General features: G+C 67.2%; 54 protein-coding genes, 1 tRNA gene and 7 pseudogenes (2 of these 62 only partly in view). 31 read left to right on the top strand and 31 right to left on the bottom strand.

The annotated features are described in order from the left end of the window. The 8 genes and pseudogenes from V8F63_RS12025 to V8F63_RS11990 form a co-directional block, all read left to right on the top strand. A protein-coding gene (locus V8F63_RS12025) for a CHASE3 domain-containing protein (protein WP_392353368.1) crosses the window boundary here: on the top strand, positions 1 to 1,052 show its 3' portion. Its footprint begins 133 nt before the window's first position; 1,052 of the gene's 1,185 nt are visible here — the last part of the coding sequence; its start codon lies beyond the left edge, outside the window; the stop codon is at positions 1,050 to 1,052. Positions 1,053 to 1,269: 217 nt separating this feature from the next. After that, positions 1,270 to 1,392: pseudogene (locus V8F63_RS12020) on the top strand (histidine kinase dimerization/phospho-acceptor domain-containing protein); the annotation flags it as partial. Between the two features lie 266 nt (positions 1,393 to 1,658). Continuing rightward, a complete protein-coding gene (locus V8F63_RS12015) occupies positions 1,659 to 1,871 on the top strand; it encodes an ATP-binding protein (RefSeq protein WP_392355086.1) in 213 nt (70 codons plus the stop codon). Between the two features lie 211 nt (positions 1,872 to 2,082). Then, entirely contained in the window at positions 2,083 to 3,255 is a 1,173-nt protein-coding gene (locus tag V8F63_RS12010; RefSeq protein ID WP_392353367.1) for a response regulator, read from the top strand. Between the two features lie 8 nt (positions 3,256 to 3,263). Beyond that, positions 3,264 to 4,088: a protein-glutamate O-methyltransferase CheR gene (locus tag V8F63_RS12005; RefSeq protein WP_025976825.1), complete on the top strand. Its 825-nt coding sequence runs from the start codon at positions 3,264 to 3,266 to the stop codon at positions 4,086 to 4,088. Next, positions 4,085 to 4,660, top strand: a complete 576-nt coding sequence (locus V8F63_RS12000; protein WP_025976824.1) for a chemotaxis protein CheB — start codon at positions 4,085 to 4,087, stop codon at positions 4,658 to 4,660. Before V8F63_RS12005 ends, V8F63_RS12000 begins: the two co-directional genes overlap by 4 nt. Beyond that, complete coding sequence (locus tag V8F63_RS11995; RefSeq protein WP_392353366.1) at positions 4,657 to 5,610, top strand: hybrid sensor histidine kinase/response regulator; 954 nt, start codon at positions 4,657 to 4,659, stop codon at positions 5,608 to 5,610. The genes V8F63_RS12000 and V8F63_RS11995 overlap by 4 nt, the downstream gene beginning before the upstream one ends. Continuing rightward, entirely contained in the window at positions 5,517 to 5,795 is a 279-nt protein-coding gene (locus V8F63_RS11990; RefSeq protein ID WP_392353364.1) for an ATP-binding protein, read from the top strand. Before V8F63_RS11995 ends, V8F63_RS11990 begins: the two co-directional genes overlap by 94 nt. A gap of 87 nt (positions 5,796 to 5,882) precedes the next feature. On the opposite strand, the gene V8F63_RS11985 is transcribed toward V8F63_RS11990, so the two are convergent. After that, positions 5,883 to 5,958: transfer RNA gene (locus tag V8F63_RS11985), tRNA-Lys, on the bottom strand. Positions 5,959 to 6,199: 241 nt separating this feature from the next. Here V8F63_RS11985 and V8F63_RS11980 point away from each other — a divergent pair. The 6 genes and pseudogenes from V8F63_RS11980 (at position 6,200) to V8F63_RS11955 (ending at position 13,702) form a co-directional block, all read left to right on the top strand. Beyond that, positions 6,200 to 6,472, top strand: coding sequence for a hypothetical protein (locus V8F63_RS11980; RefSeq protein ID WP_134580654.1), 273 nt, complete (start codon positions 6,200 to 6,202; stop codon positions 6,470 to 6,472). A gap of 56 nt (positions 6,473 to 6,528) precedes the next feature. Continuing rightward, positions 6,529 to 8,316: an autotransporter assembly complex family protein gene (locus tag V8F63_RS11975; RefSeq protein ID WP_025976821.1), complete on the top strand. Its 1,788-nt coding sequence runs from the start codon at positions 6,529 to 6,531 to the stop codon at positions 8,314 to 8,316. Further along, a complete protein-coding gene (locus tag V8F63_RS11970) occupies positions 8,313 to 9,518 on the top strand; it encodes a hypothetical protein (RefSeq protein ID WP_392353363.1) in 1,206 nt (401 codons plus the stop codon). The genes V8F63_RS11975 and V8F63_RS11970 overlap by 4 nt, the downstream gene beginning before the upstream one ends. Positions 9,519 to 9,669: 151 nt before the next feature. Next, positions 9,670 to 11,331, top strand: a pseudogene (locus V8F63_RS11965) (hypothetical protein); the annotation flags it as partial. Between the two features lie 295 nt (positions 11,332 to 11,626). Further along, positions 11,627 to 12,547 (top strand): translocation/assembly module TamB domain-containing protein, encoded by a 921-nt coding sequence (locus tag V8F63_RS11960; RefSeq protein ID WP_392353361.1) that lies wholly within the window; start codon positions 11,627 to 11,629, stop codon positions 12,545 to 12,547. A gap of 80 nt (positions 12,548 to 12,627) precedes the next feature. Then, a pseudogene (locus V8F63_RS11955) lies at positions 12,628 to 13,702 on the top strand (PA0069 family radical SAM protein). On the opposite strand, the pseudogene V8F63_RS11950 reads toward V8F63_RS11955, so the two are convergent. Then, positions 13,703 to 14,943: pseudogene (locus V8F63_RS11950) on the bottom strand (TRAM domain-containing protein). Between the two features lie 157 nt (positions 14,944 to 15,100). Between V8F63_RS11950 and V8F63_RS11945 the strand changes: the two are divergent. Then, the gene (locus V8F63_RS11945) at positions 15,101 to 15,754 is read left to right on the top strand and encodes a glycine zipper 2TM domain-containing protein (protein WP_392353359.1); all 654 of its coding nucleotides are present in this window, start codon (positions 15,101 to 15,103) and stop codon (positions 15,752 to 15,754) included. A 72-nt stretch (positions 15,755 to 15,826) separates the two neighbouring features. Here the strand turns inward: V8F63_RS11945 and V8F63_RS11940 are convergent, their stop codons facing one another. The 8 genes from V8F63_RS11940 to V8F63_RS11905 all read right to left on the bottom strand — a co-directional run bounded on the left by V8F63_RS11940 (position 15,827) and on the right by V8F63_RS11905 (position 25,783). Further along, positions 15,827 to 16,552: a TlyA family RNA methyltransferase gene (locus V8F63_RS11940; protein ID WP_392353356.1), complete on the bottom strand. Its 726-nt coding sequence runs from the start codon at positions 16,550 to 16,552 to the stop codon at positions 15,827 to 15,829. A 4-nt stretch (positions 16,553 to 16,556) separates the two neighbouring features. Beyond that, complete coding sequence (locus V8F63_RS11935) at positions 16,557 to 19,295, bottom strand: valine--tRNA ligase (protein ID WP_392353354.1); 2,739 nt, start codon at positions 19,293 to 19,295, stop codon at positions 16,557 to 16,559. A 363-nt stretch (positions 19,296 to 19,658) separates the two neighbouring features. Next, positions 19,659 to 22,082, bottom strand: coding sequence for a DNA methyltransferase (locus tag V8F63_RS11930; protein ID WP_392353352.1), 2,424 nt, complete (start codon positions 22,080 to 22,082; stop codon positions 19,659 to 19,661). Further along, positions 22,073 to 22,474: a hypothetical protein gene (locus V8F63_RS11925; RefSeq protein WP_392353350.1), complete on the bottom strand. Its 402-nt coding sequence runs from the start codon at positions 22,472 to 22,474 to the stop codon at positions 22,073 to 22,075. Before V8F63_RS11925 ends, V8F63_RS11930 begins: the two co-directional genes overlap by 10 nt. Positions 22,475 to 22,481: 7 nt before the next feature. Then, the gene (locus V8F63_RS11920) at positions 22,482 to 22,805 is read right to left on the bottom strand and encodes a type IIL restriction-modification enzyme MmeI (protein WP_392353348.1); all 324 of its coding nucleotides are present in this window, start codon (positions 22,803 to 22,805) and stop codon (positions 22,482 to 22,484) included. Positions 22,806 to 22,974: 169 nt separating this feature from the next. After that, positions 22,975 to 24,192: an imidazolonepropionase gene (gene hutI / locus V8F63_RS11915; protein ID WP_392353346.1), complete on the bottom strand. Its 1,218-nt coding sequence runs from the start codon at positions 24,190 to 24,192 to the stop codon at positions 22,975 to 22,977. Continuing rightward, positions 24,189 to 25,079: an agmatinase family protein gene (locus tag V8F63_RS11910; protein ID WP_392353344.1), complete on the bottom strand. Its 891-nt coding sequence runs from the start codon at positions 25,077 to 25,079 to the stop codon at positions 24,189 to 24,191. Before V8F63_RS11910 ends, hutI begins: the two co-directional genes overlap by 4 nt. Positions 25,080 to 25,084: 5 nt before the next feature. Then, positions 25,085 to 25,783 carry a UTRA domain-containing protein gene (locus V8F63_RS11905; RefSeq protein ID WP_392353343.1) on the bottom strand — a complete coding sequence of 233 codons (699 nt, stop codon included), beginning with the start codon at positions 25,781 to 25,783 and terminating at the stop codon, positions 25,085 to 25,087. 89 nt (positions 25,784 to 25,872) lie between these two features. On the opposite strand from V8F63_RS11905, the gene hutU reads away from it, so the two are divergent. The 4 genes from hutU to V8F63_RS11885 all read left to right on the top strand — a co-directional run bounded on the left by hutU (position 25,873) and on the right by V8F63_RS11885 (position 29,796). Then, on the top strand, positions 25,873 to 27,546 hold the full coding sequence (gene hutU, locus V8F63_RS11900; RefSeq protein WP_392353341.1) for a urocanate hydratase: 1,674 nt from the start codon (positions 25,873 to 25,875) through the stop codon (positions 27,544 to 27,546). Positions 27,547 to 27,710: 164 nt separating this feature from the next. Further along, on the top strand, positions 27,711 to 29,240 hold the full coding sequence (gene hutH / locus V8F63_RS11895; protein ID WP_392353340.1) for a histidine ammonia-lyase: 1,530 nt from the start codon (positions 27,711 to 27,713) through the stop codon (positions 29,238 to 29,240). A 56-nt stretch (positions 29,241 to 29,296) separates the two neighbouring features. Then, positions 29,297 to 29,422: a hypothetical protein gene (locus tag V8F63_RS11890; RefSeq protein WP_392353338.1), complete on the top strand. Its 126-nt coding sequence runs from the start codon at positions 29,297 to 29,299 to the stop codon at positions 29,420 to 29,422. Beyond that, complete coding sequence (locus V8F63_RS11885) at positions 29,419 to 29,796, top strand: hypothetical protein (protein WP_392353336.1); 378 nt, start codon at positions 29,419 to 29,421, stop codon at positions 29,794 to 29,796. The genes V8F63_RS11890 and V8F63_RS11885 overlap by 4 nt, the downstream gene beginning before the upstream one ends. A gap of 34 nt (positions 29,797 to 29,830) precedes the next feature. Here the strand turns inward: V8F63_RS11885 and V8F63_RS11880 are convergent, their stop codons facing one another. From V8F63_RS11880 to V8F63_RS11860, 5 genes are all read right to left on the bottom strand, one after another. Next, positions 29,831 to 30,592, bottom strand: coding sequence for a peptidase (locus tag V8F63_RS11880; RefSeq protein ID WP_253121747.1), 762 nt, complete (start codon positions 30,590 to 30,592; stop codon positions 29,831 to 29,833). An 86-nt stretch (positions 30,593 to 30,678) separates the two neighbouring features. Continuing rightward, the gene (gene fni / locus V8F63_RS11875) at positions 30,679 to 31,470 is read right to left on the bottom strand and encodes a type 2 isopentenyl-diphosphate Delta-isomerase (RefSeq protein ID WP_392353334.1); all 792 of its coding nucleotides are present in this window, start codon (positions 31,468 to 31,470) and stop codon (positions 30,679 to 30,681) included. A gap of 8 nt (positions 31,471 to 31,478) precedes the next feature. After that, the gene (locus tag V8F63_RS11870; RefSeq protein WP_392353332.1) at positions 31,479 to 31,625 is read right to left on the bottom strand and encodes a hypothetical protein; all 147 of its coding nucleotides are present in this window, start codon (positions 31,623 to 31,625) and stop codon (positions 31,479 to 31,481) included. Between the two features lie 62 nt (positions 31,626 to 31,687). Continuing rightward, entirely contained in the window at positions 31,688 to 32,110 is a 423-nt protein-coding gene (locus tag V8F63_RS11865; RefSeq protein WP_392353330.1) for a hypothetical protein, read from the bottom strand. Further along, positions 32,082 to 33,599, bottom strand: coding sequence for a PPC domain-containing protein (locus V8F63_RS11860; protein ID WP_392353328.1), 1,518 nt, complete (start codon positions 33,597 to 33,599; stop codon positions 32,082 to 32,084). The genes V8F63_RS11865 and V8F63_RS11860 overlap by 29 nt, the downstream gene beginning before the upstream one ends. On the opposite strand from V8F63_RS11860, the pseudogene folD reads away from it, so the two are divergent. From folD to V8F63_RS11840, 4 genes and pseudogenes are all read left to right on the top strand, one after another. Further along, a pseudogene (gene folD / locus V8F63_RS11855) lies at positions 33,598 to 34,519 on the top strand (bifunctional methylenetetrahydrofolate dehydrogenase/methenyltetrahydrofolate cyclohydrolase FolD). The gene V8F63_RS11860 and the pseudogene folD overlap by 2 nt on opposite strands. Before the next feature lie 210 nt (positions 34,520 to 34,729). Next, complete coding sequence (locus tag V8F63_RS11850) at positions 34,730 to 35,410, top strand: LemA family protein (protein WP_253121763.1); 681 nt, start codon at positions 34,730 to 34,732, stop codon at positions 35,408 to 35,410. A gap of 8 nt (positions 35,411 to 35,418) precedes the next feature. Beyond that, on the top strand, positions 35,419 to 36,954 hold the full coding sequence (locus V8F63_RS11845) for a TPM domain-containing protein (protein WP_392353326.1): 1,536 nt from the start codon (positions 35,419 to 35,421) through the stop codon (positions 36,952 to 36,954). Positions 36,955 to 37,024: 70 nt separating this feature from the next. Next, positions 37,025 to 37,771: an endonuclease/exonuclease/phosphatase family protein gene (locus V8F63_RS11840; protein WP_253121775.1), complete on the top strand. Its 747-nt coding sequence runs from the start codon at positions 37,025 to 37,027 to the stop codon at positions 37,769 to 37,771. Here V8F63_RS11840 and V8F63_RS11835 read toward each other — a convergent pair. Together V8F63_RS11835 and V8F63_RS11830 are read right to left on the bottom strand one after the other, a co-directional pair. Next, entirely contained in the window at positions 37,756 to 38,865 is a 1,110-nt protein-coding gene (locus tag V8F63_RS11835) for a phospholipase D-like domain-containing protein (protein WP_392353324.1), read from the bottom strand. The genes V8F63_RS11840 and V8F63_RS11835 overlap by 16 nt on opposite strands. 80 nt (positions 38,866 to 38,945) lie before the next feature. Next, positions 38,946 to 39,143 carry a hypothetical protein gene (locus V8F63_RS11830; protein ID WP_392353323.1) on the bottom strand — a complete coding sequence of 66 codons (198 nt, stop codon included), beginning with the start codon at positions 39,141 to 39,143 and terminating at the stop codon, positions 38,946 to 38,948. Between the two features lie 252 nt (positions 39,144 to 39,395). On the opposite strand from V8F63_RS11830, the gene V8F63_RS11825 reads away from it, so the two are divergent. The 5 genes from V8F63_RS11825 to V8F63_RS11805 all read left to right on the top strand — a co-directional run bounded on the left by V8F63_RS11825 (position 39,396) and on the right by V8F63_RS11805 (position 42,964). Beyond that, a complete protein-coding gene (locus tag V8F63_RS11825; protein ID WP_392353321.1) occupies positions 39,396 to 39,578 on the top strand; it encodes a hypothetical protein in 183 nt (60 codons plus the stop codon). A gap of 145 nt (positions 39,579 to 39,723) precedes the next feature. Then, on the top strand, positions 39,724 to 40,077 hold the full coding sequence (locus V8F63_RS11820; protein WP_392353319.1) for a hypothetical protein: 354 nt from the start codon (positions 39,724 to 39,726) through the stop codon (positions 40,075 to 40,077). A gap of 71 nt (positions 40,078 to 40,148) precedes the next feature. Continuing rightward, complete coding sequence (locus V8F63_RS11815; RefSeq protein ID WP_392353318.1) at positions 40,149 to 41,858, top strand: hypothetical protein; 1,710 nt, start codon at positions 40,149 to 40,151, stop codon at positions 41,856 to 41,858. Between the two features lie 101 nt (positions 41,859 to 41,959). Beyond that, positions 41,960 to 42,274: a hypothetical protein gene (locus tag V8F63_RS11810; RefSeq protein ID WP_392353317.1), complete on the top strand. Its 315-nt coding sequence runs from the start codon at positions 41,960 to 41,962 to the stop codon at positions 42,272 to 42,274. 90 nt (positions 42,275 to 42,364) lie between these two features. Continuing rightward, the gene (locus V8F63_RS11805; protein WP_392355085.1) at positions 42,365 to 42,964 is read left to right on the top strand and encodes a hypothetical protein; all 600 of its coding nucleotides are present in this window, start codon (positions 42,365 to 42,367) and stop codon (positions 42,962 to 42,964) included. Here V8F63_RS11805 and V8F63_RS11800 read toward each other — a convergent pair. Then, on the bottom strand, positions 42,933 to 44,117 hold the full coding sequence (locus V8F63_RS11800; protein WP_392353315.1) for an MFS transporter: 1,185 nt from the start codon (positions 44,115 to 44,117) through the stop codon (positions 42,933 to 42,935). The two genes, V8F63_RS11805 and V8F63_RS11800, sit on opposite strands and share 32 nt — an antisense overlap. Before the next feature lie 249 nt (positions 44,118 to 44,366). On the opposite strand from V8F63_RS11800, the gene V8F63_RS11795 reads away from it, so the two are divergent. Then, positions 44,367 to 44,534 (top strand): hypothetical protein, encoded by a 168-nt coding sequence (locus tag V8F63_RS11795; protein WP_392353314.1) that lies wholly within the window; start codon positions 44,367 to 44,369, stop codon positions 44,532 to 44,534. A 24-nt stretch (positions 44,535 to 44,558) separates the two neighbouring features. Then, a complete protein-coding gene (pip, locus tag V8F63_RS11790) occupies positions 44,559 to 45,530 on the top strand; it encodes a prolyl aminopeptidase (RefSeq protein WP_392353313.1) in 972 nt (323 codons plus the stop codon). A gap of 31 nt (positions 45,531 to 45,561) precedes the next feature. Here the strand turns inward: pip and V8F63_RS11785 are convergent, their stop codons facing one another. From V8F63_RS11785 to V8F63_RS11735, 11 genes are all read right to left on the bottom strand, one after another. Next, complete coding sequence (locus V8F63_RS11785) at positions 45,562 to 45,732, bottom strand: hypothetical protein (RefSeq protein WP_392353312.1); 171 nt, start codon at positions 45,730 to 45,732, stop codon at positions 45,562 to 45,564. A gap of 2 nt (positions 45,733 to 45,734) precedes the next feature. Then, positions 45,735 to 45,950 (bottom strand): hypothetical protein, encoded by a 216-nt coding sequence (locus V8F63_RS11780; RefSeq protein WP_392353310.1) that lies wholly within the window; start codon positions 45,948 to 45,950, stop codon positions 45,735 to 45,737. 124 nt (positions 45,951 to 46,074) lie between these two features. Further along, positions 46,075 to 47,232, bottom strand: coding sequence for a rod shape-determining protein RodA (gene rodA, locus V8F63_RS11775; protein ID WP_278070894.1), 1,158 nt, complete (start codon positions 47,230 to 47,232; stop codon positions 46,075 to 46,077). After that, on the bottom strand, positions 47,229 to 47,402 hold the full coding sequence (locus V8F63_RS11770; protein ID WP_392353308.1) for a hypothetical protein: 174 nt from the start codon (positions 47,400 to 47,402) through the stop codon (positions 47,229 to 47,231). Before V8F63_RS11770 ends, rodA begins: the two co-directional genes overlap by 4 nt. Before the next feature lie 2 nt (positions 47,403 to 47,404). Next, a complete protein-coding gene (gene mrdA, locus V8F63_RS11765) occupies positions 47,405 to 49,231 on the bottom strand; it encodes a penicillin-binding protein 2 (RefSeq protein WP_392353306.1) in 1,827 nt (608 codons plus the stop codon). Continuing rightward, entirely contained in the window at positions 49,228 to 49,746 is a 519-nt protein-coding gene (locus V8F63_RS11760) for a hypothetical protein (RefSeq protein WP_392353304.1), read from the bottom strand. The genes mrdA and V8F63_RS11760 overlap by 4 nt, the downstream gene beginning before the upstream one ends. Then, positions 49,743 to 50,831, bottom strand: coding sequence for a rod shape-determining protein MreC (gene mreC, locus V8F63_RS11755; RefSeq protein WP_392353302.1), 1,089 nt, complete (start codon positions 50,829 to 50,831; stop codon positions 49,743 to 49,745). Before mreC ends, V8F63_RS11760 begins: the two co-directional genes overlap by 4 nt. A gap of 123 nt (positions 50,832 to 50,954) precedes the next feature. Further along, positions 50,955 to 51,995 (bottom strand): rod shape-determining protein, encoded by a 1,041-nt coding sequence (locus V8F63_RS11750; protein ID WP_003168146.1) that lies wholly within the window; start codon positions 51,993 to 51,995, stop codon positions 50,955 to 50,957. A gap of 251 nt (positions 51,996 to 52,246) precedes the next feature. Then, complete coding sequence (locus tag V8F63_RS11745) at positions 52,247 to 52,864, bottom strand: glutathione S-transferase family protein (protein ID WP_278070892.1); 618 nt, start codon at positions 52,862 to 52,864, stop codon at positions 52,247 to 52,249. A gap of 13 nt (positions 52,865 to 52,877) precedes the next feature. Continuing rightward, positions 52,878 to 53,324: a VTT domain-containing protein gene (locus tag V8F63_RS11740; protein ID WP_392353299.1), complete on the bottom strand. Its 447-nt coding sequence runs from the start codon at positions 53,322 to 53,324 to the stop codon at positions 52,878 to 52,880. Next, entirely contained in the window at positions 53,273 to 53,554 is a 282-nt protein-coding gene (locus tag V8F63_RS11735) for a hypothetical protein (protein ID WP_392353297.1), read from the bottom strand. Before V8F63_RS11735 ends, V8F63_RS11740 begins: the two co-directional genes overlap by 52 nt. Before the next feature lie 166 nt (positions 53,555 to 53,720). On the opposite strand from V8F63_RS11735, the pseudogene V8F63_RS11730 reads away from it, so the two are divergent. Next, positions 53,721 to 54,925 (top strand): annotated as a pseudogene (locus V8F63_RS11730) (pyridoxal phosphate-dependent aminotransferase). Between the two features lie 4 nt (positions 54,926 to 54,929). Here the strand turns inward: V8F63_RS11730 and V8F63_RS11725 are convergent. Continuing rightward, positions 54,930 to 55,343, bottom strand: coding sequence for a hypothetical protein (locus V8F63_RS11725; RefSeq protein WP_392353295.1), 414 nt, complete (start codon positions 55,341 to 55,343; stop codon positions 54,930 to 54,932). Next, positions 55,343 to 56,021, bottom strand: a pseudogene (locus V8F63_RS11720) (polyprenyl synthetase family protein); it runs 295 nt beyond the window's last position. Before V8F63_RS11720 ends, V8F63_RS11725 begins: the two are co-directional and overlap by 1 nt.

The following is a 56,021-nucleotide window of genomic DNA, read 5'->3' as shown; positions in this document are numbered from 1 at the left end:
TCGCTGTCGACGAGCTGCTGTCGGCGGCGCAAAACGCCGAAACCGGGCAGCGAGGCTATCTGCTGACCGGCGATGTGCAATACCTCGAGCCATACGAGGCGGCGTCGCGCGACCTGACGCACCAGCTGGAAAAGTTGACGGGTTTAACCCGCGACAACCCGACGCAGCAGGCGCACCTGAATGAGCTGCGCCGTCATCTCGCCGCCAAGATGAGCGAGCTGGACGCCACGCTTCAAGCCCGCCGCGCCGAAGGCGTTCAGGGGGCGATCTCACGCATGTCCTCTGGTCACGGCCTTCGCGAGATGGACGCCATTCGCGACCAGATCGCGTTGATGCGTCAGGAAGAACAACGCGTGCGGCGCCTGCGCCTGAACGAAATGGACGCTGCCTATCGCACGGCGTTGATCAGCGGCCTGTTGTCCGGGCTGTTGGGAGCGGTGCTGAGCGTAAGCGTTTTCACCCTGATCCGCCGTTCTGCACGCAGCCGCGCGCGGCAGGAGTGGTTGCATGAAGGCCAGGTGGGTCTGGCCGCGGCCATGATGGGCGACCAGTCGCTTGAGATGCTCGCCGACAACATCCTGGCCTATCTCGGTCGCTATACCGGGGTCCAGGCGGCGGCGCTTTTCAAGGGCGAGGGCGGCCTTTACCGCCGGGTCGCAGCGCTCGGCGTTCCCTCCGACGCTTCCGTCCCCCAGCGATTTGGTCAGCGGGAAGGCCTGCTGGGCCAAGTGGCCTCAGAGGGCGAAATCCTGACCATAACCGATGTGCCGGACGGCTATCTGACAATCGGCTCGGCGCTCGGGCGCGATAAGCCCCGCCATCTGGTTATCGCCCCGGCGCGGGCTGACGGCGCCGTAAACGCGGTGATGGAGCTAGGCTTCCTCCATGCGCCGGATGACCGACTGGTCTCCCTGCTCGAAGAGGTCGGCCCCGCCATCGGAACCGCCCTGCGCTCGGCCCGCTATCGCGCCCAGTTGCAGAATATGCTGGAGGAAACCCAGCGCCAATCCGAGGAGCTCCAGGTTCAAAGCGAGGAGCCTCCGCGTCTCTAACGAAGAGCTGGAAGAACAGGGTCGGGCGCTCAAGGAATCCCAGTTCCGCCTCGAACAGCAGCAAGCTGAATTGGAACAGACCAATAGCCAGCTGGAGGAACAGGCTCAGATCCTGGAAACCCAGCGCGACGACCTGGAGCGCGGCGCCGCCGCCCTCACGCTCAAGGCCCGCGAACTGGAGCAAGCCAGCCAGTACAAGTCCGACTTCCTGGCCAACATGTCCCACGAGTTGCGGACGCCGCTGAATTCTCTGCTGATCCTGTCCAAGTTGCTGGCGGACAATCCCGAGGGGAGCCTGTCGGAGGAACAGGTCAACTACGCCCGCACCATTCAGTCGTCGGGGAACGATCTTCTGGCCCTGATCAACGACATCTTGGACCTGTCCAAGATCGAGGCCGGCCACATCCAGGCGCACCCGGAAGCCGTCTCGATGCAGCGGCTGACCGAGGACCTCCGTCAGACCTTCCAGCCCATCGCCGATGATCGCGGCCTGCCGTTCGAGATTGAGGTGGATGCGAGCGTCGATCTGATGGAGACGGACCGTCAGCGGCTTGAGCAAATTCTCAAGAACCTGTTGTCCAACGCCTTCAAATTACCGAAAGCGGCTTGGTTAAACTGGGCATATCCGCCCTGCCCGGCGACGAGATCGCCTTCGCGGTCTCAGACACCGGCATCGGCATTTCACCCGAGCAGCAGAAGGGCGTTTTCGAGGCCTTCCAGCAGGCGGACGGCACCATCAGCCGCAAATACGGCGGAACAGGGCTGGGGCTCTCAATCTCGCGCGAACTGGCGCGTCTTCTCGGCGGCCGATCGAGCTGAAAAGCCGCGTCGGCGAAGGCAGCGTCTTCACCCTTGTTCTCCCGCGGATCTATGACGCCGGACGGGTGGCTTCGCGTAAGGCTGCGTCCGCGGCCGCGCCCCGCCGCCTTCTCCGGCGGCGTCGAGCCCCAGGCCCGCCGCCCCTCGCCCTCTGTCTGCAAGCGTTGAGGACGACCGGGACAACCTCGCCGGAAACCGACGGCTGCTGCTGGTGGTCGAAGACGACGGCCGGTTCGCCGCCATCGTGCGCGATCTGTCCCGCGAACTGGGCTTCAAATGCATCGTCGCCGGTACGGCGGAAGAAGCGCTGAAGCTGGCGAAACGCCACCGCCCCAGCGCGGTCGTGCTGGATATCGGCCTGCCCGACCAGTCCGGCCTGACCGTTCTGGACGAACTCAAGCGCGACGACGACACCCGCCACATCCCCATCCACGTCGTCTCGGGCGAAGATCACAGCCAGACCGCCCTTTCGCTGGGAGCGATCGGCTATCTGATCAAGCCGGTGAAGCGGGAAGACCTCGCCGAGGTCCTGCGCAACCTGGAGGAAAAGCTGACCCGCACCGTCCGGCGCGTCCTGATCGTCGAGGACGACCTAGTTCAGCGCGATGCGGTCAGCCGCCTGCTGAGTTCCGGCGACGTCGAGACGGTCGGCGTCGGCACCGCCGCAGAGTGTCTGGAGCAACTCAAGACCCAGACTTTCGACTGCATGGTGCTGGACCTGACGCTGCCGGACGCCTCGGGCTTCTCTCTTCTGGAGACCCTCAGCCGCGACACCGGCCACAGCTTCCCGCCGGTCATCGTCTACACCGGCCGGGATCTGTCGCCTGATCACGAGCAGCAGCTGCGCCGCTATTCCAGCTCCATCATCATCAAGGGCGCCAAGTCGCCGGAACGGCTTCTGGACGAGGTCTCCCTGTTCCTGCACCAGGTCGTTTCGGAACTGCCGCCCGAGCAGCAGAAGATGATCCGCAAGGCCCGCAACCGCGACGCTGTTCTCGAGGGCCGGCGCATTCTGATCGTCGAGGACGACGTGCGGAACGTCTATTCCTTGACCAATGTGCTCGAACCGCGCGGCGCCCTGGTCGAGATCGCCCGCAACGGCAAGGAGGCGCTGGAGGCGCTGGAGCGCTCATCCACCGACCCGTCCCAGGCGGTCGATCTGGTTCTGATGGATGTGATGATGCCGGTCATGGACGGTCTGACGGCGACCCGCGAGCTGAGAAAAGATCCGCGCTGGAAGACTTTGCCGGTGCTGATGCTTACGGCCAAGGCCATGCCGGACGATCAGGAACGCTGCATGGCGGCCGGCGCCAACGACTACATGGCCAAGCCGCTGGACGTGGACAAGCTGCTGTCCCTCGTGCGCGTCTGGATGCCGCGCTGAGCCCGTTCATGCCCCACCAGACCGAAGACATCGAGATCGGCCTGCTGCTGGAAGCGTTATACCAGCGCTACCATTACGACTTCCGCCACTACGCGCGAGCGTCCATTAAACGCCGTCTGTTGCAGGCGCGCAGCCATTTCAACATGCCCAGCCTGACGGCCCTTCAGGAACGCGTGCTGCACGATCCCGAAATGCTGCCGCGTCTTCTCGCATTTCTGACCGTTCAGGTCAGCGAGATGTTCCGCGATCCCGGCTATTTCCGGGCCCTGCGCGAACAGGTTCTGCCTCACCTGCGCACCTATCCGTCGCTGAAGGTCTGGATCGCGGGCTGCAGCGCCGGCGAAGAGCTCTATTCCATGGCCATTCTGTTTCGCGAAGAAGGCCTGTTCGACCGTACGCTGTTCTACGCCACGGACATCAATCCTGAGGCCCTGAGGGCCGCCGAGGCCGGGATCTATCCGCTCGACCGCATCCGCAAATTCACTGAAAACCATCAAAATTCAGGCGGGCGATCATCCCTCTCCGACTACTACACGGCGGACTATGGGCGGGCCGTCTTCGACAAGTCGCTGCGCGCCAATGTCGTCTTCTCGGATCACAGCCTGGTCACGGACGCCGTCTTTGCGGAGATGCAGTTGATCTCCTGCCGCAACGTGATGATCTATTTCGACCGAGGTCTTCAGGACCGGGCCGTCGGGCTGTTCAAGGATTCTCTGGCGCGACAAGGGTTCCTGGGCGTGGGGTCTAAGGAAAGCCTGCGCTTTTCGAAGCACGCAGCCGCCTTCACCGAGTTTGTGCCCGAAGAAAAAATCTACAGGAAACGCGAGCCATGAGCCGCGCCTCGGACCGGGCCGTGGTGATCGGCGCCTCCGCCGGGGGCGTCCAGGCTCTGCTCGCCCTGCTGCCCGCCTTGCCTGCAGACTTTCCCTGGCCGATCTTCGTCGTCCTTCACGTCCCGGCCGACCGCAGCAATGTTCTGGCGCCTCTTTTCGAGGCCAAATGCGGGCTCAAGGTGAAGGAGGCCGAGGACAAGGAAACGGCCCGTCCTGGAGTGGTCTACTTCGCCCCCTCCGATTACCATCTCCTGGTTGAAGAAAACGGCGACCTGGCCCTGTCATCCGACGAAGCGATCAACTATTCACGCCCCTCCATTGACGTGCTGTTCGAGAGCGCGGCGGACGCCTATGGCGAGGGCTTGATCGGCATCATCCTGACCGGCGCTAACAATGACGGAGCAGCCGGGCTCAAGGCGGTGCACGCCGCGGGCGGCGTCGCCCTGGTGCAGGACCCGGCGGCCGCCTATGCCCGGGCCATGCCTCAGGCTGCCTATCAGGCCTGTAACGCCGCGCTCGTGCTGCCGCTCGAACGCATCGCCGACTATCTGAAAGGTCTCGACAGAGAATGACCAGCACGGAACAGCCGATTCATCTCCTGCTGGTCGACGATCTGGAGGAAAACCTGCTGGCGCTGGAAGCTCTGCTGAAAAGCGAGGGCGTCGTCTGCCTGAAGGCCCGTTCGGGCGACGAAGCGCTGGAACTTTTGCTGGTTCATGATGTCGCCCTGGCCCTGCTCGACGTGCAGATGCCTGGCATGGACGGTTTTCAGTTGGCCGAGTTCATGCGCGGCAATGTGAACGTCCGCCATATCCCTATCATCTTCGTCACGGCTGGGAGCGCCGACCTTCAGCGCCGCTTCAGGGGCTATGAAGCGGGCGCGGTGGACTTCATCCAAAAACCGATCGAGGCGGACATACTGCGCAGCAAGGCCAAGGTCTTCATCGACCTGTATCGCCAGCGCATGGAAAGCCTCGCCCAGCGCGACGAACTAAAGGCATACGCCAACGCCCTGCGCGAGGCGGATCGGCGCAAGAACGATTTCATCGCCATGCTGGGCCATGAACTGCGCAATCCCATCATGGCTATTCACGCCGGACTTCAGCTGCTGCAACGCCAGTCGGACGAAGAGCGCAAGGCGGTGATTCACGCCCGCATGGAGGTCCAGGCTCATCACCTTTCGCGTCTGATCGAAGACCTTCTGGACGTCGCCCGCATCGACCAAGGCAAAATTTCGCTCAAACGCGAACGGATAAGCCTGCAAAGCGTCATCGACTCCGCCATCGACACCAGCCGCCCGAAAATCGAGGCGGCGTCGCACGAGCTAACGGTCTCCGTGCCGCCCGAGCCGGTGTGGTTGCACGGCGACTTCACCCGCCTGTCCCAGGTGATCAGCAACCTGCTCGCCAACGCCGCCAAATACACCCCTTGCAAAGGCCGCATCCACCTGTCCGTCGACAGCGAGGAAGATCAGATCCGATTAATGTCGCCGACAACGGCATCGGCGTCTCGCCTGAGCTGAAAGGCCGGATCTTTGAACTGTTCGCCCAGTCCAAGGGCCCCGACGACCGCTCCCGCGACGGTCTGGGCATCGGCCTGGCCCTGGTCAAGCAGTTGGTCGAACTGCACGAAGGCACGATCGATCTCGTCAGCGAAGGCCCTGGCCGGGGCAGCTGCTTCACGGTGCGTTTGCCGCTCAGCGCGTGACATATGGACCAGCGTCTCGCCAAGGCGCTGTTTCAGGTCACGAGGCCAACAGGCCGCCTCACCATGCAATGATTTCTGAGTGGGAAGTGGTACGCCCCCCGGGCTCGAACCGGGGACCCTCTGATTAAAAGTCAGATGCTCTAACCAACTGAGCTAGGGGCGCACATCGCGTCTGCGAAGAGGCGCGGAACATACGGTCGAGTTTCTGATCCGGCAAGCCGATATTTCGGAAAATTTGTGGGAAAACAAACACCCCGGATATGCCAGGCCGGAAAGGGTCTGGAAGAGGGGCCGCAACGCTCGTTCAGGTTCAGATTGCGTTCAGAGAGTCGGAGCCACACCGTGTCGAGCGGGAACCTCCGCGCCCTTTTTCACGTTTCCAGCCCCTGAAAGGGGGAATATCCATGAGCCAATTCATTCCGAAGCGTCTGCTGCTCGGCGCCGTCGCCCTGGGCGGCGTCGCTGCGCTGGCGGCCTGCGAGGAGCCTAGCCGGGAACCGGCCCCTGCCCCCGCGCCGGTCGTCGAACCCGAAACCCCCGCCGCCGAGGACGCCGCCGCGCCGACAGCAGCAGAAGCCCCCGACACGCCGTCGACCGCGCCTGTCGAGGCCCTGCCGCCCGACCAGCGGTCGTCCGAGGAGACGGTGCAGCCTGAAAGCGATACGCTGTTTTACTGATTCCATCGGCGTAGACGGCTAAGTGCGGCGCGTTCACCACTACACAGGGTTCAGATTTGACGTCGAGGCTCCCCCTCCTTCTCGCCACCGCGGCCCTGTGCGCCTTCGCCACACAGGCGGCTGCCGAGCCGAGGGCCCAGATTCGCGGCGAGATCGACGCCGATCTGAAACGACAGCTGGAACAGGCGGTGGGCCAGGTCGACGGCGCGCCGGCCAATCGCTTTGAAGCCCGTCGTCGCGCGCGGGCGGCGCTGGAATCGGCGCAGGCCCTGTTGCGGTCTGAGGGCTATTATCAGGCCACGGTCCAGGATCAGGTCGAAGGCGAGGAAACGCCTGTGGCCATCGTCGAGGTCACGCCCGGCCGCCGGTTCCTTCTGGGCGAAGCCAAGGTCAACTGGAGCGCGCCTGCCCCGGACGCAGACACCAGCGCCGCGGTGATAGAGAACATCAAGCTGAAGCCCGGCGAGCCCGGCCGAGCGGCCGACGTGCTGGCGGCTGAGGGACGCTTGATCGCCGATCTGACCCGTCGCGGCTATGCCGACGCCGTCGCCCAGCCCCGCCGCGTCGTCGTGGATCACGCGACTTTTCTGGTGGAGCCTGGCTTCAATGTGGCGTCGGGCGAACTGGTGCGGTTGGACGGCATCCAGTTGCGCACGCGCGGGCCGACCAAGCCCGATTGGGTCCAGAGCCTTGTCCCCTGGCGTGAAGGCGACCGCTACGATCCAGAAGACGTCGCCGAGCTTGAGCGCCGCCTGCTGGACACCGGGGTCTATGACGGCGTGGGCGTCGCCCTGTCGTCTCTGGACGATACGCGCCCGGACGGCTTGAGGCCGGTTGTCGTCACCCTGGCGGATCGGCCGGTCAGCCTGCTTGAGGCGGGCGCCAGCTATTCGACCTACGAAGGCGTCGGCGTCGATGTCTTCCGCACCCGCTACAACCGCTTCGGCCGCGCCGACACGCTGCGGTACGGCGCGCGGATCGCCAGCATCGACAGTCGCATCGGCGGCGAGTGGTCGCAGCCCCACTGGCGGCGGGCGGGCCGGACGCTGAAACTGTCGTCCTTCATCGTCAACGAACAGACCGACGCCTATGACCGCAGCGCCCTGACCATGGCCGCGGACCTGTCGCAGCGGCTCGGCAAGACCTCATGGTTCAGCTACGGGGTCGGCGTGGACGCCGGGCGATACACGGAATACCGCTTCGATCCCGAGACGCAGACACCGATCACCCTGGACCGGGATCTGGCCATCGTCACCCTGCGGGGCAGCGCCTATATGGACCGCTCCAATGATCCGCTGAACCCGACGACCGGCTACCGCCTGTCCGTTTCGGCCCAGCCGACCGCCGTGACGGGCGAGGATACGGTCATGTTCCTGCGCACCGAGGGTCAGGCCAGCGCCTATCTGCCGCTGCAGGACGGCGCCAAGACGGTTCTGGCCGGGCGCGCCCGTATCGGCTCGATCATCGGCGGCGAAGAGCTGACGGTGCCCTCTGACCGCCTGTTCTACTCCGGCGGCGGCGGCTCGGTGCGCGGCTATTCCTATCAGAGCATCAACCCGCGCCTGCCGGACAACCGTCCGCGCGGCGGCCTGTCGCTGTTTGAAACCTCGCTGGAGGTGCGACGCGATATCGGCGAGAAGTTCCAGGCTGTCGCCTTTGTCGACGGCGGCGCCGTTGGCTTTCAGGAAACGCCGAACTTCAGCAATATGCGTTACGGCGCAGGGGTCGGCGTCCGCTACAAGCTGCCGTTCGGTCCCGTCCGCGCCGACATCGCCTTCCCGCTGAACAAGCGCGAAGGCGATTCCGGATTCCAGCTCTACATCAGCATCGGCCAGGCGTTTTGACCGACACTCCTCCGCCTCACGAAACGGGCGCAGACGTCGCCGACACGCCCGCTGAAAAGGCGAAGCGCAAACGCACCCGGCTTCAACTGGCCGCCTTCATCGCAGGGATCGTTTCGGCTGGCGTTCTGGCGCTGGTCATCGTCGCCCTGGTCGGCGGGCGGATGTATCTGGTTTCCGATCCGGGCCGCGAACTGATCACCAGCTTCGTCGCCGGCAAGAAGATCAGCCGCTACGGACGTATCAACGTCGAAGGCCTGCAGGGCGACCTGTTCAACGATTTCCGCCTGAGACGCATCACCGTGACCGACGAAAAGGGCGTCTGGCTCGAAGCGACCGACGTGCGCGTCGACTGGTCCTATTGGCCCCTTCTGGCGCGACGTTTTCACGCCACCGAAGTCAGCGCGGGTCAGATCCGTCTGCTGCGTCGCCCTGAGTTGGAGGCGCCCACCGAGCCGGGCGGCCCGCAAGCCATCTCCATCGACATCGACCGCTTCAGCGCCAATGTCGAATTGATGGAGGATTTCTCCAAGGAATATGGCCGCTGGACGCTGAGCGGCGACGCCGCCATTCCGCGCAAGGGCGTCAAGACCGCCAACGTCAACGCCTATAGCCTGAACCGCAAGGGCGACTACCTGCGCTTGGCCGCCGCCTTCGGCGACAAGCCCGAAGACCTGCGCGTCAACCTGCGCGCCAATGAGGCCCAGGGCGGGCCGATCGCCGGTTCGCTGGGCTATTCTCCCGACCAGCCCTTCTCGGCCGTCGCCGTGGTGAACGGCGAGGTCATCGACGTGACCGTGCAGACCGGCCAATTCCGCCCCCTGCTGGTCAAGGGGACCTATGGCGACAACGGCGCCAAGGTCTCGGGCTATGCCGACTTCTCGGGCTCCGACCTGCTGCAGCCGTTCGTCGAGCGCATCGGCCGCACCGCGCGCTTCGGCTTCGCCATGACGCCGGACGCCAAACGTGAGGGCTATCAGGGCGTGGCCTGGCCTGTACGCCGACAACATCGAATCCAGCGCGCGCGGCCTGATCCGCACGACGGACAACACCGCGCCGGAAGGCATCAACCTGGAAGTGACGACACCGTCGCTCAGCCGTCTGGTCGGCAGCCCGGTCGCCGGTCCGGCCGCCTATACCGGCGTGTTCAAGGGCGACGCTCAGGCATGGAGCCTGCAGGGCTCCGCCAGCTTGCTCAACGCTGACATCGCCTCCTATCGCGCCACGCGTATCTCCGGCCCGGTCAATATCGCCGCCAACAAGGGCCGCATCGACGTGACGACAGACGTCCGCGCTGTCGGCGGTTCGTCAGCAGGCATCATCGGAGCGCTCCTGGGCTCGACGCCGCGTATCCAGATGGAGGGCGCCCGCATGGCCGATGGCGCCATGCTGCTGAAAAAGGTCGATGCGCGCGGCCAGGGCCTGACCCTGACCGGCTCGGGCGGACGCAGCCTGAACGGCGGCCTGAACTTTACGGGTCGCGCCGAACTGACAGACCTGTCGCGCATCCGAAACGGCGCTAGGGGCGCCTTCGGCGGACCGATCCGCGCTTCCTCGGCAAGAGCCGGCGCGCCCTGGGTCCTCAGCTTCGACGGGCGCGGCTCGCGCATGGCCATCGGCATGGAAGAGCTGGATCGTCTGCTGGGCGCCCAACCGCGTCTGCAACTGGCCGGTTCGCTGAACGACGGCGTCGTCTCCATCAACACCGGCGAACTGACCGGCGCCGCCGGACGCGCAGGCGCCAAGGGGCGTATCGAAGGCTCTAAACTGCGCCTCGCCCTGGACTGGGACGCGCGCGGCCCGTTCGGCGTCGGCCCGGTCGCCATCGATGGCGCCATGTCGGGCGACGGCGCCCTGACCGGCACCCTGGCCCAGCCGCGCGCCGACCTGCGCGCCGCCTTCGACAAGGTGGCTGCGGGCGGGCTGATCCTGACCAACGCTGACTTGATCCTCAGCTTCCGCAAGGGCGCCGACGCCTCTGACGGCCGCATTTTACTGACCTCCGGCTCGAACTACGGACCGGCGCGCGCCTCGGGCAACTTCTATCTGGGCGGTCCGCGTCTGCGCCTGTCGGATGTCGACGTGAACGCCGGCGGGGTCACGGCCCAGGGCGACGTGGCCCTGTCGAACAACTTCCCCTCCAGCGCCGATCTGACCTTCACCGCGCGCCAGGGCGCCTTCCTGGCCTCGGGCGAGGCCAACGGCCGCGTGCGCCTGACCGAGGGCGCGGGCGATCAGACCGCCGTGCTGGACGTGACCGGCCGCAACGTGCGCCTGACGGGTCAGGACTGGACCCTGCGCAACCTGTCGCTGAAGGGCCAGGGCACGCTGGACCGCCTGCCCTTCACCGTGGCCGCCGACGTGGGCGGCGCCAATCCGGTCCAGTTCAACGGCGCGGGCGAATACTCCCGCCAGGGCCCGGCGCAGAGCCTGACGCTGCGCGGCGGCGGCCGCGTGCGCGACATCGCCTTCACCACCCGCGCCCCCGCCGTCTTCGCCATCAACGGCGATGGCCGCGTGGCGCGCCTGGACCTGGGCGTCGGCGGCGGCGTCCTGACCGGCGAACTGAAGCAGGACAAGCAGGGTGCGGCCATTCAAGCCGACATGACCAATGTCGAAATGGGTTCGCTCCTCCCCGATCTTCGCGGTCAGGTCACCGGCCGCATCTCCATGCAAGGCCAAGGCGACGCTCTGCGCGGCTCGGCCAATGTGGACCTGAAACAGCTGCGCAGCATCGACGCGCCGCGCGGTCTGGCGGTCGACGGCACGCTGAACGCCGACCTGACCGGCGACGTCGTGCGCCTGCGCGCCCAGGCCCATGACGGAACCGCCGTCCAGGCGACAGCCGACGTCAGCCTGCCGGTCGAAACCTCGGCCGCCCCCTTGCGTCTGGCCATCGCCCGGACCCGGGACATGTCGGGCCAGGTGGCTATTCGTGGGCAGATCCAGCCGATCTGGGACCTGTTCCTGGGCGGCGCCCAATCCCTGTCCGGTCAGGTGAACGGTCAGGCCACGCTGGCGGGCACGCTGAACGCGCCGCGCCTGAACGGCCGACTGGACATGACGCAAGGCGCCTTCCGCGACAGCGCCTCGGGCCTGCGCCTGGAGAATGTGACCCTCGCCAGCCGCTTCAACGACAGCCAGGCCGTCATCGAGCGGTTCCAGGCTACCGATGGGCTGAAAGGCGAGGTGTCCGGCAATGGCGATCTGGGCCTGCGTCAAGGATCGCCCTCGACCTTGCGCCTGGAGCTGACGCGCTTCCGCATCATCGACAACGACATCGCCCAGGCCCGCGCCAACGGGCCTGACCGCCGTGCGCGGCGGCGACGGCAACATCCAGCTGACCGGCGACCTGAACATCGACGAGGCCGAGATCTCGCCGAACCTGCCCGGCTCCAACGGCATCGTCAAAATGGACGTGGTCGAGATCAACCGCCCCGGCGGCGACCCTGTCGAAGCCGAGGAGAAGGCGCGGGGCGGTCCCAGGATCGGCCTGAACCTCAACCTGACCGGACGGGAAATCCACGTGCGCGGACGCGGGCTGAACGTCGAACTGTCCGCCAATGCGCGCGTGCGCGGCACCATCGCCGATCCCCAGTTGTCCGGCACGGCCAACGTCGTGCGCGGCGACTATGAGTTCGCAGGCAAGCGCTTTGTCTTTGATGATCGCGGCTCCGTCACCTTGTCGACCGACCCCGCGCGGATTCGTCTGAACCTTGAGGCTGTTCGCGAGGACCCGGCGCTGACAGCCGTGATCAAGGTCACCGGGACCGCGGCCGAACCCAAGATCCAGCTGACCTCCACCCCTGCCCTGCCCCAGGATGAAATCCTGTCCCAGGTGCTCTTCGGCCGATCGGCGGCGCAACTGTCGCCGTTCGAGGCGGCCCAGCTCGCATCGGCGGTGGCGTCCTTGGCCGGCGGCGGGGGCTTCGACGTGATCGGCAACCTGCGCGAACTGGCCGGGCTGGACCGCCTGTCCTTCAGCGGCGAGGCCTCCAGCCTCACCGTCGCGGGCGGCCGCTACATCACCGACGACGTCTACCTGGAAGTCATCGGCGGCGGAGAACGCGGGGCTGCGGTCAGCGTGGAGTGGCAGGTGCGCCGCAACCTTGCCGTGGCCTCTAAGTTCGGCGGCGAAGGCGACACCTCCTTGTCCGTCCGCTGGCGGCGGGAAGGCCCCCGCCCCGGCGGCGAACGCCGCGACCGCAGGCCTAGCGCCTCCGCTCGACGCTGATCCGAGGCAGATCGGCGCGCCTGTCGCCCGCCGCCCTATTTGTTCTTGCTTTGTTCTGTCTCGTCCTGCATCCTGCAGTCATGAGTAAGGCGATTAACGGACGCGGCGCGCGCTCCAACGCCTCGGGTCGGTACGAAGCCGACCGACGCGAGGCCTATGACGACGGCTGGACGGATCAGGACGAGGCGGCGGCCCCGCTTCGCACCACCCTGTCCCCGGAACGCGCTCGCACCATCATCGCCAAGAACACGAGTCCGGATATCGGCTTCGATCGCTCCATCAACCCCTACAAGGGCTGCGAACATGGCTGCATCTACTGCTACGCCCGTCCGTCCCATGCCTGGATGGGCCTATCCCCGGGCCTGGATTTCGAGAGCCGGATCTTCTTCAAGCCCGACGCCGCGCGTCTGCTGGAACAAGAGCTCTCGAAGCCCCGGTACGTCTGTCGGCGTATCCACATAGGGGGCAATACCGACCCCTATCAGCCGGTCGAGCGCGAGACAGCTTCTACGCGCTCGATCCTCGAGGTGATGCAGCGGTTCAACCACCCTTCAGCATCATCACCAAGTCGGTGTTGATCGCGCGCGACGCCGACATCCTGGGCGACATGGGACGAAAGGGCCTGGCCTCCGCCTTCGTCTCCATCACCACCCTGGACCGCAAGCTGGCGCGGGCGATGGAGCCGCGCGCCTCAACCCCGCCAAGCGGCTGGAGGCGATCAGCCGCCTCGCTGACGCCGGCTGCCCGGTCGGCGTCGGCTTCGCCCCCGTCATCCCTGGCCTGAACGACCATGAGCTGGAATCGGTGCTGGAGGCGGCTCAGAAGGCCGGGGCGACCTCGGCCATGTATGTGACCCTGCGCCTACCGCTGGAAATCAAGGACCTGTTCCGAGAATGGCTGGCCGACGCTCGCCCTGAACGCGCGGCGCGCGTCATGTCCCTGATCCGCCAGACGCGCGGCGGCAAGGACTATGATCCCGACTGGTCGCAGCGAATGAAGGGAACCGGCCCCGTCGCCGAACTGATCGCTACGCGCTTCAAGGCCGCGGTCAAACGCTATGGGCTGGATGGGCCGCGTCGTGTGCTCGACATGACCCAGTTCCGCGTCCCGGCAGACGCCCGACCGCAACTGGACCTGTTCGATCTGGCGTCCTGATTAGCGCCGGAAGACGCCGACCAGTTCGATATGGGTCGACCAGATGAACTGATCGATCGGCGTGACTTTCTCCAGCCGGAAACCGGCGTCGACCAGCACCCGCGCGTCCCGAGCAAAGGTCTGGGGATTGCACGACACCCCGACGATGACCGACGCCTTCGTGCCGGGCAGTTGCTGCGTCTGCTCCAACGCGCCCGCGCGCGGGGGTCCAGAACGATGGCTTCGCAGCCCTTGAGGTCATAGGGCGACAAGGGACGGCGGAACAGATCGCGCGCCTGGGCCTCAATACCCTTCAGGCCTTGGGCCGTACTCACGCCCGCCTTCAGGGCCGCGATGGAGGCGGCGGCGGAATCGGCGGCCATGACGCTGGCCACCTCCGCCAGCGGGAAGGTGAAGGTTCCGGCCCCACAGAACAGGTCGGCGACCTTCTTGGCCCCTTTCACCGCCGCGACCGCGCGCGCGACCATGGCTGCTTCGGCGGCAGGCGACGCCTGAAGAAAAGCGCCCGGCGGCAAAGGCACTGACGCACGCCCGACCCGCACGCGCGGCTGGCGCGCCATGACCAGCGTCTCGCCATCCAGACTGAGCCGCGCCAGATCCGCCTCGGCCGCCGCCGCGATGGACAGCGCCAGTTGATCTCCATTGAGGCCGCCTGACCGCTTTTCGACGCCGGTCACATCGACGTCCAGACCGCTGTCGGTCAGGGTGACGTGCAGCGTCGGCGCCGATTTGGGATGCCCCAGCAAGGGCGCGGCGATCTTGGCGAGCGCAGGCAGAGCCGCCGTCAGTTGCGGATCCGACAATGGACAGTCGGTCAGTTCGACCACCCGCCACGACTTGCGTGCCTTGAACCCCAGAATGACCCGCCCGTCCGGCAGCTTGCGCGCGTGCAGCGCCAGGCGACGGCGGCTGGCCAGCGGCGTGGCCACCGCCGCCTCCACCTCAGTCTCCAAGCCCTCGCGCGCCAGCGTCTGGATCACCACCTCGCGCTTCCACGCCAGATAGGGTTCCTCGGCCCAGTGCTGCAGCGGCGCCACGCCGCATTCGGCATAGGTCTGCGAGTGGATCGGGCGCCGATCAGGGCTGGCCTCGATCAGGTCGAAGCGCTCGGCCCGGCCGTCCTTGACCTCGGCGGCGACGACTTCGCCCGGCAAGGCGCCGGGCACGAAGACCGGGCCGTCGGCGGTGTCGGCGATCCCGTCGCCCTGATGGCCCATGCGGGCGATGGTCAGCGTCTGCATCATGAGGCGGCTTCTAGCGGCTTCCGCGCGAAAATCGAAACATGAACGAAGATGAACGACGCGCTCAAAAGCCGTTCAGCTTCGCCGCCCTATCAATGGCTGCAACAGACGGCGACCTGATCCGTTCAGGTGCGGCCTCCGTCGAAGGAAAAGAACGATGATCGCTCTCATCTCGAAAAAAGCCTCGGCCGCCGCCATCGCCGCCCTGGCCTGCGCCTCGGCCGTCGCCCTGCCTGGCGTCGCCTCGGCCCAGAGCTATGGCTACGACTATCCGCCTGCCTATGGTTACGGCAACAGCGGGCACAGTCAGGGGACCTATTACGATCCTTGCGTCCGCGATCAGCGTCAGCGCGCCACGACCGGCGGCGTTCTGGGCGCCGCCATCGGCGCCATCGCCGGGTCCCAAATGGCCGCGCGCGGCCGTCGCACCGAGGGCAGCGCCTTGGGCGGGGTTCTGGGCGCCGCGATCGGCGCGGGCGTGGGCAACAGCTCGGCCGCCTGCGACAGCCGCTACCGCCGCGACGCCGACTACGGCTATCAGGGGACGTATGTCCCGCCGGCCTATGGTTATGACAACCGAGGCTACGACAGCCGCAGCTATGACAATCGCGCCTATGACCGTCGTTATGACGACCGCCGCGACAGCTACGACTATTATCGGGACTACCCCGACACCTACGCCTCTGCGCCCCGCGACGCCGATCAGTGCCGCCTGGCCGAGAGCAACATCCGTCTTCCCGACGGTCGTATGGAGACGCGCTACGTGCGCACCTGCATGGACCAATCGGGCCGTTATCGCGTCGTCGATTAAGTTTCAGCCCCCTGTCAATCGACGATGTGAAGAGGGCCGCCGGCGATCCGGCGGCCCTCTAATCACTTGGGATCAGGCTTTCTGGGCCCAGAGCAGGAACTCGACGTTGCCGTCGCCGCCGGTGATGGGACTGTCGGCGACCTCGCGCACGGTCCAGCCGCATTCCTCCAGCCAGTCGCGCACCTTGGTCACGGCTGCGGCGTGGGCCTCGGGGTCCTTGACCACGCCCTTCTTGCCAACCGCCTTGGGGCCCTCCGCCTCGAATTGAGGCTTCACCAGGGTGATCAGGTCCGCCTCTGGCGCCGCTAGTTCGAGGGCAGCAGGCAGCACCTTTAACAGGCTGATGAAGCTGGCGTCGCAGACGATCAGGGACGGCGCCTCGGTGATGATCTCGGGCGTCAGGTCGCGGGCGTCGGTCTTTTCCAGATTGATCACGCGGGGATCGTCGGCGACCGAGGGATGCAGTTGCCCCGTGCCGACATCCACGGCGAAGATCCGGGCCGCGCCGCGATCCAGACAGACCTCGGTGAAGCCGCCAGTCGAGGCGCCGACATCCAGAACAACACGCCCATCAACCGCCACCGGCCACAGGTCCAGCGCGCGCTCCAGCTTCAGCGCGCCGCGCCCGACCCAGCGATGGGCGGCCTCGGCCTCGATGACGGCGTCCTCCGCGACCTTTTCCGACGGCTTTGCGACCGTGCGGCCGTCGGCTTTCACCAACCCAGCCTCGATGGCGGCGCGGGCGCGGGCGCGGCTGTCGAAGACGCCCCGCGCGACGAGCAGTTGGTCGATCCTCATGCCGTTACAAGGCTTCCAACCGCTTCAACGCGGCCTGCAGGCGGGCCTTGCCCTCCTCCGCTTCGGCCAGCTTGGCGCGCTGCTCCTCGACCACTTCGGCAGCGGCGCGGGCGACGAAGTTCGGGTTGCCCAGCTTCTTGTTCACATGGCCGATGTCGCTGTCGAAGGCGGCGATCTCCTTCTCCAACCGCGTGCGCTCGGCGGCAAGATCAATGATCCCGGCCAGCGACAGGGCGACGGTCGCCCCGCCTGAGACGAAGGTCACAGCCCCGGCCGGCGCGGCCTCGGCCACGGCGACCTCGGACACGCGGCCCAGCGTCAGGATCAGGTCGCGGTGGCGCGCGATGCGCTCGGCCGTGGCGGCGTCGGGGGCGACGAAGGCCAGCGGCGGCTTGGCCGACGGCGGCACGTTCATCTCGGCCCGCAAGGCGCGGATCTCGCCGATCAGATCCACCAGCCAGCCGATCTCGGCCTCTGCCTCCGCATCGACGAAGGCGTCCGGCAGCACCGGCCAGGTCTCGCCGATCAGCAGACCGTCGCGCGCCGGGCCTTCTTTGCCCAGTTCGGCCCACAGCTCCTCGGTGATGTAGGGCATGACCGGGTGCAGCAGCTTCAGCGTCTGGTCGATGGTCCAGGCCGTCATGGCGCGAGTCTCGGCCTTGGCGGCTTCGTCCGAGCCGTTGAACACCGGCTTGGCCAGTTCCAGATACCAATCGCAGAACACGTTCCAGATGAAGCGGTACAGGGCGCCCGCCGCATCGTCGAAACGCCCGCCCTCGATGGCGTCCGACACCTGGCGCTCGGCCTTGGTCAGTTCGCCGCGAATCCAGCGGTTGATCGTCTGCTGCGCGCCGGCGGGGTCGAAGCCCTCGACGCGGCGCGCCTCGTTCATCTGGCTGAAGCGAGCCGCGTTCCACAGCTTGGTGCCGAAATTGCGATAACCTTCAATGCGCTGCTTCGACAACTTGATGTCGCGCGTGCCCGACAGGATCGCCATCGTAAAGCGCAGCGGATCGGCCAATTCGTCGATGATGTTCAGCGGGTCGATGACGTTGCCCTTCGACTTTGACATCTTCTGGCCCTTCTCGTCGCGGACCAGACCGTTGATGATGACGCGCTTGAAGGGGACTTCGCCGTCCATGAAATGCAGGCCCATCATCATCATCCGGGCGACCCAGAAGAAGATGATGTCCGCCGCCGTGACCAGATCGCTGGTCGGATAGAAGCGCTGCAGATCCTCGGTCTTTTCCGGCCAGCCCATGGTCGAGAAGGGCCACAGGGCGGACGAGAACCAGGTGTCCAGAACGTCCTCGTCCTGGGTCAGCACGACCTCGGAATCATAGTCCGACATCGCCTGTTCGCGGGCGTCCTCTTCCGTTTCGGCGACGTAGATCTCGCCGTTCGGGCCGTACCAGGCCGGGATGCGATGGCCCCACCACAGCTGGCGCGAAATACACCAGGGTTCGATGTTGCGCAGCCATTCGAAGTAAATCTTCTCATAGGACTTCGGCTCGAAGACGGTGGCGCCGTCCTCGACCGCCTTCAGGGCGGGCTGGGCCATGACCTTGGCGTCGACGTACCACTGGTCCGTCATCCACGGCTCGATGACGACGCCTGAGCGGTCGCCGTGCGGGACCATGTGCTTGGTCTTCTCGATCTCGCGCAGCCAGCCCTCTTCCTCGGCGCGGGCGACGATGGCCTTGCGCGCGGCGAAGCGGTCCATGCCCTCGTACTCGGCGGGCACGTCCGGCGTGTCGGCGGCGGTGATCCGGCCGAAGGCGTCCATGACGTTCAAGGCTTCAAGTCCTGCACGCTTTCCGACGCCGAAGTCGTTGAAATCATGCGCCGGCGTGATCTTCACCGCGCCCGAGCCCTTGGTCGGATCGGCGTAGTCGTCGGCGACGATCGGAATGCGACGGCCGGTGATCGGCAGGGTCACGAACCGACCGACCAGCCCCTTGTAACGCTCGTCCTCCGGGTGAACGGCCACGCCGGTGTCGCCCAGCATGGTCTCCGGTCGCGTCGTCGCCACGACGATGAAGCCGCGCGTCTCGAACTCGGTCGCCTTGCCGTCCTCGTCGAAGGCGACCGGGTGCTGATAGGTCACGCCGTCGGCCAGCGGATAGGCGAAGTGCCAATAGGCGCCGTCGACCTCCTTCTGCTCGACCTCGAGATCCGAGATGGCCGTCTGGAAGTGCGGGTCCCAGTTCACCAGACGCTTGTCGCGATAGATCAGGCCGTCCTTGTGCAACTGCACGAAGACCTTGCGGACGGCGGCGTTCAGCCCTTCGTCCAGGGTGAAGCGTTCGCGGCTCCAGTCGCACGACGCGCCCAGGCGACGCAGTTGGCGCACGATGGTCCCGCCGGATTCGGCCTTCCATTCCCACACCTTCTCGATGAAGGCGTCGCGGCCCATGTCGCGCCGCCCCGGCGCGCCCTCAGCCGCCAGTTTGCGCTCGACCACCATCTGGGTGGCGATGCCCGCGTGGTCGGTGCCCGGCAGCCACAGCACGGCCTTGCCCTTCATGCGGTGATAGCGGGCCAGAATGTCCTGCAGCGTGTTGTTCAGGGCGTGGCCGATGTGCAGGCTGCCCGTTACGTTCGGCGGCGGAATGACGATCGAATAGGCGTCGGCGGCGCCGTCAGTGGGCTTTGCCGCGCGCGGGGCGAACAGGCCGCTCTCCTCCCACTGGGCGTAGATGCGCGGCTCGGCGGCCTTGGGTTCGAACGTCTTCTCAAGCATGGTCATCTCGTTTCCCCGCGGCGTCGCGCGAATGCGCCGCTGATCGGGGCTGGAATTCTTCGGTAAAGCAAAGGGCGGTCCCGCCGGAACCGCCCTTATGTGACTTAATGATCGCCGCAGCCCACGGCTAGGTCAAATCAGTGCCGTCGCGGCGAGAACCACTCCTGCCCCGTGCGCTGAATCGACCCCACCGCGGCCAGGATCGCCAGCATCTGCTCAACGCGATCCGTCTTGCGGCGGCCGTTGGCCCGGCGAAACGGCTTGACAGTTCACCAAGCGACAGCGGCCCGCCCTCAAGTCGCAAAACATCCAGGACTTCTGCGGCCAGCTCTTCCGGAGCCTCCGGCAAGGGACGGATATCCCTTATCTGGGGGCGCAAGTTCTCGACCGCCCGAGCTCGGCCCCCGGCTTCACCCGGTCCTGCTGATAAGCGGGTCGCAGGAAACGGATATCGCCTCTCGCCTCCTGATCCGCACGCTCCTGGTTCAACGCCAGCAGGGCCGCCAGCATAGCCTCATCCGTCATAGCCGAAGGCCAGCCATAGGCTTGATGAACCGCTGCATCCAACTCCCGGTGCAGACGATCCAGTTCATCAAACCGACCTGAGCATCGCTCATTATAGAGCACCGTCATCGTCAGGGTGCCGTCCAAAGCCACCAACTCCTGACGCTGGGCCTCGATGGCTTCGGCAGCGACGCCGATCTCCAGGCCCGCCATTCCATCGAGACACGGGAACGGAAAGGCGTCGAAACAGGCCGTCTTGTTATAGACGGGCCGGTCCTCGAGGCGCCCGCCCATCGCCAGCGCCCAAACGCCGTGCGCCCGCGAGGACAGCACGCCCAGAATGCGCGGATCATCCGACGCGACCGCCACCACCATGTTGTCGGGCAGAACATCCGCATCCAGAAAGCGGAACCAGCGGTGCTTGGATTTCTCGACCGTGGCGATGTAGCGGGGCAGCCCGCGCAAGGCGTCGCGGAAGGCGCCTCGCGGCTCGCCGAACACCCACCATTTGTCGCGATAGGCAGCCCGACTGTTCCGGTCACGCTCAACCTTCACTGTGTCCGCCAGGTGCCGAAAAAGCTGTGGCCAGGAGCGCCGGACTTCGACCTCCTCCAGGCCGTACAGGTCGATCACCTTCACGCCTCGGGGGCTGGCGGCCAGATCGCGCCCGTTCCGATAGGCGCGGATCGGCGGCGCATCCACGCAATCACGCGCCAGTTCGTCGGCTTCGGCTTCCGAGACGATAAAGCCCGCGCCGTGCAGCTTGACGCCCGGCGAACACAGGAGTGCGTTCGCCCTCAATGGCTGCGCGAAGGACACCCCGCCGCCTATGGTCAGATCGGCGCCGATATCGCCGCGCTGTTCATCGAACTGAGGGACGATCTCGCCCCCGGCATCCGGACGCTCCTCACGGATCGTCAGCAGACGCCCCTGTCCGTTCGGGCCTCCCCGCTCGGCCACCGTCATGGCGATGCGCACCTCAGCGCCGCGCTCCTCGCGCTTGCTCCAGGGATGGTCAGGAATGGCGAAGGTCAGCCGCATCGGCGGCTCACCGTTCAGATGATGCTCCAGCACGCGGCGCGAGAAATCCTGGGTGATGGAGTTGGTGGTGATGAAGCCGAACCGACGCAACTGGCTATTCGGCGCCGTCAGAATCTCAGCCGCCCGATCCCACCACGCCATGACCAGGTCGGCCGAGCGGAACCGCCCCTGCCGCACCCGCCACAGGGCGTCGACATACCCGTCGCCCAGCTCCCGCCGCAGATTCTTGGCGGCAATGAAAGGCGGATTGCCGATGATGAAGTGCGCCACGGGCCATTGGGTCGGCTGGGGCTGACGATATTGCACGACCTCTGTTTCCTGGTTGAACCGCCACAGACTGATCGGGCGACCGCGCGCATCGCGACGCAGGTCTTCGCCCGCCGATACCAGCAGAGCGTCGGCCCGGATAATACGGTCGCGCCCCCGTCTTGGCGCCAGTAGGCCGGCAGCGGCCAGTTGGGACGGCGCCTCGCCGTTGCGGATGCGCCATTGCAGGTATCCGATCCACATAACGACCTCGGCGATCGAGGCCGCGTGATCGGATTTCTCAATGCCCCAGAACTGGGCCGGGCTGATCTTGCGGCGCACAGCCCCGTCGGTCGTCTCGCCCCCGAGCCGCTGCAAGACGCTGAGGACCTCCCGCTCCAGGTCCTTCATCATGGTCATGGCAACATAGAGGAAGTTGCCTGTTCCGCAGGCGGGGTCCAGCACCCGGATCGCGCAGAGGCGCCGCTGGAACCGCCGGACCGCCGCTCGAGCAGCCACGGCTTCGCCCCGCGCGTAATCGCTGACCGCACAGGCTCCCACCGCCTCCCAGTCCGCCCGCAGAGGTTCTATGATCGTGGCATCCACCAGCCGCTGCACATAGGCTCTTGGCGTGTAATGCGCGCCGAGTTCGGTGCGGTCACCGGGTTCCAGCGCGCGCTCCAGAAAGCTTCCGAAAACAGCAGGCTCTACGGCCGACCAGTCGCAGGCAGCGGCGCGTATCAATACCTCCAGATCAGCCTCGCTGAGCGGCAGCGCCACCTCCTCGCGGAACAGGCCGCTGCCGAACGCCGGCACATCCTGACGCAAGGCGGCGCAGTGGCCTCCGCGCGCCAGATTGCGGAATACGGTCGCCGCGCTCAGGTGAAAGCGAGCCGCATTTCCGCGATAGCTTTCCAGCAACGTCAGAAACCCCTTGTGGCGGATCAGACCGACGCTGTCGGCGTACATCGCCAGAATGCACTGCATCACGAACATGAAGATGCGGCGATCCGTGATCGGCTGAAACGCCTGCGATGGATCCTGCAACGCCGATCCCGCATTGAACGGACCAGTCGCCCAAGCAGCCCTGAGATCTCATGGGTCGCCGCATTCACGGGGCGTTGAGGATCAAGGCTGCGCGGGTCGTCCCATACCCGCCGCAGGCGCTCTCTGACCTTCGGATCACGCAGATCCGTCAGATCGATGCGGCTGCTCTTCACATCTGGAAACGGCGCATAGCCCCTCCCCGCCCGCTCGAAGTCAGCACACAGGTGAATGGCCGCGCCGACATCGACCATCATCAAGAACGGCGGACATTCCGGCAGGGCCGCTGCATAGTTCTCAGCCTGGGCGTGAGCCCGGATCATCAGGCCATCCAAGGCTTCCACGCTACCCTTAGGCCTTTCGACCCCGCCCATTTAGAAGCGCCGCAAGCTGACGCAGCTCCAAGTCGCCATCAGGCGCGCGTTTCGGAGAATGCTTGAGCTCCATCACGAAAGAGCCGTGCTTGAAACAGTCGATGGATCCGTGGCGGCTAGTTCCGTCGGGCAGAGAAAACTTCACCGCGCGTTCCAAACAATAGTCCCGGTCCCCCACCGAATCCTGTCCCGGCGCAGCTACGCCCAGGACGGCGCATAGCTGGATAATAAAGCTCTGGCAGTTCGCCCTTTCGCTGATCGTCGCTTCGCTCCAGCGCGCAATAAAAGCCTCGACGTCCATAGATTGTCCCTCCCAAGAGAAACACTCTCATAACGCGAATGTATTAATTGTAACAACCTAAGATCGCATTTCAAACGGGCTCAACCGCTCCGGCAGGGCTGCCGGAGGTTAAAAAACGGGAAGCTGAAATGGCGTTTGGGCCGAGGATGGCGCCGGCTAATCTTCAGCCTCAGATCCTGCGATCGACCCCGGCCACATAGCGGCTGTGAAGCAGGGGCTTGCCCAGCCAATAGGCCAGTTCGGCCGGGCGGCTGATGTCCCACACGGCCAGATCGGCGGCCTTGCCCGCCTCCACCGTGCCGATCTCGTCGTGCAACCCTAGCGCGCGGGCTGCATGACGCGTGGCGCCCGCCAGAGCCTCCTCCGGCGTCAGGCGGAACTGGACGCAGGCCAAGTTGATCGCCGCCGTCATTGAGGCGACCGGCGAGGTGCCGGGGTTGCAGTCCGTCGCCACAGCCATGCGCGCGCCATGCTGGCGCAGCAGGGTGATCGGCGGCGCCTGCGTCTCGCGCAGCATCAGGAAGGCCCCGGGCAGCAGCACCGCCACCACGCCCGCCTCGGCCATCGCCTTTACGCCCGCCTCGGTCGTGTGCTCGATGTGGTCGGCGGACAGGGCGTGATAGCGGGCGGCCAGAGCCGCGCCGCCGCCATCCGACAGCTGGTCGGCGTGCAGCTTGACCGGCAGGCCCAGTTCCTCAGCCTTGTCGAACAGGCGGCCGACCTCCTCGACCGAGAAGGCGATGGGTTCGCAATAGGCGTCCACCGCATCGACCAACCCCTCGGCGTGGGCGGCGGGCAGGATTTCATCCACAGCCTTGTCCACATAGGCGGCGCGGTCGGCCTTATGCTCAGGCGGCACGGCGTGAAGGCCAAGATAGGAGGTGCGAACCCGCACCCCGGCGTCCCGCCCGATGCGGCGGGCGACGCGCAGCATCTTCAGCTCGCTGTCATGATCCAGACCATAGCCGGACTTGATCTCGACCGTGGTGACGCCGGTGGCCTTCAGCCCCTCCAGACGCTTGCAGGCCGAGGCGTAGAGGAGTCCTCGCTGGCCTCGCGCGTCGCCTTGACCGAGGAGACGATGCCCCCCGGCGCGCGCGATCTCTTCATAGGTCGCGCCCTCCAGCCGCCGCTCGAACTCGCCCGAGCGGTCGCCGCCGAAGACCAGATGGGTGTGGCAGTCGATCAGACCCGGCGTGACCCAGCGCCCGCACAGACTGTCGGTTTCCACAGCCTTGTGCACAGGCAGGTCCGCGCGCGGCCCGACCCAGGCGATGCGCCCATCCTGGATCAGGATGGCGGCGTCCTCAATCGCGCCATAGGGAGCGCCGCCCTCGGTCATGGTCGCAACGTGGCAGGCGGTGATGAGACGGTCGGCGAGGATCATCGCGCAGCGACCCCGCTGAGGATTTCGCAGAACCAGCGGCCGGCGGTCAGGGAGCCGAGGTCGCCGATTTCCAGCGAGGGGTCGTATTCGGTCAGGTCCACGGCGCGCACCTTGGGGCAGGCGCCGATGGCGCGGGCGGCGTCGAAGAAGTCGTGGACCGAGACCCCGCCGGGGCGGGCGCCGGGGCTGGCGGGCCACTGGCTGCGGTCGATGACGTCGATGTCGAAGTCGACGTAGATGACCTCGCACAGCGACGACAGGCGCTCCAGTTCCTCGACCACCACGGTCGCCAGACCGCGCTGGCGGCACTCGCGGGCGGTGCGGACGCTGATGCCGGCCGCCTCGGCCTTTTCGTGGGCGCGACGGGTATTGGCGAAGGGGGCGAGGCCCACTTGGCTGATGCGATGGCCGTCCATCCCGTCATCCAGCAGCGCCTGGATCGGATTGCCGTTGGTCAGGCCCTGATCCGTGTCGCGCAGGTCGAAATGGGCGTCGAGCGTCAGTACGCCGACGCGATCCAACCCGAGCGCATGGACGCCCGGCCGGGTGATGGCGTTGTTGCCCCCGACCAGAATGGTCAGGTCGCGATGGGCCTGCGCCGCCACCGCGTCGCGCACCGGCTCGAAAGCATCGAAGGGCGAGACGGCCTTCAGCGCCACATCACCGGCGTCATGGACCAGCACGTCCAGCTCGAGCCCCGTTTCGACATCATAGGTCGACAGGCGCGGCAGCACGCCTCGCAGCGCCTTCGGCCCGAGATCACAGCGGCCTGGCGTCAGCGACCGCTCGTTCAGCGGCGCGCCTATCAGGGCGACGGGGGCGTCGGAATGATGGCCCACCAGATCGCCGACGGAGCGCCACCCCAGGGCTTCAGACGGTTGGCTCATCGGGGTCATCCTTTGGTCGGAGAAAAGCGTGCGACCAGATCATAGGCCGCGCCGGGGAAGGTCTGCCACGCCCAGGTCACGCCCTGACCGTCGCGCCAGGTGCGGCGCTCCAGCCGCAGGCAGGCCGCGCCGTCGGCCAGACCCAGATGGGTCGCCGTCTCCGGGTCGGCGCCGACGGCGGAGATGCGATGCTCGGCCTCGGTCCAGGGCATGTGGGCCAGCAGCCAGCCGCCGGGCGGCTGGGCGGTGAAGTCGGCGGCCTCGGCCTCGGGCGCGGCGGTCAGGGAGATCAGACGGCGCTCGAAGACGAAGGGGAGGTCGTCGGCCAGATGCAGGGTCTCCAGCTCGACCACCCGCTCGCCCAGACCCTCCTCGGGGCGCGCGGGGCGGACGATGCGGCCCAGCAGGCTGTGGGCATAGGCCAGCCCCCTGCCCTCGACCTCGGACTGGATGTCGGGGATGGCGACCAGGGCCGAAGAATGCACCGGGGGATGGGCCACCACGGTCCCGGCGCGGCGCCGCCGCACCACCAGAGCCCGCGCCGACAGGTCCGTCATGGCGCGCGACACCGTCATGCGGGCGCAGCCGTATTCGGCCATCAGTTCGGCCTCGGTCGGGATGCGGAAACCAGGCCGCCACTCGCCCGAGGCGATGCGGCGCTCGATGTCGCCGGCGATCCGTCGATGAAGCGGCTCCTGATCCATGAATCGAAACTGCCCCTTGCACGCGATAATGTCTAGACATAACACTGAGCCCAACACACGACGGCGGCCGACGCCGCATGGAGGATTCAATGGCCACGCCCAGCACCCGCCCCAATACAAGAGTGGTCCGCAGCCCGCGCGGCTCTGAAAAGACCGCCAAGACCTGGGCGGCCGAAGCCGCCATGCGCATGCTGATGAACAACCTCGACCCCGAGGTGGCCGAGCGTCCCGAAGACCTGGTCGTCTATGGCGGCATCGGCAAAGCGGCCCGCAACTGGCAGGCCTTCGACACCATCGTCGATCAGTTGCAGAAGTTGGAAGCCGACGAGACCCTGCTGGTCCAGTCGGGCAAGCCGGTCGGCGTCTTCCGCACTCACGCCGACGCCCCGCGCGTGCTGATCGCCAACTCCAACCTGGTGCCCAAATGGGCGACGTGGGATCACTTCAACGAACTCGATAAGAAGGGTCTGGCCATGTACGGCCAGATGACCGCCGGGTCGTGGATCTACATCGGCACCCAGGGCATCGTCCAAGGCACCTATGAGACCTTCATGGAGGCGGGTCGCCAGCACTATGGCGGCGACTGGTCGGGCAAGTGGATTCTGACGGCGGGCCTTGGCGGCATGGGCGGCGCACAGCCCTTGGCCGCGACCATGGCCGGGGCGTCCTGCATCACCATCGAGTGCCAGCGCAGCCGCATCGAGTTCCGCCTGCGCACCCGCTACGTCGACGTCATGGCCGAGACCCTGAACGAGGCCCTGGCCCTGCTGGAGCAGTCGTTCAAGGACAAGAAACCCTTGTCGATCGGCCTGTTGGGCAATGCAGCTGATCTTCTGCCTGAAATGGTCAAGCGCGGCGTCCGCCCCGATCTGGTGACCGATCAGACCAGCGCCCACGACCCGGTCAACGGCTACCTGCCCTCGGGCTGGACCGTCGCTGAGTGGGAAGAAAAGCGCGTCAGCGACCCGGCCGCCGTCGAGGTCGCCGCGCGCAAATCCATGGCCGTCCACGTTCAGGCCATGCTGGACTTCCACGCCCAAGGCGTCCCCACCACCGACTATGGCAACAACATCCGTCAGGTCGCCTTCGATCAGGGCGTGACCAACGCCTTCGACTTCCCCGGCTTCGTGCCTGCCTATATCCGCCCGCTGTTCTGCCGCGGCATTGGACCCTTCCGCTGGGCCGCACTGTCGGGCGACCCCGAGGACATCCGCAAGACGGATGCGGCGATGAAAAAGCTCTTCCCCGACAACGCGGGCCTGCACCGCTGGCTGGACATGGCGGGCGAGCGCATCGCCTTCCAGGGCCTGCCCGCGCGCATCTGCTGGATCGGTCTGGGCGACCGCCACCGCGCGGGCCTGATGTTCAATGAGATGGTAGCCTCGGGCGAACTGAGCGCCCCCATCGTCATCGGCCGCGACCATCTGGACAGCGGCTCCGTCGCCAGCCCGAACCGCGAGACCGAGGCCATGATGGACGGCTCGGACGCCGTGTCCGACTGGCCGTTGCTGAACGCCTTGCTGAACACCGCGTCGGGCGCGTCCTGGGTGTCGCTGCATCATGGCGGCGGGGTCGGCATGGGCTATAGCCAGCACTCGGGCATCGTTATCGTCGCCGACGGCACGCCGGAAGCCGCCAAGCGGGTGGAGCGCGTCCTGTGGAACGACCCGGCCACCGGCGTCATGCGTCACGCCGACGCCGGATACGACATCGCCAAGGACGCCGCGCGCGAACATGGCCTGAACCTGCCGAGCCTGACATGAAATCCCTTCTCCCCTCGGGGAGAAGGTGGCTCGCGCAGCGAGGCGGATGAGGGGGCTGCGTCCTCATGCTCATCGTCGGCTGGCGAGCCTGCTGAACCCTACCCCTCATCCGAGCGGCTCCGCCGCCCACCTTCTCCCCAAGGGGAGAAGGCAAAGGACTACCAATGACTCAGATCATTATCGGCCAAGACCCGCTCACCCTCGCCCAGCTTCGCACGGTCCTCGACGGCCCCGTCACGGTCAGTCTGACCGACGCCGCCTGGGCCAATGTCGAGAAGGGCGCGGCGGTCGTCGCCGCCATCCTGGCCGAGGGGCGCACGGTCTATGGCATCAACACCGGCTTCGGCCTGCTGGCTAACACCAGCATCGCGGCGGAAGACCTTGAAACCCTTCAAAAGAACCTGGTGCTCAGCCACGCCTGCGGCGTCGGCGAACCGCTTAGCGAGAACGTCACCCGCCTGCTGATGGTGCTGAAGATCGCCAGCCTGTCGAAGGGCGCCTCGGGCGTTCGGCGTCACACGCTGGAGACCCTGATCGGCATGGTCAACGCCGAAATCCTGCCGCTGATCCCGTCCAAGGGCTCGGTCGGCGCGTCGGGCGATCTGGCGCCGCTGGCCCATATGTCGTGCGTCCTGATCGGCGTCAGCGAGGCCCGCTATCAGGGTCAGACGCTGGACGCCGTGACGGCCCTCGCCAAGGCCGGGCTGAAGCCGGTCGTCCTGGGCCCCAAGGAAGGTCTGGCCCTGCTGAACGGCACCCAGTGCTCGACGGCCCTGGCCCTGACCGGCCTGTTCGCGGCCGAAGACGTGTTAGCCGCCGCCATCGCTGCTGGCGCCCTGTCGGTCGACGCTCTCAAGGGTTCGGACGCGCCGTTCGACCACCGCATCCACGCCATGCGCGGCCAGCCGGGCCAGATCGACGTGGCGCGGCGCTTGCGCGAACTGCTGAGCGGCAGCGCCATCCGCGACAGCCACCGCCACGACTGCGCCAAGGTGCAGGATCCCTACTCCCTGCGCTGCCAGCCGCAGGTCATGGGCGCGACCCTGGACGTGCTGCGCAACGCCGCCGCCATGCTGGAGCGCGAAGCCAACGCGGTGACCGACAATCCGCTGGTCTTCATCGAGGACGGCGACGTCATCTCGGGCGGCAACTTCCACGCCGAACCCGTCGCCTATGCAGCCGATCAGATCGCCATGGTGCTGTGCGAGATCGGCAATATCTCCGAGCGCCGCACCTCCATCCTGGTCGATCCCAAGATGACCGACCTGCCCGCCTTCCTGGTCAAGGACAGCGGCGTCAACTCGGGCTTCATGATCGCCCAGGTGACGGCCGCGGCCCTGGTGGCCGAGAACCGCATGGTCGCCCACCCCTGCGTCATCGACACAGTGCCGACCAGCGCCAACCAGGAAGACCACGTGTCGATGGCCACCCACGGCGCGCGCCGCCTGCTGGACATGGCCGAGAACACGGCGACCGTGGTCGGCATCGAACTGCTGGCCGCGGCGCAAGGCATCGAGTTCCGCCGTCCGCTGACCTCCTCGTCGCAGCTGGAGCAGACCTACGCCATCGTGCGCGAGGCCTGCGGCGCCTATACCGAAGACCGCTATTTTGCGCCGGACATCGCCCGTGCAACCGAGGGCGTCCGTGCTGGCCGCTATCGCCCCTTCGCCGGCGATCTGCTGCCTTCGGCTTGAACCAGACGGCGGTTGAGCGCTTTCGTAATCAGCACGAACGCAGGATGCCGCCGATCATGAGTAGACGCGCCGTCATTTTGGCCTCCGCCGCCCTGGTTCTGACCGGACTGGGGGCGGCGGGCTGGGCCGTCTGGAACTCCACCTCGGCCGCGCACGGCGGGCGGGGCCCGATTCCGGCGTGACGGTCGAGGTCGTGCCTCCGATCGAGCCCGACCTGCCGCCCGGCTCCATCATGGCCGTGGGCGAACTGCGCGACGGATATGAACACGATGCCGAGCGCGTCGCGGCCCTTTCCAGCGAGGACGCGCCCTATGTCGAAAGCGCATGGCTGGAACTGACGCCGGAACCGTCGCAGCCGCGCTATTATGACACGCTGGCCGATCATGGCCCGCCTCTCTCGTCCCGACCGGCGGCGGAGCTGGACCGCGACGACTACGGCTTCGGCTTCGATACGCCACAGCCGGACTACGCCGCCGAACGCGCCGCGCGTCAGTCGGCCCTGCAGGATCGGCCCCCGTCCCAAGCCCGGCCCGCGGCCGAAGAGATGTTCTATTGAAAAAGGCCCCGGTTTCGCCGGGGCCTTTTGCGCATCACCGCATGGTGGTGACGGAAACGGTGTAGTCGCCTTCCTGCGCCGAACTGAGGCTGTTGGCGCGGAAAGAATAGGAACCGGGACGCAGGGTCTCGGTGATCAGGGCGCTGGTCCCGCCGCCGCTGTCGTCGTCGGCGGCCAGGCTCTCGCCATCGCACTGCGGGCCTTCGTGCAGCGACAGGTAGGCGTCGAACTGCGCCGAATCCATCCGAATCGACACATTGCCCCGGGCGCCGATGTTCAGGGCATAGCAGTCGTAGAAGGAGCCGTCGTCGGCCTGACGGTCGCTGAACTCCAGACGACCCTGGCGGCTCTCACCAACCGAGATCGGCACGATCTGGGTGGTCGGACGCAGGCGCTGGCCTTCCGACACAGTGAGGCGGAACGACCCAGTTTCGCCTTCGCTCAGGGTGTTAGCGCGGATGATCCAGTTCCCGCCGTTCGAGATGAAGCGCAGTTGCGAGTCGGTGCCCATGTCCGGCCCGTCGTCGTTCGTCACCGAGGTCTCGTCGCAGTCGGTCCCGGCGCCGGCCATCAGATAGGTGTCGAAATCGGACGAGCGCAGAGTCACCGTATAGGCCTGACCGGCTTCGGTCTGGATCACGTAGCAACGGTAGTGCGAACCATCGTCCATGCGCGCGTCCTTGGCGCTGAAGTTCCCGTTCACGGTCTGCCCCGGCCGTATGGAGCTCTGGGCAGCCGCAGCGCCGGCCAGAATCAGCGAGGACGCCAGAACCGACGTCATCAACACAGCGCGCATGGGAATCTCCTTGGGTGCGACGCGATCTTACAGGCGGGAATGCCCCGCTCAGGCGACAGGAAGCAACGGAACTCGTTTCAACGTTGCTAATTTGAAGCGTTTACGCAGAAACACACGGTACGCAGCTGCCTTATGACCAGTTGGAACTGGTCAATGACGGCCTCGGTCGAGACGGTCGCGGCCTGAATCACGCCTGAGGCCATGCCCACCATGTCGGCGCCCAGGCGGATCGCCTTGGCCGCGTCCACCCCGTCCCGGACCCCGCCCGACCCGATCAGCAGAGCGTCCGGCAGGGCGTTGCGCGCCTCGGCCAGGGCGCGGGCCGTCGGTATCCCCCAACCGGCGAAGGCCAGGGCATGAGCCTTATCCGCGGGATCGGTCGCCCGTTCGCCTTCGATCAGGCCCCAATTAGCGCCTCCCGCTCCGGCGACATCCACGCCCGCCGCCCCCATGGCCATCAGACGCTGGGCCGTAACGGCGGAGATCCCCGCTCCTGTCTCCTTGACGATGACCGGCGCGTCCAGATCGCGGATCAGGGCCTGAAGCGCCGCGCCCACGCCCCACCAGTCGCGATCCCCCTCGGGCTGGCAGGCCTCCTGAAGAGGGTTCAGGTGAACGACCAGGGCGTCGGCGCCGATCATGTCCAGCGCCCGGCGCGCCTCGTCCCGGCCGAAGCCGCGCGTCAGCTGGGCCGCGCCGATATTGGCCAGGATCGGCGTGTCCGGCGCCTTGAGCCGGAGCGCGAAATCCAGCCCGCCCGCCGCGCCGCCTTCCAGCGCCGCCCGCTGCGAGCCGACGGCCAGGGCGATGCCCAGATGCTGGGCCGCTTCGGCCAGGCGCGCGTTGATCGCCTCGGCCCTGGCAGGCCCGCCGGTCATGGCGCTGATCAGCAGGGCGCCTTCAGCCGCCGCCCCAGAAAATCGACGCCCAGATCGATGCGGGCGTGATCCACGTCCGGCAGGGCTTCGTGCACGAAGCGCCAGTCGTCGAACCCCGCCGAGACAGCGTGACGCCCTCCGCCCGCCAGCACCACGTCCAGATGCTGATCCTTGCGGCCCAGGATCAGGGCCGAGGCGGCGGTGTCGCTGGCGTCGGTCAGGGCTGTCGCTCCGTAATCAGCACATAGTCGCCGGTCGAGTTGGGGCTGAAGCTGCGGGCGCGCAGCACATAGGTCCCGTCGCGCGGCGCGGTCCAGCTCAGGCGGGCGTGGGTGTCGGACAGGCTGTCGTCATCCGTGTCCAGCTCGAAGTAGTCGCCGTCTTTCTCCTCGCCGACCTCGACCACCGCGTCGAAGCTGCTGGCGATCAGGGTGAAGCGCAGTTTCTCGTCGGCCTTGGCCTTGAAGCGATAGGCGTCGAAATAGACGCCTTCCTCGGTGAGGCTGGCGCGCTCGCTCAGCTGTCTGCGGACGGTCGCTCCGATCAACAGGCTGCCCGGCGCAGGCTCGCCGCCCAGATCGGTCAGTTCCAGCGAGTAGAGGCCCTTGGCCTCACGCGACCACGAGCGCGCGCGCAGCACATAGTCGCCGCTCGCAGGCAGCGTGAAGATCAGGCGCGCGTCCGTCCCCTGACCCAGGCCGTCGTCGTCGCTGGCGAGCCTCGCTGAAATCGTCCTCGTCCTGACCCAGTTGCAGATAGGCGTCGAAGTCGCCCGACCGCATGACGGCCTGAATGCGCTGGCCTTCGGTCCCGCTGAAGACGAAGGCGTCATACAGGCGTCCGTCGTTGTCGGTGGCGTCGCTGCTCGTCAGTTCGCCCTCGACCGCCTGGCCGAAGGCGATGGCGGAGGGCGGCGGAGGCGGCGCGATCTCCTCGATCTTGACCGTGTAGGGGCCCTCGCCGCTGGAGAAGGCGCGCGCCTCGATCAGATAGTCGCCGTCCTCGGCCAGGGTGTGCGTCAGGCGAGAGTTCAGGTCCCCGGCGCTGTCGTCGTCGCTGGCCAGGCTGTTGTGGTTGGCGTCGAACAGTTCAAGGAAGGTGTCGAACCCATCGGCCTTCATGGTGGCCGCGATGCGTTGCCCGGCGCGGCCGCTGAACCGGTAGAGATCGGCCGGAGCGCCGGAATCGCTGCTGGCGCTGTCCGGCGTCAACCGCCCGCGCGTTTCCTCCCCGACCGCGACGGGCGTAGCGGTCGGTGCGGGCGGCCCTTGTTCCAACGCCAGTCGATACGTCCCCTGCGCCGAGCCGTCATAGGAGGTGGCGCGGACCAGATATTCTCCGTCCTGCGGTGCCGTGAACACCAGTCGCGCGTTCAGGCTGGACCCGCCGTCGTCATTCTCGGCCATCTGCACGAAGGCGCCGTTCACAATGCGGCCGACGCGCAGCAAGGCGTCGAAGTCATCTGATTCCAGATCGATTTTCACCCGCTCGCCCGCCGAGGCCCGGAAGGCGTAGGCGTCGTAGCGATTGCCGTCATCATCCTCGGCGCTGTTGGAGCCCAGGCGGCCAGAGGCGTCACGGCCGATGGCGACGCGGCCAGGACGCGGCAGGCGAGGCGCGGCGCGCTCCTGCAGCGACAGGCGATAATCGCCGGTGTCCATCCCCGAGAAGGTGCGGGCGCGCACGATGTAGACCCCAGCCTCCGGCGCGGTGAAACGCAGGCGCGCATTCATATCGCCTGCGCTGTCGTCGTCGCTGGCCAGCGACTGTCGCATTGAACCTTCGGCGTAGACTTCCAGATAGGCGTCGAAATCATCCGCCGTCATCTCGGCTTCCAGCCGCTGTCCCGCGCGCAGATTCAGCCGATAGTCGTCATAGCGATAGGCGTCCCCGCCGCGCGTGCGGGCGTCCCCCTCTTCCAGCCGCCCCCGGATCTCGTCTCCCAGCCGGGCGTCAGCGGGCGTTTGGGCGCTGGCCCCGCCAGCGACCATGAGAGCGACAGCGCTGGCCGCGGCGAACAGGGAGTAACGCATAAACACCTCTTTGCTGGCGTCATCATAGACGCCGAACCGCAGCGCCTGTAAATCGCGGCCCACGCTTTCCAGTTCCCGACCGATGGAGCCGAACATGGCTGTCGAACCCGCCCGCGCCTCCCTAATCGACGGCAAGGCCTTCTCACAGACCTTGGTGGAGCGCGTCGCAGCGGCGGCCGCCCGGCTGGAATCCACCCACGGCGTCAAGCCCGGTCTGGCTGTCGTCATCGTCGGCGAAGACCCCGCCAGCCAGCTTTATGTCCGCAATAAGGGCGAGACGACGCTGAAGGCCGGAATGCGATCCGACACCCACCGCCTGCCGGTCGAAACGACTCAGGACGAACTGCTGGCCCTGATCGCCCAGTTGAACGCCGATGCGGGCATCCACGGCATCCTGGTGCAACTGCCGCTGCCCAAACACATCGATCGTCCGCCGTTCTGGACGCCATTTCGCCGGACAAGGACGTGGATGGCTTCCACGTCGTCAACGCCGGGCGCCTGGCCGTCGGCCTGCCGGGCATGATCCCTGCACCCCGCTGGGCAGCCTGATGCTGCTAAAGGATCAGTTGGGCGACCTGTCGGGGCTGAACGCCGTCATCGTCGGCCGCTCCAACATCGTCGGCAAGCCGATGGCGCAACTGCTGCTGGGCGAGAGCTGCACCGTCACCATCGCCCATTCGCGCACCCGCGACCTGCCCGCCCTGTGCCGCACCGCCGACATTCTGGTGGCCGCCGTCGGTCGCCCGGAGATGATCAAGGGCGACTGGATCAAGCCGGGCGCCGCCGTCATCGACGTGGGCATCAACCGCGTCCCTTCGCGCGATCCGGTCAAGGCCGCCGAGGGCAAGACCCGCGTGGTGGGCGACGTGGACTTCAACGAGGCGGTCGAGGTAGCCGGACGCATCACCCCTGTCCCCGGCGGCGTCGGCCCCATGACCATCGCCTGCCTGCTGGCAAACACCTACACCGCCGCCTGTCGCGCGGCGGGGGTCGAGCCGGAAGACTTGAATGGCTGAGGGTCGCTCCCTCTTCCCGCTCACCCCGGCGGACGCCGGGGTCCAGTGAGAACTTCACACGCCGCGCGACTAACGGCCAAAGAACTGGATCCCGGCGTGCGCCGGGATGAGCGGACCAAGTTGCAAAAATCCAGCCTTGAAGCGGAGCCTTTCGGCCCCGATAGTCTTTAGCGATCAGCGGTCATGAGGACCGCCCGCAGGAGCTTCTTCATGGCTGGATTTTCGCCTCGCATCGCGGCCGTCGCCGCTGTCGTCGTCCTGGCCCCCGCCGTGGGCGCCTGCGGCTACAACACCATTCCGACCAAGCAGGAGCGGGCCGAGGCCGCCTGGGCCGACGTCCAGAGCCAGTATCAGCGCCGCGCCGATCTGGTGCCGAACCTGGTCGCCACCGTTCAGGGCGCGGCCATTCAGGAACGCACCACCCTGACCCAGGTGATCGAGGCCCGCGCCAAGGCCACCAGCGTCAACATCGACGCCTCCAACCTCGATAACGCCGCCGCCTTCCAGCAATATCAACAGGCTCAAGGCGAGCTTTCCAGCGCCCTGTCGCGGCTGCTGGTGACGGTCGAGGCCTACCCCCAGCTTCAGGCCAACCAGAACTTCCTGACCCTGCAGTCTCAGCTGGAAGGCACCGAGAACCGCATCTCCGTAGCCCGCCGCGACTACAATGAGGCCGTGCGCGACTACAACACCACCCTGCGCACCTTCCCGAGCGTGATCTGGGCCAAGACCCTGCACGCCGGCTCCAAGCCCATGCAGCTGTTCACCGCCACGTCCGAGGCCCAGTCCGCGCCGAGCGTGAACTTCGACCTGGGCGCTCAACCCGGCGGCGGCGCACCTGCGACCACGCCCGGATCGACGCCGCCCGCGCCCGCCCCGGCGGCGCAGTAAGCTTGGAAATGATGTCTTCCGCCCTCGCCCGCCGGGCCGGCGTCGCGCGCGGCTTGCTCGCTGCGGTGATGCTGGTCCTCGTCCTGTGGCTGGCGGTCATGCCCAGCGCCAGTCTGGCCGCTGAAATCAAATTCCCGACGCTGACGGGGCGGGTGGTCGACGATGCCCAGCTGCTGACGCCGCAACAGGAACAGGCCCTGACGGGCAAGCTGGCGACGCTGGAACAGCAGACCGGCGACCAGTTGGTCGTCGTCACCCTGCCCTCGCTTCAGGATCAGGAGATCGAGGATTTCGGCTACCAGCTCGGGCGTCACTGGGGCATCGGTCAGAAAGAGAACGACGGCGGCGCCCTGCTGATCGTCGCGCCGAACGAGCGCAAGGTGCGGATCGAGGTCGGCTATGGACTGGAGGGCGTGCTGACCGACGCCTATTCCTCGCTCATCATCCGCAACGACATCCTGCCCGCCTTCCGCCAGGGCGACTATGCCGCGGGCATCATCGCTGGCGCCGATTCCATCATCGCCCAGCTGACCGCCGACCCGGCCGAGGCGCAGGCGCGAGCGGAAGAGGCCAAGAGCGCGGCGACGGCGACCGCCAAACCCGTGATTCCCGCCGTCGTCATCTTGATGGTGTTCGCCTTCATCTTCTTCAGCATGATCGGCGCGGCGGCGGGCGGCCGCAAACGGCGCGGCGGGCGCGGCGACGGCCTGACGCCCATCCTCATCTGGGCCGCCAGCGAGGCGCTGAAAGACCGCGATCGCGGAGGCGGCGGAGGCTGGGGCGGCGGAGGCGGGTTCGGCGGCGGTGGTTTCGGCGGCGGCGGCGGCGGCTTCGGCGGCGGCGGCGCTTCGGGGGATGGTGATGCAGTTCACAACAGACGACCACGCGCGGGTGACCCAGGCCATCGCCGAGGCCGAAGCGCGCACCTCTGGCGAGATCTTCTGCGTCGTGGCGCGGCAGGTGTCGTCCTATCGAGACATCAGCCTGGGCTGGGCGGCGGCGGCGGCCCTGCTGCTGCCGCTGGGGCTGATCCCGCTGGGTTTCAACGGCGATTGGCTGTCATTCGGCAGGGGCTGGGAAATCGCCCATGCGCCTGCCGCCTCGGTAGAGATCGGCCGCACGCTGGCGGCGTATGGACTGGTTCAAGCCGGAGTGTTCCTGGCCGTTTTCCTCCTGTCGCTGATCCCCCGGTGCGGCGCCTGCTGACGCCAGCCGCCCTGCGCCGCACGCGCGTTCGCCGCGCCGCCATGCAGCAGTTCCTGGCCCACGGCCTGCACGTCACCGAGGCGCGCACCGGGGTCCTGATCTTCGCCGCGCTGGCTGATCACCAGGTCGAGGTGGTGGCGGACGAAGGCATCCATTCCTGCGTCAGTCCTGAGGTCTGGGCAGACGCCGTCGCCGCCCTGACCGGCGCCCTGCGCCGCAACCGCCCGGTGGAAGGCTTCGAACAGGCCATCAACCTGTGCGGCGGGGTGCTGGCGGAACGCTTTCCGCCCAAGCCCGCTGATCAGAACGAGATCCCCGACCGACTGGTTGTCATCTAGTCTGGCTATCAGGGCCTCGCGACCGCCGCATTGAGCCGCGACAGTCGCTGCGATTGCGGGCAAGGAATTCATGCCGAGACTTCTGACCTACAACGTCCATCGCTGCGTCGGCGTCGACCGAAAGCTGGACGTGAAACGCATCGCCGATGTCATCGCCGAGTATGAGCCTGACGTCGTCTGCCTGCAGGAACTGGATGTCGGGCGCGCCCGCACAGGCCATGTCGATCAGGCCAGCGCCATCGCTCAACACCTGGCCATGAGCGTGCAATTCCATCCCGCTATGAAGGTCGAGGCCGAGCTTTATGGCGACGCCATCCTGACTCATAGGCCAGAGCGGCTGGTGCGCGCGGCCGCTCTGCCCACCCTACGCGGCATCAAGGGGCTGGAGCCGCGCGGCGCCCTGTGGTCTGCCGTCGATTTCGACGGGGTGATCGTCAACATCCTGAACACCCACCTAGGGCTCGTTCCCCGCGAGCAGAGGCTTCAAACCGCCGCCCTGATCGGCCGCGACTGGTTGGGCGATCCGATGTGTCAGGGGCCGACCATCCTGACGGGCGACTTCAACGCCACCTCCATCACCCGCCCCTACCAAGCCTTGGCGCGCCGGCTGGACGACGCTCAGCGACGCCTGGGGCTGAGGCCTTCGATCAAAACCTTCCCGTCCAGCTTTCCGGCCATTCGCATCGACCACTGCTTCGTCAGCCGAGAGATCCGCGTGACGGGCGCCAGCACCCCGAACTCGCCTCTGGCCCGAGCGGCGTCAGACCACCTGCCTCTGGTCATCGACTTCGAGATCGAGCCTCAGCCTGGCGCCTGACCGCCCTCGGACTGCGGGCGAGTGCGATGCGAGCGGTTCAACCGCTTCCACGGCCGCCAGGCGTCGGTCGCCGCCATCGGGTCGCCGAACTGCCACTCGGCGAACATCCGCTCTACGCGCGTCGGCTCAGCGGCGCCCAGCGGCTTCATCCGCTCCTGGCCAAAGGTCTGGATCGCCTTGCCGACCGAGCCCAGCAAGGTTTCCGCCTCGGTGAAGGCCTCGCCCGACACGCCGATGAAATGGCCCAGCGAGCGGCGGCGAAAGCGGCGGATCACATCTCGCTGCTGATCCGTCTGCGCCTCGACGGCTACATCGCATTCCGTATCCAGCCCCATCGAGCGGTTGTTCAGGTTGCTGGAGCCGATCCGCAGCAGCTTGTCGTCGATGATGGTCATCTTGGCGTGGACGATGATCCGCTCGCCCTCGTCGGTTACGGGGTAAAAGGCGGTGAATCGGTCGTGGCGGTCCGCCTGCTCCAGGCGATACAGCACCTCGGCCCGCGCCGTATCCATCGTCAGGCCGTCGAACCAGCTGGGGCTGCGCCCGGTGGAGACCAGCACCACCTCAGGGCCGTCCGGCTCGGCCAGACGCTCGGCCAGCGCCGCCGCCAGCAGGGGCGAGGTGAAATACTGGTTCTCCATGTAGATCAGCGAACGCGCTTGCCGGATGGCCTGCAGGTGCAGGGCCTCGTTCTCGCGCACCTCAGGTCGGCCCCGGACCTGCGGTTCCGTGCGGGATATGGCGACCGGAACATCATGCAGCGTCGACTCGACGCCATCGGGCCAGGCGTCGCCGTCGCGCGGCGGGGAGATTTCCAGCACCTCGCCCGTCGCCCGCCGCCAGCGTTCGCGCGCCAGGTCGCCCAAGTTCTGCGCCGCCGGTCCGTCCAGCACGCACATCACCTCATGCCTCGGGGCCGGAATGACGCCGGTCGGCTCGCACCGGCGCGGATCGCCCGAGAAATGCTCCTCGGCATCCCAGCGATCGGTCGAGATGTCGCCGCCCCCGCAGAAGGCGATCTGATTGTCGATCACCACCACCTTCTGATGATGGCAGGCGCCCAGGATGCCAGGACCGTCGAGCCGGAACTCCACGATCCGGCGGCGGAACCACCTCTGGGCCTTGTGCGGATAGAAGCCCTGCGACGCGGCGATCAGCAGGGGCGAGCGCCAGATCAGCAGGCGTACGTCCAGGTCCGGTTTTGCCGCACCAGGGCCTTTAACTGATGACCGATCTCGGCCCGGCGGTCGGTCAGCGGCCCCTCCGGATCGAGCCGCGTGCGGGGATCGAACTGCCAGCCCAGAATCAGGATCGACCGTTTCGCCTTGTGCAGCGCCGAGGACAAGGCGTCGAAATAGGCCTTGTTCTCCATCAGCGGCGCGAAACGATGCGCAGGCGCAGACCGCCACACGCCCGGACCTGGCTCGATCAGACTGGCTTCATAAGAACGATCTGGCCCCATGACCCTCCGATGGCCGATTCGCGTGACGGCTTGATGCGCGGCCTCTACAGCAGAGGTCGAGCGGCCGCAGATCGTTCCATTTTCGCATCAGCACGGTCAATGGCGACGCTCCTTCACTTCGCCGCATTGTCGCCGGAACCGTGATCTGTCATTATGGCCGCCATGCAAGCTCTGATCGAAATGGTGATCGGCCTCATCGCACTGCTCGCCGCAGTCGCGCTGTCGCAGTTCGGCGTCGATCTCAGCCCGACGAAGAAGGCGGACGGCGAGATCCACCGGGTCGAAAAGAAGTGCGGCGACGCCCCGTCCACCCACATTCAGGTCAACGCCCCGGCCTCCTGCTGATCCACAGCTTAGGCTCAGTGAAGCCGCTGCTTCAGACCGGATAATACGCCCTCCAGCCTTTTCGCTTCTCGTTACAGTCGTTAGGGTCGCTCCGCACACGACCTCGCCCGCGTCTCCAGGCGACCAGTAATCGAGATCGACGCCCATGAAATCCCGCCCTCGGCCGCCGCTCAACCTGACCGACCCCGAGCCCGCCCTCGAGGACGAGGCTTCCGCCGTCACGCCCGACTCGCTGGCCGATGCGGTCGCACCCGAGGCGATGCCTCAGCATGCGGCGGCCCCTCCACGCCCGATGTCCGAACGTCAGCGGCGTCGCCTGGCCGAGCAGCAAGCGATCGCCGAACAGCGCGCCGCTGAGGCGGAAAAAGCGGCGCGCACCCTGGCCATCCTCGGCGAGTCCGCCGACGCGCCGCCCGCCACCGTCGAATCAACGCCCCTCACCGTGCCAGCGGCCCTCGCAGCAAACCGGCCAAAAGCGGCGGCAATCACGCCTATCTGATCGCCGGCCTGGCCTCGGCCCTGTGGGTCGGCGGACTGGCGTCCTGGTTCGCCTATGAACTCGGCTCCGGCATGATGGAGCTGGATCCGCTGCGCCTGGCGGTCTACGCACTGATCCTGTTAGCGCCGGTCGGCCTGTCTATCCTGCTGGCCCACGCCGTGCGTCAGGGCGTCGGTCTGGCCCAGGAGACCCAGCGCGCCCGCGAGATGGCGAACGCCCTGGTCGCGCCGACGGCCCTGGCCGCCAACGAAGCCGGCCAGGTGCTGACCGGTCTGCGCGGCGATATCGAGCTGGCCGCCCAGGCTGCCGAACGCGCGCGCAACGACCTGGCCCTGCTGCGCGAGGCCTTGGCCAAGGAAACCGCCCTGCTGAACGAGGCGGCCGAACGCGCCGGCGGCACGGCCCGCCAACTGACCGAAAAAATGTCGGCCGAGCGGGAGCAGATGCACGGCCTCAGCGGCCGTCTGGAAACGCAGGCCTCAAAGGTGGTCGAAACGGTCGAACGCCAGTCGCGCATGGTGGCCGACGCCTCAGACCTGGCTCAGACGCAGCTGCGTGAGGCCGAAGCCGCCCTGGCCGCCCGCGCCGCCGACCTGGCCGCCGCCGCCAGCGAGGCGCAGGACGCCGCCCGCGCCGCCGCTGACGACCTGGCCCGCCAGACTATCCGGCTTGAGACCGCCGGTACGGGCGTCGCCGAGCAGATTCAGTCGGTCGAGGAAGGCCTGGGACAGCAGCGAGCCGCCCTGGTCACCGCGGCCTACGCTCTGCGCACCGATCAGGAAGACTTCTCGGCCCAGGTGGAGAGCCAGCGCGCCCAGCTTCTGGATCACCTGTCCCAGACCCGCACCGCCGCCGACGACCTGAACCTGAAGGGCGAAGAGGCCGCCAACGCCATCAAGGCCCAGGTCGAGGCCGTGGTCGATCAGTTCCAGGCCCTGGTGCAGATGTCCCAGCGCGAGGCCGACAGCTTCGACCACGCCACCAAACTCGCCCTAGACCGGTTCGAGGCGCTGTCCGCCGACTCCCGCGACCTGCTGGTCGAAGAGACGCGCCGCGCGCTTGAGGCGCTTCAGGCCACGGCCGACGCCCAGCGTCAGGCGGCCGAGAAAGCCATCGAGCAGGCGCAGATCCGCGCCGACCGCCTGGGCGAATCCCTGTTTGACGCCGCCCAGCAGGCCGACGCCGCCGCCGAGGCGCGCATCGAGGGCGCACGCCGCATCATCGGCCAGACCGCTGAAATGGTGGACCAGACGGGCGAGCGCCTGATCGACAGCCTTCACGCCACCCTGGCCCGCGTCACAGAGGCCCTGAGCCAGGTCGAACAGGCCGTGGCCGACATGGACGAGCGCGCCAGCCGCCTGCCGCTGGAGGCGCAAAGCCGCGTGGAATCGGTTCGGGCGGCCGTCGAGAACGGCCTCACCGCCCTGAGCGCCGCCTCTCGCAAGGCGGCCGAAGACACAGAGGCGTTGGAAAGCGGCTTCCAGGAGCGCGTGCGTCGCAACTACGACATGCTGACCGAGGCCGTGCGCCTGATGGGCGCCGTATCCGGCGAAGGCGGCCGACGCCGCCCCTCGAGCCAAGCGGCCATGTCCGAGCGGTCCCCTGAGCAACCGCAGGACGGCCTGCGCGGTCGCCTGCGCCCCCAAGCCGCGCCCGAAAGAGACATCGAAGCGATCCCGGCCGCGCCGCCCGTCCGAACGATGCAGCCGCCGCGGGATGCGACGCCCGCAGCGCCGCCCTCCGGGACGCGCCCGCCGCCGATCTGGACTGGAGCGACCTGACCGCGAGCGGCCCGGCGCTGGCGGCGACCAGCCCGGCGCCAATCGGCTCGCCCGACGAGATCGACGCCCTGGCTTCGCGCATCACCGACGCCATCCGGCGCATGGGCGTGGACCCCAACGCCCTGTTGCCGCGCCCCCGCATCGAGGAGACGGCCCAGGCGTTCGCCGCCCGCGATCCCGCGCGCGCGCGCCAGATCGTCCGCCGGGTGGCGCCAGCCGCCGTCCGCAGCGTCTCGCGCCGTGTGCTGAGCGACGACGGCTTGCGCGCCGACGCCGAAGCCTATGTCCGCGCGTTCGCCCATGGCCTAAAGCTCCAGGCCGAGCGCGGCGACGCCCATGACATTCAGGCCCGACTGGCCACGGACGAAGGCCGCGCCTTCATGCTGCTAGACGCCGCCGTGGGCGACTTGAGCTGAGAGATCAGCTCAGGCTTGACCTCACAACGATTTTACCGGCACGCTCGCCGGACCTAGCGCCATCCCGACGTACAGGAGCCACGCCCCTTGGTGGACACGGATTCCCGCGCCCGTCCTGATCGACGCCCCGCCCTCGCCATCTGCGTGTGGAATCCGGATTACCCCACCTGGGATCTGGTCGAGGACCTGTCCGGCGAGCCTTGGAGCCCGCCGGGCGCCCGCACCCAGCCGATCCCGGGCGACAGGGACGCCCAAGCCCTGGCCGACCGTCTGATCGTCGCGCTGAAAGACCAGGACTGCGCCGGCCTGCTGCTGATCGGCCGCACCAGCCATCCCGGGCCTTTCCGCCTGCAGATGCGGGCCGAGAACCGGCGTCTGGAGGGCTCTGGCCGACTGGATGAGACCGGCCCAGGCGTGGCGCGCGTCACCGCCCCCGTGGCCGAGATGCTGCGCGATCTGACGGCTACAGGGCTGCCGGCCATCGCCGCCTCCGACGCTGAAGAGGACGCGGGCAGCTACATTCTTTACCGCTCCCTCGCCGACCTGCCGGACAGCCTGAACTCGCCCTCCATCGGCCTGCTGCGCGCGCCCGACGGCGCGATAGAAGAGGCCATGCGCACCGCCATCAAGGCCGTCGCCTCGGCGATGGCGCGTCACCTCACGCCCCTGCCCCGCTCAAGCGCGGCCTGAGCCGCCCAACCGTCGCGCCAACAGCAGTCCCGTCACTCCGCCGACCAGCGCCAGTCCGGCCATGCTGAGATAGGCGCGCGAACCAAAGGCGTCGTACAGCGGCCCGCTGGCCAGGGTCGCCAGACCGATCAGCACCCCCGCCGACAGGGCCGACCAGAGTCTGCGCCGCCGTATGGCTATCGGGCGGACACAGGCGCTCGACGATCTGCACGCCCGCCAGATAGGTGGCCGCAAACGTCAGGGCGTGCAACGTCTGCAACGGCCACAGCAGCCACAGCGGCGGCGCAAAGGCCATGACAGACCAGCGCAGCACCGCCGCCCCCGCGCCCAGCGCCAGAATGAACCAGGGCCCGATTCCCCGCCTGCGGCGCCACGGCTCGACCACCCACATGAAGCCGATCTCGACCAGGACGGAAAAGGCCCACAGCAGGCCTGTCATGCTCTCGGCCACGCCCTGCGCCCGCCACAGGATGGCGGAGAAGCCGTAATAGAAGGCGTGCGCCGCCTGCACCGCCCCCACGGCGAAGATGGCGGTCATGAACACCGGGTCCGCCGCCAGACGCCCCAATCCGCGAAACCGCTCGAACCCCGACAGCGGCCCGTCTTGGCCCACCCGTTCATCCGGCAGGATGCGCCACGCCGCCAAGGCGATCAGCAACGACGCCGCCACAGCCCAGACGATCACCACATCCGCCGACATCCGCGTCAGCAGCCAGCCCATAGCGACATTGGCCACGACGAAGGCCGCCGAGCCGCACCCGCGCGGCAGGGAGAATGCAAAGCCCTCTCGTCCCGCGACCTTAAGGGTGAGCACGTCGCTGAGCGGGATCAACGCGGCCGCAGCGGTCGCCCCGATCAGCCAGAAGACGGCCCACGGGATGATCCCCTGCACCAGCCCCGCCCCGCCGTAACCCACCGCCATCGCCAGCCCCAGCAGGGCGATCGGGGTGCGCCGGCGCCTAAAACCGTCGGCCCAGACGGCGATCAACGGCCCCGTCAGCGCGCGAGCCAGCATGGGAATGGCCAACAGGACGCCGATCTGCGCTCCGCTCAGTCCCTGGCTGCGAAACCACAGTCCGGCGAACGGCAGCGTCACGCCGCTGGCGCCGAACAGGAGGATGTATTGCAAGGCCAGGCGCGGGGCGGACGTCATGGCGCGCCATAGCAGACTTCCCCCATTTTGTGGTCTAGACATAAGTGATGAGTCCCGACCGCAACCTCCTCGTCTTCGCCGGGTTCAACGGCGCCATGGCTGTGGCGCTGGGCGCCTTCGCAGCCCATGGCGCGGCGCCCGCCGTCAAAATCCTGCTGACCACGGGGGCCAGTATCAGATGGTCCATGCGGTCCTGGCGGTGGCGCTGGCGTTGTGGAGCGGCGGCGGACGACTGGCGCGCCTCGCCGGATGGCTGGCGAGCGCCGGGGGCTGATCTTCTGTCTCGCCCTGGCCATGATCGGACTGCTCAGCCTGCCCGTCATGGGGGCCGTTGCCCCGATCGGCGGCGTCATGATGATCGCGGGCTGGTGCCTGGTGGTCGCCGTCGCCCTCAAGTCCGCACCCAACAACGCCTAGTCACAAGCAGAACAGGGTCCCAGCATGTTTTCCGTGAACGACACGTCCCGCCGTGACCTCTACCCCGAGATCGAAGCCTACGCCTCGGGCTGGATGCCGACCGACAGCGTCCACGAGATCTACTACGAGGAAAGCGGCAATCCGCACGGCGTGCCGGTCATTGTCCTGCACGGCGGCCCCGGCGGGGCGGTCAATCCGGGAATGCGTCGCTATTTCGACCCGGCCAAATACCGCATCGTCATGTTCGACCAGCGCGGCTGCGGCCTGTCGCGGCCCAACGCCTCGCTGGAAAACAACACCACCTGGGACCTGGTCGCCGACATCGAGCGGCTGCGCGAGAAGCTGGGCATCGACAAATGGGTCGTGTTCGGCGGGTCGTGGGGCTCGACCCTGTCGATGACCTACGCCATCAAACACCCGGATCGCTGTCTGGCGCTGGTGCTGCGCGGCATTTTCCTGCTGACCAAGAAGGAACTGCACTGGTTCTATCAGGACGGCGCCTCGATGATCTTCCCCGACGCCTGGGAGCGCTTCCTGGCCCCGATCCCCGAGGCTGAGCGCGGCGACCTGATGGCCGCCTATTACAAGCGTCTGACCGGCGACGACATTGAGGAACGGAACCGCTGCGCCGTCGCGTGGGCCACCTGGGAGGGCGAGACCGTCAGCATCCAGGGCCCCTCGGGCAAGCCCGACAAGTTCGCCGATCCCGAGTTCGCCGTCGCCTTCGCCCGGATCGAGAACTGGTATTTCACCAATGGCGGGTTCATGGACAGCCAGAACTGGATCCTCGAAAACATCGGGACCATCCGCCACATCCCCTGCTGGATCGCGCAGGGGCGCTTTGACGTGGTGACGCCGATCTCGGGCGCCTGGTCCCTCCACCGCGCATGGCCCGAGGCCAAGCTGGACATCATCGGCGACGCCGGCCACGCCTCGTCCGAACCCGGCATCATCGACAGCCTGATCCGCGCCACCGACTGGGCGGCGGCCCTTTAAGCCCGAAGGGCGGCTGCGTCGCGCGACACGATCAGCCTGCCGGTTTCGGGCTGGTCTTCTGCACCATCTCATTGAGCTGGAAGCCGATGCGGCGCGCCTCGCGCTCCTCCGGCTTTTTCACCGCGCTCAGCACAACATTGATCTGGCTATAATGCTGGATCAGACGCACCGGCTTGCCGTCGGCGTTGCGGCCGAAAAACATGATCAGGTCCGGCCCCAGAAGCCGACGTCCACGATCTGCATCGTCCCGTCGCCCGGCAGGCCGACCACGCGCGCGCCGATCTCCTCGTCCTTGTCGAGATTGGCCTCGAATTCCTCGATCAGCTTGGACAGGCGGACAAAGGCCCATTCCGCCGGATTGTCCCGCATCCGCACGCCCTCAGCCAGGGCGGCCGCCTCGTTCTGCGGATCCGTCAGCACGGGCTGCGGACAGGGGTGTCGCCGCAGTCCGAGAACATGGCGGGATCGGCCTTGGGGGTCTCGGCGGCGGCTGGTTTGTCAGGCGTCTGTTCAGTCATCTGCTCAGCCTAACGCGGCCGGGCGATCAGAACAGCCCCTGCCCCTTCGGCAGTTCGACATAGCGGTGCACGCGCGTCGACAGGATCAGGCCGAAGCCGACCATCACCGTCATCATCGACGATCCCCCATAGGACAGCATCGGCATAGGCACGCCGACGACCGGCGCCAGCCCCATCACCATCGCCCCGTTGATGAGCATGAACAGGGCCACGAAGGCCGTCATGCCCGCCGCGCTCAGACGACCGAAATGGCTGTGCGACAGCGCCGCGATCCGCAACGAAATCAGGATCAGCGCCACATAGCAGGCCAGCACGGTGAACGAGCCGATGAAGCCGAACTCTTCCGACACCGTCGAGAAGATGAAGTCCGTGTGGCGTTCCGGCAAGAATTCAAGCTGGCTCTGACTGCCCAGGCCATAACCCTTGCCCATCAATCCGCCCGAACCCAGGGCGATCTTGGACTGGATGATGTTGTAGCCCGTGCCCGAGGGGTCGGCTTCAGGGTTCAGGAAGGTCAGGACCCGGTTGCGCTGATAGTCGTGCATGCCGAACATGACGAAGGGCGGGATCACGGCCACGGCGGCGGCGACCGCAGCGCCGATCACGCGCCAGCTCAACCCAGCCATGAACATCATCACCGCCCCGGTCAGGCCGATGATCATGGCCGAGCCGAGGTCCGGCTGCTTGGCCACCAAAATGAAGGGAACACCGATAATCCCGGCCGGAAACAACAGCTTCCACGACCAGCGCGCGTCCTGAGCCGAATGTCCGTGGTACCAGCGCGCCAGGGCCAGCACGAGGCCGATCTTGACGAACTCGGCAGGCTGAATGCGGATGAAGCCCAGGTGCAGCCAGTTCTTGGCGCCGCCCGCCACGTACCCCAGCGGGGTGAACTCAACCAGCATCACCATGAACAGCAGGACGCCGTAGACGGGATAGGCCGCGTGGAACCACCACTTCGGGTGAACCATGGCCAACGCGAGCATGCCGGCCAGCAAGACCCCGAAGCGGATCAGATGCTTGGCCGCCCACGGCTGCCAGTGGCCGCCCGCAATGGAATAAAGCATGGCCGTGCCGATCCCGGCCAGGATGCACAGCAGGCCGATGATGCGCCAGTCCAGCTCTGCGAACTTGGTGGACAGGCGGTCGCGTTCGCCGGGGCGGGTCAGGGCGGAAGCGGTCATTGTCCGGGCTCCGTCAACGGCGGCGGGGCGACGGCGGCGCCGGGGTCGGCATCGCCGTTGTCGATGGGCTCGCCTCTGGCTTCCGCTTCGCGGACGCCGGCGTCCTCCTGAGCCTCGAAACCGGCCGATTCGATGCGGGCGCGGATTTCGGGGTCCTTGAGCAGGGCCACCTTCATCGCTTCACGCGCGCGCGGCGCCCGGCCGTGCCCCCGCCCAGACCGCCATGCTGGACGATAACCGAGACGGCGTAGCGCGGGTTGTCGGTCGGCGCATAGGCGACGAACAGGTTGTGGTCCTTCTGGTCCCACGGACGCCCCGCCCCTTTGCGCGACCCGGAACCATAGTTGCGCGCCTGGGCCGTGCCGGTCTTGCCCGCCATCTTGACCGTGCCCAACCCCAGCTGGCTGTTGCGGAAGCCCGTGCCCCCGGCGGCGGTCACCGCCTCCATGCCGTCGCGCAACACCTGCAGCATCTCGGGCGTGTAGGGCAGATCGGCGAAGGCGCTGCCGCCCTGCTCCACCCCGCCGATCGACTTGATCAAGCGCGGCGTCACCGCCTTGCGTCCATTGGCCACCCGCGCCGTATAGACAGCCAGTTGAAGAGCGTTCACCGTCAGCGCGCCCTGGCCGATGCCATAGCTGGGGTTCTCGCCCGGATACCATTTCGTATCGCCGCGCACCGGATTCTTGCGGCGCCACTCACGGTCCGGCACCAGCCCGGCCTTCTGGCCGCCGATGCCGATATCGAAAGTCTGCCCAAAGCCCAGATCCCGCGCCGTCTCGGCGATGGCGTCCGGCCCCATCTCGGTCGCCAGGGTCATGAAGTAGACGTTGCACGACGCCTTGATGGCGCCGCGCAAATCCAGCGCGCCGTGGCGCCCCAGACAGGCGAACCGCCGCCCCAGATAGAAGCTCCCGCCGCAGAAGATGCGCCGCGACGGGTCCAGCCCGCGCTTCATCGCCGCCAGCCCCACGACCGGCTTGAACGTCGAGCCCGGCGCGAAGGTCCCGCTCAGCGCCTTGTCCAGCAGGGGGCGGCGCTCATAGTCGGCCAGGGCGCGATAGATCTTTGACGGCACCCCCGACACGAACAGGTTGGGATCGAACGACGGCGACGACACCATCGCCAGGATGTCGCCGCTGCGCACATCCATGACCACCATGCTTCCGGCTTCTTCGCCGAAGACTTCGAGCGCCCGCTGCTGGACGTCGTTGTCCAGCGTCAGCACGACCTCTGAGCCCTGGACCGCCGGACGCGATCCGGCGATGTCCTCGGCCACGACGCGGCCGCGCGCATTGACCTCGACGCGCTTGCCGCCCTCGACGCCGCGCAAGTCCAGATCCAGCGAGCGTTCAAGGCCTTGGCGGCCGATCCGGAACCCCGGGTTGAACAGGATGGCGGGCGGCTGTTCGCCCTTGTCGCGCAGCGCCTGAACGTCGCGATCCGACACCTTGGCCACATAGCCGACCACATGGGCGTAGGCGCCGCCGTGCGGATAGTAGCGGGCCTCGTTCATGTCAGCCATGACGCCGGGCAGCTCGGCCGCGTGCAGATTGACCTTGGAGAACTCTTCCCAGGTCAGGTCGCTCTTGACCGGAACCGGCGAGAAGCGCGGCGCGGCGTTGACCTCGCGAATGATGGTGCGGCGCCGCTCCAGCGTGTCCGGCAGCAGTTGGCCCAGTAGGTCCAGCGTCTGATCCAGGTCCTTGGTCTCGTCGCGCACGACCAGCACGCGGAAGCTGGGCCGGTTGCCGGCGATGACCACGCCGTTGCGATCCTTGATCAGGCCGCGCGGGGGCGGCACCTGACGGAAGTTGAACTGGTTGCGCGTCGCCAGGGTGGCAAACTCTTCGGACTTGAACAGTTGCAGGTGCGCCAGCCGCCCGACCAGGGCCAGACCGCCCAGCACCGTCGCCCCGCCCATCAGCATGGTGCGCCGCAGGAAGGAGCCCTGCCGCTCGTTCACATCGGAAAAGAAGATATGCGGTTCGCGGCTCATCGGAATCGCACGTCCGCGTCGTCGAAACGCTCGATCAGCCAGTTGGCCAGGGGAAAGAGCAGCAGCGTCGGGATCATCTGCCCCATGATAGCCAGCAGGTTGGGGGCATTCCCAAGGCTGCCCAGCGTCACGAAATAGGCGACTGCAAACGCCAGGCCCGTCGAGGCGACATACAGGGCGAACAGGACGATGGTCGCCTGCCCCGCCAGATATTTCGCCGTCAGCAGGATGGCGCCGTAGATCAACAGCAGGCTAAGCGCCCACATCCCCGCCTTGCCGCCCCAGAAGAAGTCCAGGAACAGGCCAAGGCCGAACAGCACGACCGGCGCCAGCATGGACGGCCGGATCAGCGGCCAGGCGAAGGCCAGCACCATCGGCCAGACCGGCTCAGGCAAGGTCAGGTCGAACAAGCGCAGCGGAATGGCGAACAGAATGGTCGCGGCTGCGGCGATCAGCGCCGGGTAGCCGATCCACTGCATCGGACCGACCATCCGCACGGTGATCGTCCGTCTCACTCGCGGCCTCCGTCGGGCGTTCCAGCCGCCGGTGCGGCAGGGTGGGTCGCGGCCGGGAGCGGCGGGGCGTCCGCAACCGGCGGCGGCGCAGCGTTGGCGGCGCGCACACGCTCAGCGACGGCCTGGGCGGCGGCGGCGCGGCGCGTGGCTACATCCTGAATGGCGGCGGCCTGGGCGGCGGTCGGCGGCGGCGCCGTCTTCAGGCCGGAAAGCGGCGGCGCGTTCAGCGCGTTCTGATCAGCCAACTGACCGAAGTCCTGGAACAGGAGGACCCGCACATAGTCGATGGCGGTGCGATCGCTGTACAACTTGACCCGCCACGACCCGTCGACCCCCTTGGCCACAACGCCGACCGGCAGGCCGCGCGGGAACCCGCCGCCATCGCCCGAGGTCAGGATGCGATCGCCGTCCTGCACCGCGCCTTGCCCTCGCACATAGTCCAGCCGCGGACTGCGGCTGCCGTCGCCGGTCAGCACGGCGCGTGCGTCGGTTCGCTCGACCATCACAGGAATGCGCGAGGCGACGTCAGTCAGAAGCACCATGCGGCTGTAACCGCCGGCGGCGCCTACGATGCGGCCGACCAGACCGTGCTCGCTCAGAACCGGATTGCCGATCCGCACGCCCTTGGCGGCGCCGACGTTCAGCAGGCGCGAGCGGGCGAAGGGGCCGCGCGCATCAGTGATCGCCCGCCCGGCCGTCATCTCGATCGGCGGTTCGGTTTGCAGGCCCAGCAGTTGTTCGTAGCGCGCGTTCAGGCTCTTGAGAGCCAGAGCGTCGTCACGCCATGCGCTCATCTCCGCCAGTTCGCGGCGCAGGCGACGGTTCTCGGAGACGGCGAAGAAATAGCCTTTGACGAAGCCGACGGCGTCGCCCGTCCACCGTACGGGGGCCGCCAACACCCCGCCCGTCGTTCCGGCGGCGGCGTCGAACCCCGCCTGGGCAGGCTGAAGATCGTCCGCAACGGCTGGCGGGCGATCGGCGAGCAGAAGCATGATCGCCGCGACGATGCCGCCGACGACCATGACCGCCGCTGTCCAGGCCAGCGGCACCTTCAGATTCTCGAATGGTCCGTCGCGAAACGCCACGGCCAGCCCTTCCTGCTAGAGCTTAGGAATAGGCGGGCCGAGGCCCGCCTATGTGTGTGAAACGACCGTTGGGATGCGCCCCATTGCAGGTCTGCGGCGCCCCTGGGCCGGACAGTCTGTTCTTTAGAGCGACGCCTCGAGCACGCCCTTCATCCACGAGGGGTGCTCCAGCACCTTGCCGCAGCCGATGGCGACGCACGACAGCGGATCGTCCGCCACCTGAACCGGCAGGCCCGTGTGGTCGCGGATCTCGGTGTCCAGTCCGCGCAGCAGAGCGCCGCCGCCCGTCAGCATGATGCCCTTGTCGGCGATGTCGGCGGCCAGTTCCGGCGGCGTGGCTTCCAGCGCGACCTTCACGGCTTCGACGATCTGGGCCACCGGCTCGGCCAGGGCTTCTGCCGCCTGACGCTCGCTCATCTTCACTTCACGCGGCACGCCCTGCATCAGGTCGCGGCCCTTGACCTCGATCGACAGGCCTTCGCCGTCGGCCGGGACGCGGGCGGTGCCGATGTCCTTCTTGATGCGCTCGGCGGTCGTTTCGCCGATCAGCAGGTTATGGTTGCGGCGCATATAGGCGATGATGGCGTCGTCCATCATGTCGCCGCCGACGCGGACCGAGCGCGAATAGACCACGCCCGACAGCGACAGCACGGCCACCTCGGTCGTGCCGCCGCCGATGTCGACGACCATCGAGCCGGTCGGCTCGTGGATCGGCAGGCCAGCGCCGATCGCGGCGGCCATCGGCTCGGGCAGCAGGCCGACGCGACGCGCCGAAGCGTTCAGGCAGCTGTCGTGAATAGCGCGGCGCTCAACCGCCGTGGCGCCCGAGGGAACGCAGACGATCATCTTGGGATTCACGAAACCCTTGCGGTTGTGAACCTTGCGGATGAAGTGCTTGATCATCTCTTCGGCGACTTCGAAGTCGGCGATGACGCCGTCGCGCATCGGGCGGATGGCTTCCATGTGGCCAGGCGTCCGGCCCAGCATCTGCTTGGCCTCAAGGCCGACAGCGTGGACGATCTTGCGGCCGCCGACGTTGCGCAGGGCGACGACCGACGGCTCGTTCAGGACGATCCCCTTGCCGCGCATATAGATCAGGGTGTTGGCCGTCCCCAGATCCATCGCGATGTCATTAGAAATCATGCCGAAGAGGGGTGAAAGCATGGGCGTCGGTTACCGCTTAGTTCGGGCCTGCAAGGGCGTGAATTTCATTCGTCCGCTATGGCGACGCCCTACCCCCGCTTCGCGTGACCGCAAAGCCGTCCTGACCGTCTTCGCCGAGCCGACTACAGGCCCGTTTGCCCTCATGCCGCGGGGATTGCAAGCGCCTATGGCTTGTCGATCACAGGCTTGTCACGGCAAGGCTTGAAAGCCTTGCCGGTCAAGCTTTCCAGCCCCGCTTGAGGGCGCGCGGGTCAGACCGCCTGAATGCCTTCGGCCTCAAGCACGCGCTGTACGGCCGGGCGCGCCTGCACCCGGTCCAGGTGATCGTTCAGCTTAGGGAACCGGGTCTTGTCCAGCAGGCCCGCCTGACGCGCCCAGCGCGTGAAGACCATCAGATAACCATCCGCCATCGAATAATCTTCGCCCAGGACCCAGGGGCCGGTCAGCAGATGATTCTCAGCCAGGTCGTACTTCTCCAGCGCGACCTTCACGGCCTCCTCCTTCGCCTCGCCTTCCAGCGGCGGCTTGGAGAACAGCGCCTTGCCGATGGCCGGGTGCAGCGACGAGGCCAGCCAGCCGTTGACGGCCTGAAGACGTGCAAAGGCGAACGGGTCGTCCAGATCGGCCAACCCCGCCTGCGGATGCGTCTGCGCCACATAGGCCAGGATGGCCGCATTCTGGGTGATCACGCCCTCGGAGGTCTTCAGCGCCGGGGTCACGCCCGCCGGATTGATCGCCAGATATTCGGGCGTCCGCTGCTGACCGGCGCGCAGGTCGATCTTCTCGATCTCATAGTCGGCGCCCGCCTCTTCCAGGCCGATGTGCGAGGCGACGGCGCAAGCGCCGGGAGAGTAATAGAGCTTCAGCATGGTCGTTCTCCGATCAATCGACTGACAGGCCGCGCGCAGCCTCACGGCGCTTCACCCACTCACGCACCGCCAGCATCAATACAAGCCAGACGGCGGCGACCGCCGCAAGGATCACCGAGGTCCACACCCCGTCGCCGCTGACCGCCGCCATGAAGGAGCCGCCGAAGAAGGCGACCAGGGCCGTCTTGGGCAGGACGCCCAGCGCGCACCCCGCCAGATACGCCGGGAACGAGGCGCGCACGGCGCCGAAGGCCATGTTCACGACGATGAAGGGCGCCGAGGGCACGTTGCGGATGATGAAGCTGGCCGAAAAGGCGTTGCGTCCGACGAACCTGCGGATGCGCTCGACCGTCCCGCCGCCGTACCGCTCCAGCGTGCGCGCGGTCGGCCCGCGCCCGAGCCAATAGGTCACGGCCGCCGAGGCGATGGTGGCGATCCAGCTATAGAGGATCCGAACCACGGCCCGAACGCCACCACGCAGGCGGCGATCAGCAAGAACTGCGGCACGGCGATGAAGGCCGACAGGGTGAAAACAACAACCGCCGCAACCAGCCCCCACGGCCCGACGCGATACCCCGCCAGCCAGTCCTCCAGCCGATCCTCGGCCCCCAGCGCCAACTGCGTCTTGCCCAGGGCGAACAAGGCGACGATTCCCCCAGCAGCAGCAGGGTCACGGCCAGGGTTCGCCACCGTCTGGCCTCCATATTCAGCAGAAAATCGACGACTCGCCGCATAGATTTCGCCCAAATCGCCTTTTGATCGTCCGGGACGCGCACAAACGTTGTGCGGCCCTGCGGGGTTGCGTATCAAGCCTTCGCCTCCCCGGCTTTCTTCCCATCCTCCAGACAGGATAGCCATGTCCAGCCTTCAGTCCGCCTCCCTCGCCCGCGTCAAGCCTTCGGCCACCCTGGCCGTGACCGCCCAGGCGCGCGAGCTGAAACGCCAGGGTCGCGACGTGATCGGCCTGGGCGCTGGCGAACCGGACTTCGACACTCCGGACAACATCAAGGCCGCAGCCATCGAAGCCATCAAGCGCGGCGAGACGAAATACACCGACGCCGACGGCATGCCCGAGCTGAAGGCCGCGATCGTCGCCAATTCGCCCGTGAAAACAGCCTGACCTACGAGACCAACCAGATCCACGTCGCCTCGGGCGGCAAGCCGGTGATCTACAACGCCTTCGTCGCCACCCTGAATCCGGGCGACGAGGTGATCGTCCCCGCGCCCTACTGGGTGTCCTACCCGGACATGGTGCTGCTGGCCGGCGGCGAGCCCGTCACCGTGACCGGCGAGGAAGCCGACGGCTTCAAGCTGCGCCCCGAAGTGCTGGACGCGGCCATCACGCCCAGGACCAAGTGGCTGATCCTCAACTCCCCGTCGAACCCGACCGGCGCCGCCTATACTCGCGCCGAGCTGGAAGCCCTGGCCGAGGTGCTGCGCAAGCATCCGCAGGTCTGGATCCTGACCGACGACATGTATGAGCACCTCGTCTATGGCGACTTCGATTATGTCACCATCGCCCAGGTCGCGCCGGACCTGTACGACCGCACCCTGACCTGCAACGGGGTGTCCAAGGCCTACGCCATGACCGGCTGGCGCATCGGCTATGCGGGCGGTCCCAAGCCGCTGATCGACCTGATGCGCAAGGTCGCCAGCCAGACGACCTCCAACCCCTCCTCCATCAGCCAGTGGGCCGCCGTCGAGGCTCTGAACGGTCCGCAGGACTTCCTGGCCGAGCGCGCCGCCGCCTTCGAGAAGCGTCGCGATCTGGTCGTCTCCATGCTGAATCAAGCCGACGGCATTCGTTGTCCGAAGCCGGAAGGCGCCTTCTACGTCTATCCGTCGATCGAGCAGTTGATCGGCAAGACGACGCCTTCGGGCGTGGTCATCGACAATGACGAGACCTTCACCGCCGAACTGCTGAACGCCGAGGGCGTGGCCGTGGTCCAGGGCGCGGCCTTCGGCCTCAGCCCCTATTTCCGCATCAGCTACGCCACGTCGGAAGACGTGCTGGAAGAAGGCTGCACCCGCATCCAGCGCTTCTGCGCCAGCCTGAAATAAGCTCTCAGTGAACCGGCGCCGGCGGAATGTTCAACGTCGGCGCCGTTTTCAGGATGAACTCGCTGCACCAGACAATGGCGCGACGCGAGTTGTCGACCACCCCGCCGGGAATGCGCGACAGGCGACAGGCGGCGTCCGGCTCGCCCTCGACCTCGGGCCCTGCGTAAAGCACGATCGGGCCGTCGGGCAGGCTGCCCTCGCGATACAGCATGATCAGCGGCGGCACCGAACGCACGGCCAGTGCAGCCTCATCGCGCGTCATGTCCTCGCCCAGAAGGGCGCGCGCCTGACCGCCCGGATCGCCCGGTTCCAGACGAAACAGCTGCGCGCTCAGGGCGTCGCCCGGCTCTGGCCTCAATGTAAAACTTGGCGGCTGTTGCGCGCCCAGTTGCCCGGCGACAAGAAGCGCCGCCAGCATCAGGTCGCCCGGCTGACAGCGAAGTCGGCCAGGGACTCCAGCGCCGAGCGCCACGGCCCGGCGGGCAGCACATGCAGGGCGGCCTTGGCCCGGTCGGCGTATTCAGTCGCCGTATCCAGCGTGGCTTCGACGGCGCCGCTGCTGACGATCAACTGGCGCGCCCGCTCGAAATCCTCGGGCTTGCGGTCGCCCTTGGTGATGACGCGGTCCCAGAACAGGTCCTCGGTTCCCTTGGTCCGCTGAACGGCCAGCAACAGCGGCAGGGTCGCCTTGCCTTCGTTGAAGTCGTCGCCGGCGTTCTTGCCCAGCGTCTCGGTCGCGCCGCCGTAATCCAGGGCGTCGTCCGCCAACTGGAAGGCGATGCCCAGGCCCATGCCATAGTCACGCAGGGCCGCGACCTGTTCATCCGTTGCGCCCGCCCCGACCGCGCCGGATTCGGCGGCGGCGGCGAACAGCTCGGCCGTCTTGGCGCGGATGATCTGCAGATAGGTGTCCAGATCGAGATTCAGGTCGTGGGCGCGCGTCAGTTGCAGGACCTCGCCCTCAGCGATGACGCTGGACGCCGTGGCCAGGATGCCCAAGGCCCGCAGCGATCCGTCTCGACCATCAGCTCGAATGCACGCGCGAACAGGAAGTCGCCGACCAGCACCGACGAGGCCGCGCCCCAAATCAGGTGCG

Source organism: Brevundimonas sp. LF-1 (assembly GCF_037055305.1).
GTDB classification, from domain to species: domain Bacteria; phylum Pseudomonadota; class Alphaproteobacteria; order Caulobacterales; family Caulobacteraceae; genus Brevundimonas; species Brevundimonas sanguinis.
This window is presented reverse-complemented; position numbering and strand designations above follow the sequence as displayed.

What these genes read in the sequence shown, in the direction of transcription:
- V8F63_RS11830 (WP_392353323.1), bottom strand. Translation starts at nt 39,143, where the DNA reads ATGGAGAACAAGGCCTATTTCGACGCCTTGTCCTCGGCGCTGCACAAG.
- V8F63_RS11820 (WP_392353319.1), top strand. Translation starts at nt 39,724, where the DNA reads ATGAAATCCCGCCCTCGGCCGCCGCTCAACCTGACCGACCCCGAGCCC.
- V8F63_RS11880 (WP_253121747.1), bottom strand. Translation starts at nt 30,592, where the DNA reads ATGCGCGCTGTGTTGATGACGTCGGTTCTGGCGTCCTCGCTGATTCTG.
- V8F63_RS11810 (WP_392353317.1), top strand. Translation starts at nt 41,960, where the DNA reads ATGGGCGTGGACCCCAACGCCCTGTTGCCGCGCCCCCGCATCGAGGAG.
- hutU (WP_392353341.1), top strand. Translation starts at nt 25,873, where the DNA reads ATGGCCACGCCCAGCACCCGCCCCAATACAAGAGTGGTCCGCAGCCCG.
- V8F63_RS11840 (WP_253121775.1), top strand. Translation starts at nt 37,025, where the DNA reads ATGCCGAGACTTCTGACCTACAACGTCCATCGCTGCGTCGGCGTCGAC.
- V8F63_RS11995 (WP_392353366.1), top strand. Translation starts at nt 4,657, where the DNA reads ATGACCAGCACGGAACAGCCGATTCATCTCCTGCTGGTCGACGATCTG.
- hutH (WP_392353340.1), top strand. Translation starts at nt 27,711, where the DNA reads ATGACTCAGATCATTATCGGCCAAGACCCGCTCACCCTCGCCCAGCTT.
- V8F63_RS11940 (WP_392353356.1), bottom strand. Translation starts at nt 16,552, where the DNA reads ATGAGGATCGACCAACTGCTCGTCGCGCGGGGCGTCTTCGACAGCCGC.
- V8F63_RS11815 (WP_392353318.1), top strand. Translation starts at nt 40,149, where the DNA reads ATGATGGAGCTGGATCCGCTGCGCCTGGCGGTCTACGCACTGATCCTG.
- V8F63_RS11725 (WP_392353295.1), bottom strand. Translation starts at nt 55,343, where the DNA reads ATGCTGGCGGCGCTTCTTGTCGCCGGGCAACTGGGCGCGCAACAGCCG.
- V8F63_RS11980 (WP_134580654.1), top strand. Translation starts at nt 6,200, where the DNA reads ATGAGCCAATTCATTCCGAAGCGTCTGCTGCTCGGCGCCGTCGCCCTG.
- V8F63_RS11945 (WP_392353359.1), top strand. Translation starts at nt 15,101, where the DNA reads ATGATCGCTCTCATCTCGAAAAAAGCCTCGGCCGCCGCCATCGCCGCC.
- rodA (WP_278070894.1), bottom strand. Translation starts at nt 47,232, where the DNA reads ATGACCGCTTCCGCCCTGACCCGCCCCGGCGAACGCGACCGCCTGTCC.
- V8F63_RS11850 (WP_253121763.1), top strand. Translation starts at nt 34,730, where the DNA reads ATGGCTGGATTTTCGCCTCGCATCGCGGCCGTCGCCGCTGTCGTCGTC.
- V8F63_RS11930 (WP_392353352.1), bottom strand. Translation starts at nt 22,082, where the DNA reads ATGTTCGTGATGCAGTGCATTCTGGCGATGTACGCCGACAGCGTCGGT.
- pip (WP_392353313.1), top strand. Translation starts at nt 44,559, where the DNA reads ATGTTTTCCGTGAACGACACGTCCCGCCGTGACCTCTACCCCGAGATC.
- mrdA (WP_392353306.1), bottom strand. Translation starts at nt 49,231, where the DNA reads ATGAGCCGCGAACCGCATATCTTCTTTTCCGATGTGAACGAGCGGCAG.
- V8F63_RS11910 (WP_392353344.1), bottom strand. Translation starts at nt 25,079, where the DNA reads ATGAGCCAACCGTCTGAAGCCCTGGGGTGGCGCTCCGTCGGCGATCTG.
- V8F63_RS11825 (WP_392353321.1), top strand. Translation starts at nt 39,396, where the DNA reads ATGCAAGCTCTGATCGAAATGGTGATCGGCCTCATCGCACTGCTCGCC.
- fni (WP_392353334.1), bottom strand. Translation starts at nt 31,470, where the DNA reads ATGACCGGCGGGCCTGCCAGGGCCGAGGCGATCAACGCGCGCCTGGCC.
- V8F63_RS11890 (WP_392353338.1), top strand. Translation starts at nt 29,297, where the DNA reads ATGAGTAGACGCGCCGTCATTTTGGCCTCCGCCGCCCTGGTTCTGACC.
- V8F63_RS11750 (WP_003168146.1), bottom strand. Translation starts at nt 51,995, where the DNA reads ATGCTTTCACCCCTCTTCGGCATGATTTCTAATGACATCGCGATGGAT.
- hutI (WP_392353346.1), bottom strand. Translation starts at nt 24,192, where the DNA reads ATGATCCTCGCCGACCGTCTCATCACCGCCTGCCACGTTGCGACCATG.
- V8F63_RS11860 (WP_392353328.1), bottom strand. Translation starts at nt 33,599, where the DNA reads ATGTTCGGCTCCATCGGTCGGGAACTGGAAAGCGTGGGCCGCGATTTA.
- V8F63_RS11905 (WP_392353343.1), bottom strand. Translation starts at nt 25,783, where the DNA reads ATGGATCAGGAGCCGCTTCATCGACGGATCGCCGGCGACATCGAGCGC.
- V8F63_RS12005 (WP_025976825.1), top strand. Translation starts at nt 3,264, where the DNA reads ATGCCCCACCAGACCGAAGACATCGAGATCGGCCTGCTGCTGGAAGCG.
- V8F63_RS11800 (WP_392353315.1), bottom strand. Translation starts at nt 44,117, where the DNA reads ATGACGTCCGCCCCGCGCCTGGCCTTGCAATACATCCTCCTGTTCGGC.
- V8F63_RS12000 (WP_025976824.1), top strand. Translation starts at nt 4,085, where the DNA reads ATGAGCCGCGCCTCGGACCGGGCCGTGGTGATCGGCGCCTCCGCCGGG.
- V8F63_RS11845 (WP_392353326.1), top strand. Translation starts at nt 35,419, where the DNA reads ATGATGTCTTCCGCCCTCGCCCGCCGGGCCGGCGTCGCGCGCGGCTTG.
- V8F63_RS11920 (WP_392353348.1), bottom strand. Translation starts at nt 22,805, where the DNA reads ATGGACGTCGAGGCTTTTATTGCGCGCTGGAGCGAAGCGACGATCAGC.
- V8F63_RS11795 (WP_392353314.1), top strand. Translation starts at nt 44,367, where the DNA reads ATGGCTGGCGAGCGCCGGGGGCTGATCTTCTGTCTCGCCCTGGCCATG.
- V8F63_RS11785 (WP_392353312.1), bottom strand. Translation starts at nt 45,732, where the DNA reads ATGTTTTTCGGCCGCAACGCCGACGGCAAGCCGGTGCGTCTGATCCAG.
- V8F63_RS11935 (WP_392353354.1), bottom strand. Translation starts at nt 19,295, where the DNA reads ATGCTTGAGAAGACGTTCGAACCCAAGGCCGCCGAGCCGCGCATCTAC.
- V8F63_RS11745 (WP_278070892.1), bottom strand. Translation starts at nt 52,864, where the DNA reads ATGCTGAAGCTCTATTACTCTCCCGGCGCTTGCGCCGTCGCCTCGCAC.